Source organism: Pedobacter metabolipauper, from assembly GCF_004362715.1.
In the GTDB taxonomy this organism is placed as follows: domain Bacteria; phylum Bacteroidota; class Bacteroidia; order Sphingobacteriales; family Sphingobacteriaceae; genus Pedobacter; species Pedobacter metabolipauper.
Genome location: NZ_SNYC01000003.1, coordinates 1,057,000 through 1,114,670 on the forward strand (window position 1 = coordinate 1,057,000; position 57,671 = coordinate 1,114,670).

The 57,671-nt window shown below is 39.7% G+C and carries 53 protein-coding genes and 1 tRNA gene (2 of these 54 only partly in view); 20 read left to right on the forward strand and 34 right to left on the reverse strand.

The genetic code is table 11. The features are described from left to right. The 8 genes from ATK78_RS04540 to ATK78_RS04575 form a co-directional block, all read right to left on the reverse strand. On the reverse strand, positions 1 to 550 hold the 5' portion of the coding sequence (locus tag ATK78_RS04540; protein WP_133574851.1) for a hypothetical protein. It extends 116 nt beyond the left edge of the window; 550 of the gene's 666 nt are visible here — the first part of the coding sequence; the start codon lies at positions 548 to 550; the stop codon falls past the left edge of the window. A gap of 1 nt (position 551) precedes the next feature. Continuing rightward, positions 552 to 890: a PadR family transcriptional regulator gene (locus tag ATK78_RS04545; RefSeq protein ID WP_133574852.1), complete on the reverse strand. Its 339-nt coding sequence runs from the start codon at positions 888 to 890 to the stop codon at positions 552 to 554. Between the two features lie 120 nt (positions 891 to 1,010). Next, the gene (locus ATK78_RS04550) at positions 1,011 to 1,220 is read right to left on the reverse strand and encodes a hypothetical protein (RefSeq protein ID WP_133574853.1); all 210 of its coding nucleotides are present in this window, start codon (positions 1,218 to 1,220) and stop codon (positions 1,011 to 1,013) included. Between the two features lie 150 nt (positions 1,221 to 1,370). Next, positions 1,371 to 2,012 (reverse strand): response regulator transcription factor, encoded by a 642-nt coding sequence (locus ATK78_RS04555; protein ID WP_133574854.1) that lies wholly within the window; start codon positions 2,010 to 2,012, stop codon positions 1,371 to 1,373. A gap of 10 nt (positions 2,013 to 2,022) precedes the next feature. After that, positions 2,023 to 3,012: a chemotaxis protein CheB gene (locus tag ATK78_RS04560; RefSeq protein ID WP_133574855.1), complete on the reverse strand. Its 990-nt coding sequence runs from the start codon at positions 3,010 to 3,012 to the stop codon at positions 2,023 to 2,025. A gap of 12 nt (positions 3,013 to 3,024) precedes the next feature. Beyond that, on the reverse strand, positions 3,025 to 4,644 hold the full coding sequence (locus tag ATK78_RS04565; RefSeq protein ID WP_133574856.1) for a PAS domain-containing sensor histidine kinase: 1,620 nt from the start codon (positions 4,642 to 4,644) through the stop codon (positions 3,025 to 3,027). Continuing rightward, positions 4,622 to 7,603, reverse strand: a complete 2,982-nt coding sequence (locus tag ATK78_RS04570; RefSeq protein ID WP_243732434.1) for a CheR family methyltransferase — start codon at positions 7,601 to 7,603, stop codon at positions 4,622 to 4,624. Before ATK78_RS04570 ends, ATK78_RS04565 begins: the two co-directional genes overlap by 23 nt. A gap of 138 nt (positions 7,604 to 7,741) precedes the next feature. Continuing rightward, entirely contained in the window at positions 7,742 to 11,782 is a 4,041-nt protein-coding gene (locus ATK78_RS04575) for a two-component regulator propeller domain-containing protein (RefSeq protein ID WP_133574857.1), read from the reverse strand. A gap of 189 nt (positions 11,783 to 11,971) precedes the next feature. Between ATK78_RS04575 and ATK78_RS04580 the strand changes: the two genes are divergently transcribed. The 4 genes from ATK78_RS04580 to ATK78_RS04595 all read left to right on the forward strand — a co-directional run bounded on the left by ATK78_RS04580 (position 11,972) and on the right by ATK78_RS04595 (position 18,104). Beyond that, positions 11,972 to 13,819 carry a glycoside hydrolase family 2 protein gene (locus tag ATK78_RS04580; RefSeq protein ID WP_133574858.1) on the forward strand — a complete coding sequence of 616 codons (1,848 nt, stop codon included), beginning with the start codon at positions 11,972 to 11,974 and terminating at the stop codon, positions 13,817 to 13,819. 25 nt (positions 13,820 to 13,844) lie between these two features. After that, on the forward strand, positions 13,845 to 15,914 hold the full coding sequence (locus ATK78_RS04585; RefSeq protein WP_133574859.1) for a beta-L-arabinofuranosidase domain-containing protein: 2,070 nt from the start codon (positions 13,845 to 13,847) through the stop codon (positions 15,912 to 15,914). Positions 15,915 to 15,956: 42 nt separating this feature from the next. Further along, a complete protein-coding gene (locus ATK78_RS04590) occupies positions 15,957 to 17,894 on the forward strand; it encodes a KUP/HAK/KT family potassium transporter (protein WP_133574860.1) in 1,938 nt (645 codons plus the stop codon). A gap of 137 nt (positions 17,895 to 18,031) precedes the next feature. After that, positions 18,032 to 18,104: transfer RNA gene (locus ATK78_RS04595), tRNA-Lys, on the forward strand. A gap of 169 nt (positions 18,105 to 18,273) precedes the next feature. Here the strand turns inward: ATK78_RS04595 and ATK78_RS04600 are convergent. Beyond that, complete coding sequence (locus ATK78_RS04600; protein WP_133574861.1) at positions 18,274 to 19,464, reverse strand: FAD-dependent monooxygenase; 1,191 nt, start codon at positions 19,462 to 19,464, stop codon at positions 18,274 to 18,276. Positions 19,465 to 19,646: 182 nt separating this feature from the next. Here ATK78_RS04600 and ATK78_RS04605 point away from each other — a divergent pair, with 182 nt between their 5' ends. Both ATK78_RS04605 and ATK78_RS04610 read left to right on the forward strand, forming a co-directional pair. Next, complete coding sequence (locus ATK78_RS04605) at positions 19,647 to 19,967, forward strand: ArsR/SmtB family transcription factor (protein ID WP_133574862.1); 321 nt, start codon at positions 19,647 to 19,649, stop codon at positions 19,965 to 19,967. Continuing rightward, positions 19,964 to 20,461, forward strand: coding sequence for an SRPBCC family protein (locus ATK78_RS04610; RefSeq protein ID WP_133574863.1), 498 nt, complete (start codon positions 19,964 to 19,966; stop codon positions 20,459 to 20,461). Before ATK78_RS04605 ends, ATK78_RS04610 begins: the two co-directional genes overlap by 4 nt. 159 nt (positions 20,462 to 20,620) lie before the next feature. Here the strand turns inward: ATK78_RS04610 and ATK78_RS04615 are convergent, their stop codons facing one another. The 4 genes from ATK78_RS04615 to ATK78_RS04630 form a co-directional block, all read right to left on the reverse strand. Then, a complete protein-coding gene (locus tag ATK78_RS04615; RefSeq protein WP_133574864.1) occupies positions 20,621 to 21,538 on the reverse strand; it encodes a helix-turn-helix domain-containing protein in 918 nt (305 codons plus the stop codon). 30 nt (positions 21,539 to 21,568) lie between these two features. Next, on the reverse strand, positions 21,569 to 22,306 hold the full coding sequence (locus ATK78_RS04620) for an alpha/beta fold hydrolase (protein ID WP_133574865.1): 738 nt from the start codon (positions 22,304 to 22,306) through the stop codon (positions 21,569 to 21,571). 110 nt (positions 22,307 to 22,416) lie between these two features. Further along, positions 22,417 to 23,118 carry a LytR/AlgR family response regulator transcription factor gene (locus ATK78_RS04625; RefSeq protein ID WP_133574866.1) on the reverse strand — a complete coding sequence of 234 codons (702 nt, stop codon included), beginning with the start codon at positions 23,116 to 23,118 and terminating at the stop codon, positions 22,417 to 22,419. After that, a complete protein-coding gene (locus tag ATK78_RS04630; protein WP_133574867.1) occupies positions 23,105 to 24,127 on the reverse strand; it encodes a sensor histidine kinase in 1,023 nt (340 codons plus the stop codon). Before ATK78_RS04630 ends, ATK78_RS04625 begins: the two co-directional genes overlap by 14 nt. 160 nt (positions 24,128 to 24,287) lie before the next feature. Between ATK78_RS04630 and ATK78_RS04635 the strand changes: the two genes are divergently transcribed. After that, a complete protein-coding gene (locus ATK78_RS04635) occupies positions 24,288 to 26,138 on the forward strand; it encodes a S41 family peptidase (RefSeq protein ID WP_133574868.1) in 1,851 nt (616 codons plus the stop codon). 150 nt (positions 26,139 to 26,288) lie between these two features. Further along, a complete protein-coding gene (locus ATK78_RS04640; protein ID WP_133574869.1) occupies positions 26,289 to 28,025 on the forward strand; it encodes a S41 family peptidase in 1,737 nt (578 codons plus the stop codon). Between the two features lie 24 nt (positions 28,026 to 28,049). On the opposite strand, the gene ATK78_RS04645 is transcribed toward ATK78_RS04640, so the two are convergent. Continuing rightward, positions 28,050 to 28,298, reverse strand: coding sequence for an FUSC family protein (locus ATK78_RS04645; RefSeq protein WP_133574870.1), 249 nt, complete (start codon positions 28,296 to 28,298; stop codon positions 28,050 to 28,052). A gap of 229 nt (positions 28,299 to 28,527) precedes the next feature. On the opposite strand from ATK78_RS04645, the gene ATK78_RS04650 reads away from it, so the two are divergent. The 3 genes from ATK78_RS04650 to ATK78_RS04660 all read left to right on the forward strand — a co-directional run bounded on the left by ATK78_RS04650 (position 28,528) and on the right by ATK78_RS04660 (position 31,647). Next, complete coding sequence (locus tag ATK78_RS04650; RefSeq protein ID WP_133574871.1) at positions 28,528 to 29,415, forward strand: AraC family transcriptional regulator; 888 nt, start codon at positions 28,528 to 28,530, stop codon at positions 29,413 to 29,415. Between the two features lie 66 nt (positions 29,416 to 29,481). Next, positions 29,482 to 30,219 (forward strand): SDR family oxidoreductase, encoded by a 738-nt coding sequence (locus ATK78_RS04655; RefSeq protein ID WP_133574872.1) that lies wholly within the window; start codon positions 29,482 to 29,484, stop codon positions 30,217 to 30,219. A 297-nt stretch (positions 30,220 to 30,516) separates the two neighbouring features. Next, entirely contained in the window at positions 30,517 to 31,647 is a 1,131-nt protein-coding gene (locus ATK78_RS04660) for a DEAD/DEAH box helicase (protein ID WP_133574873.1), read from the forward strand. On the opposite strand, the gene ATK78_RS04665 is transcribed toward ATK78_RS04660, so the two are convergent. The 3 genes from ATK78_RS04665 to ATK78_RS04675 form a co-directional block, all read right to left on the reverse strand. Continuing rightward, positions 31,644 to 32,771 carry an adenylate/guanylate cyclase domain-containing protein gene (locus ATK78_RS04665; protein WP_133574874.1) on the reverse strand — a complete coding sequence of 376 codons (1,128 nt, stop codon included), beginning with the start codon at positions 32,769 to 32,771 and terminating at the stop codon, positions 31,644 to 31,646. The two genes, ATK78_RS04660 and ATK78_RS04665, sit on opposite strands and share 4 nt — an antisense overlap. Positions 32,772 to 32,896: 125 nt before the next feature. After that, the gene (locus tag ATK78_RS04670) at positions 32,897 to 33,616 is read right to left on the reverse strand and encodes a DUF3667 domain-containing protein (protein ID WP_133574875.1); all 720 of its coding nucleotides are present in this window, start codon (positions 33,614 to 33,616) and stop codon (positions 32,897 to 32,899) included. Positions 33,617 to 33,694: 78 nt separating this feature from the next. After that, the gene (locus ATK78_RS04675; protein WP_133574876.1) at positions 33,695 to 34,507 is read right to left on the reverse strand and encodes a hypothetical protein; all 813 of its coding nucleotides are present in this window, start codon (positions 34,505 to 34,507) and stop codon (positions 33,695 to 33,697) included. 125 nt (positions 34,508 to 34,632) lie between these two features. Here ATK78_RS04675 and ATK78_RS04680 point away from each other — a divergent pair, with 125 nt between their 5' ends. Beyond that, positions 34,633 to 35,208, forward strand: a complete 576-nt coding sequence (locus ATK78_RS04680; RefSeq protein ID WP_133574877.1) for a DUF4256 domain-containing protein — start codon at positions 34,633 to 34,635, stop codon at positions 35,206 to 35,208. Between the two features lie 54 nt (positions 35,209 to 35,262). On the opposite strand, the gene ATK78_RS04685 is transcribed toward ATK78_RS04680, so the two are convergent. The 5 genes from ATK78_RS04685 to ATK78_RS04705 all read right to left on the reverse strand — a co-directional run bounded on the left by ATK78_RS04685 (position 35,263) and on the right by ATK78_RS04705 (position 40,044). Beyond that, positions 35,263 to 35,709: a protein-disulfide reductase DsbD N-terminal domain-containing protein gene (locus ATK78_RS04685; RefSeq protein ID WP_133574878.1), complete on the reverse strand. Its 447-nt coding sequence runs from the start codon at positions 35,707 to 35,709 to the stop codon at positions 35,263 to 35,265. 120 nt (positions 35,710 to 35,829) lie between these two features. Then, positions 35,830 to 36,897: a sensor histidine kinase gene (locus ATK78_RS04690; protein ID WP_133574879.1), complete on the reverse strand. Its 1,068-nt coding sequence runs from the start codon at positions 36,895 to 36,897 to the stop codon at positions 35,830 to 35,832. Continuing rightward, on the reverse strand, positions 36,894 to 37,079 hold the full coding sequence (locus ATK78_RS04695) for a hypothetical protein (RefSeq protein ID WP_133574880.1): 186 nt from the start codon (positions 37,077 to 37,079) through the stop codon (positions 36,894 to 36,896). Before ATK78_RS04695 ends, ATK78_RS04690 begins: the two co-directional genes overlap by 4 nt. A gap of 173 nt (positions 37,080 to 37,252) precedes the next feature. Further along, on the reverse strand, positions 37,253 to 37,744 hold the full coding sequence (msrA, locus tag ATK78_RS04700) for a peptide-methionine (S)-S-oxide reductase MsrA (protein ID WP_133574881.1): 492 nt from the start codon (positions 37,742 to 37,744) through the stop codon (positions 37,253 to 37,255). Between the two features lie 59 nt (positions 37,745 to 37,803). Next, a complete protein-coding gene (locus tag ATK78_RS04705) occupies positions 37,804 to 40,044 on the reverse strand; it encodes an outer membrane beta-barrel family protein (protein WP_133574882.1) in 2,241 nt (746 codons plus the stop codon). A gap of 139 nt (positions 40,045 to 40,183) precedes the next feature. Between ATK78_RS04705 and ATK78_RS04710 the strand changes: the two genes are divergently transcribed. Both ATK78_RS04710 and ATK78_RS04715 read left to right on the forward strand, forming a co-directional pair. Continuing rightward, positions 40,184 to 41,224 (forward strand): sensor histidine kinase, encoded by a 1,041-nt coding sequence (locus tag ATK78_RS04710; protein ID WP_133574883.1) that lies wholly within the window; start codon positions 40,184 to 40,186, stop codon positions 41,222 to 41,224. Next, positions 41,221 to 41,946: a LytR/AlgR family response regulator transcription factor gene (locus ATK78_RS04715; protein ID WP_133574884.1), complete on the forward strand. Its 726-nt coding sequence runs from the start codon at positions 41,221 to 41,223 to the stop codon at positions 41,944 to 41,946. The genes ATK78_RS04710 and ATK78_RS04715 overlap by 4 nt, the downstream gene beginning before the upstream one ends. A gap of 101 nt (positions 41,947 to 42,047) precedes the next feature. On the opposite strand, the gene ATK78_RS04720 is transcribed toward ATK78_RS04715, so the two are convergent. The 4 genes from ATK78_RS04720 to ATK78_RS04735 all read right to left on the reverse strand — a co-directional run bounded on the left by ATK78_RS04720 (position 42,048) and on the right by ATK78_RS04735 (position 44,592). Further along, positions 42,048 to 43,187 (reverse strand): SGNH/GDSL hydrolase family protein, encoded by a 1,140-nt coding sequence (locus ATK78_RS04720; protein WP_133574885.1) that lies wholly within the window; start codon positions 43,185 to 43,187, stop codon positions 42,048 to 42,050. A gap of 214 nt (positions 43,188 to 43,401) precedes the next feature. Beyond that, complete coding sequence (locus ATK78_RS04725) at positions 43,402 to 43,704, reverse strand: YtxH domain-containing protein (protein WP_133574886.1); 303 nt, start codon at positions 43,702 to 43,704, stop codon at positions 43,402 to 43,404. 49 nt (positions 43,705 to 43,753) lie between these two features. Beyond that, positions 43,754 to 44,014 (reverse strand): hypothetical protein, encoded by a 261-nt coding sequence (locus ATK78_RS04730; RefSeq protein WP_133574887.1) that lies wholly within the window; start codon positions 44,012 to 44,014, stop codon positions 43,754 to 43,756. Between the two features lie 116 nt (positions 44,015 to 44,130). Beyond that, a complete protein-coding gene (locus tag ATK78_RS04735; RefSeq protein WP_133574888.1) occupies positions 44,131 to 44,592 on the reverse strand; it encodes a DUF6265 family protein in 462 nt (153 codons plus the stop codon). 192 nt (positions 44,593 to 44,784) lie between these two features. On the opposite strand from ATK78_RS04735, the gene ATK78_RS04740 reads away from it, so the two are divergent. From ATK78_RS04740 to ATK78_RS04750, 3 genes are all read left to right on the forward strand, one after another. Next, positions 44,785 to 45,141 (forward strand): DUF4180 domain-containing protein, encoded by a 357-nt coding sequence (locus tag ATK78_RS04740; RefSeq protein ID WP_133574889.1) that lies wholly within the window; start codon positions 44,785 to 44,787, stop codon positions 45,139 to 45,141. 145 nt (positions 45,142 to 45,286) lie between these two features. Beyond that, positions 45,287 to 46,036 carry an SDR family oxidoreductase gene (locus ATK78_RS04745; RefSeq protein WP_133574890.1) on the forward strand — a complete coding sequence of 250 codons (750 nt, stop codon included), beginning with the start codon at positions 45,287 to 45,289 and terminating at the stop codon, positions 46,034 to 46,036. Between the two features lie 31 nt (positions 46,037 to 46,067). After that, positions 46,068 to 46,985 (forward strand): helix-turn-helix domain-containing protein, encoded by a 918-nt coding sequence (locus tag ATK78_RS04750; RefSeq protein WP_133574891.1) that lies wholly within the window; start codon positions 46,068 to 46,070, stop codon positions 46,983 to 46,985. Between the two features lie 345 nt (positions 46,986 to 47,330). On the opposite strand, the gene ATK78_RS04755 is transcribed toward ATK78_RS04750, so the two are convergent. From ATK78_RS04755 to ATK78_RS04775, 5 genes are all read right to left on the reverse strand, one after another. Next, positions 47,331 to 47,564, reverse strand: a complete 234-nt coding sequence (locus tag ATK78_RS04755; protein WP_133574892.1) for a hypothetical protein — start codon at positions 47,562 to 47,564, stop codon at positions 47,331 to 47,333. Between the two features lie 14 nt (positions 47,565 to 47,578). Next, positions 47,579 to 47,920 carry an Asp23/Gls24 family envelope stress response protein gene (locus tag ATK78_RS04760; RefSeq protein WP_208112297.1) on the reverse strand — a complete coding sequence of 114 codons (342 nt, stop codon included), beginning with the start codon at positions 47,918 to 47,920 and terminating at the stop codon, positions 47,579 to 47,581. 16 nt (positions 47,921 to 47,936) lie between these two features. Continuing rightward, positions 47,937 to 48,509 (reverse strand): RNA polymerase sigma factor, encoded by a 573-nt coding sequence (locus ATK78_RS04765; RefSeq protein ID WP_243732435.1) that lies wholly within the window; start codon positions 48,507 to 48,509, stop codon positions 47,937 to 47,939. A gap of 242 nt (positions 48,510 to 48,751) precedes the next feature. Further along, on the reverse strand, positions 48,752 to 51,193 hold the full coding sequence (locus tag ATK78_RS04770) for a DUF5916 domain-containing protein (RefSeq protein ID WP_133574893.1): 2,442 nt from the start codon (positions 51,191 to 51,193) through the stop codon (positions 48,752 to 48,754). 270 nt (positions 51,194 to 51,463) lie between these two features. Continuing rightward, complete coding sequence (locus ATK78_RS04775; protein ID WP_133574894.1) at positions 51,464 to 51,880, reverse strand: DoxX family protein; 417 nt, start codon at positions 51,878 to 51,880, stop codon at positions 51,464 to 51,466. 136 nt (positions 51,881 to 52,016) lie between these two features. Between ATK78_RS04775 and ATK78_RS04780 the strand changes: the two genes are divergently transcribed. Further along, positions 52,017 to 52,565, forward strand: coding sequence for a LemA family protein (locus ATK78_RS04780; protein WP_133574895.1), 549 nt, complete (start codon positions 52,017 to 52,019; stop codon positions 52,563 to 52,565). Here the strand turns inward: ATK78_RS04780 and ATK78_RS22970 are convergent. After that, entirely contained in the window at positions 52,562 to 52,831 is a 270-nt protein-coding gene (locus ATK78_RS22970) for a hypothetical protein (protein WP_243732436.1), read from the reverse strand. The two genes, ATK78_RS04780 and ATK78_RS22970, sit on opposite strands and share 4 nt — an antisense overlap. Here ATK78_RS22970 and ATK78_RS04785 point away from each other — a divergent pair. Beyond that, positions 52,830 to 54,608: a DUF2207 domain-containing protein gene (locus ATK78_RS04785; RefSeq protein ID WP_243732437.1), complete on the forward strand. Its 1,779-nt coding sequence runs from the start codon at positions 52,830 to 52,832 to the stop codon at positions 54,606 to 54,608. The genes ATK78_RS22970 and ATK78_RS04785 overlap by 2 nt on opposite strands. 5 nt (positions 54,609 to 54,613) lie before the next feature. Here ATK78_RS04785 and ATK78_RS04790 read toward each other — a convergent pair whose 3' ends face one another. Then, positions 54,614 to 55,276: a DUF6624 domain-containing protein gene (locus ATK78_RS04790; RefSeq protein ID WP_133574897.1), complete on the reverse strand. Its 663-nt coding sequence runs from the start codon at positions 55,274 to 55,276 to the stop codon at positions 54,614 to 54,616. A 19-nt stretch (positions 55,277 to 55,295) separates the two neighbouring features. Next, the gene (locus tag ATK78_RS04795; RefSeq protein ID WP_166664823.1) at positions 55,296 to 56,603 is read right to left on the reverse strand and encodes an erythromycin esterase family protein; all 1,308 of its coding nucleotides are present in this window, start codon (positions 56,601 to 56,603) and stop codon (positions 55,296 to 55,298) included. Between the two features lie 174 nt (positions 56,604 to 56,777). On the opposite strand from ATK78_RS04795, the gene ATK78_RS04800 reads away from it, so the two are divergent. After that, positions 56,778 to 57,671 carry the 5' portion of a sensor histidine kinase gene (locus ATK78_RS04800; protein WP_133574899.1) on the forward strand. 168 nt of this gene lie beyond the right edge of the window, so only the first 894 of its 1,062 coding nucleotides appear in the window; it begins with the start codon at positions 56,778 to 56,780; its stop codon lies beyond the right edge, outside the window.

Sequence of the window (57,671 nt, forward strand, 5' to 3'; positions counted from 1 at the left end):
CAAATGCAGCACCGTCAATTAGCGTTAATGTGATCATAGAATTCATAAGCAGAAAACCAAGTATCCAGGCCTGGTGCATAAAATCATATTTGATAGAAAGCTTTAATCGGTTTCTATCTATAATAAACCGCTTAACCAGGTAAATAACACCAGGAATCGTTACCGCAATTAACAGTGCCTGATAAAATACCTTCACGTTAACCTCATTAGTTAAGCTGTAGTCATAAATCATATAGCAGATAAAGAGTAAGCCCAGATTTTTTAATGCCTCAGGAAAGTGAAACGTTCCTGCATACATTTCAGACCAAAGCATTTTCCTGTATTTTGAGGTAATCTGTTTTTGATACAATGCTTCCTGTTTTACAATCTGGCTGAAACCACCAAAATCCTCATCAATAATTTCCCGAACCAATTCCAGGTCAAAGTCTCCTTCTTTAGAAGCCATGGAATTTAAGATATGATCATAAATCTCATCGTACGTTTCGCGGTAACGGGGAACATCGAAAATATAAACCCGTATCTCTGCACATTGTTCTTCGGTTAAAAGCATATCAGATGGTTGGTTTTAGGTTTAACAAAAGCTGCAGGTTCTGGATAAAATCCCTGGCTTCCTGCAATTTATTAACAACTTCCTTTTCTCCATCCTGAGAAAGAGAATAATATTTACGCAGCCGGTTATCTACTATTTGTGTAGACGTTTCTAATAGTCCTTCAGCTTCAAGCTTATGTAGGGATGGATACAAAGCCCCATCTTTAAGTAACAATTCACCCTGTGTGATTGACTTTACCTTTTGTGTAATCTCATAGCCATACATCCTTTCATTCTCAGACAGAAGATTTAATATGATGGTTTGCAGCGTGCCCTTAAAAAGTTCATTATTAATTGCCATGTACAAATATACATAATTACATATATACATAGAAATCTTATGTATATAAAAATAAAAAAGGGGACATCTATAAAGATGCCCCCAGATTTATTCATAGGTAGGTAGTCTATTTTTTAACTGTTACTGTGGTATAGTATCTCTTGGAATTGTATCCGGGGTTGTTGCTGTTCCTGTATCAAGAGGTGTTGTACCACTCATTGTACTTGTTGTATCTACAATATTGGTGTCTGTTGTAAGTGAATCCGAATCGCCATCACCATTTTTATCAGATCCGCAACCAGCAAATGCCATTGCTGCAACTGCGAATAATGTTAAGATCTTAAATTTCATAATTTTTAGTTTAAGGTAAATGATTAGATTAAATTCTAATATTACCTGAACATCAAAACTTGCAGGAATGTTTTATATTGATGTTAAAGAGGTATTTTTTTCGTATGATCAGGTATAAACCGCAATATTATTTCTTATTTCAGGTTCTTTTTATTGAATAATACCATTACTTACTGCAAAACGAATCAGAGCAGCTGTATTTCTTGATCCCGTTTTATCAATTAAACTTTGTCTATGCCCTTCAATCGTTCTTTTACTGATAAAAAGCTTTTCAGACATTTCATGATTGGTATGGCCCTCCGCAATTAAAAGCAATACTTCTATTTCCCGTGGTGAAAACTCTGCAGCGAATTCCAAACCAGATGATGAATTTTGTATCTGCCTGCCCATTATCTTAATGGCGAGCTCAGAACACAAATATTTATTTCCTGTGTTCACGTGTTTTAGTGAAAATAACAATTCATCTGCACTAACATTTTTTAACAGGTAACCGGAAGCTCCCTCAATAAATGCCTGAAATACATATTTTTCATTGTCGTGCATTGATAAGATCACCACCCTTGTTTTGGGGCTTACGAGTTTAAGCTCTCTAATCAGCGAAATCCCATCCAATTCAGGCATATTAATATCTGCAAGAACTATATCTATCTTTTTACCATTAGCTATATGTTCCAAAACCTCTTTTCCATTCGTCGCCTCAGCTACAATGTTTATGGTCTTATCTGTTTCTAACAGCATTCTTATCCCGTTACGAACAATATTGTGATCTTCTGCTAATAATACTTCCAACATCTTATTTAAATTAATTGATTACCTCTGCATTATTTCCAAGATCCAGCATCATTTTTTTTAATCGCTCAATATGGATTTTTATTTGACTGGCCATTTCTACTTTTGTGGGTTCTTTATGCGTATTCATAGCAATCAATAAGTTCTTTCGTTCTTCCATCATACGTATGGCAACCCATAAAGATTCTTCTAATGATTTGATCTGTGATTCTTCCAGGGATTTCTGGGTATAGGAATGTCCGGTATAGCACCTGTACCTGGGTACCTCATCGGTTTCTACTTTTACCAGCGTTCCTCCGCAATCCGGACAGGTAAAAGGGGTAAAAGAGCCTAATTTTTCCAGATCTTCTACATTACTGCTCATCCTTAACGTAATTTCTGCTTCAAGCTTTACATCATCAGGAACATGTGCTACATTGCATTCTTCTCTTGAATACAAGTCTGAAAGAATATATCCCATCTCATCAATCGACACCTTATAGTCAACTTCCATGTTAGACAGAACACTTTTAGGCATATCCGGAAAATCGGCTTCGGCCGGGTCCTGAATGATACTTCTGCCACCGCTTCTTTTTATGGCAGACATCCCGGAAGTACCATCATCCAGCAATCCGGTAAGAATAATTCCAGTTACGCAATTACTGTATGCTGCTGCTGCTGAACGGAACAGCACATCAATAGACGGCCTCCAATGGTTTTCAAATGCTCCTTTTTTAATACTGATATTTCCACCAGCAAGCATCATGTGGTGATCTGCAGGAGCTAAATAAATCGTACTGTTTTCAATGATCTGTCCATCTTCCGGGATCAGACATATCAATTTGGTACGCCTTTGAATCTCATGTAAAATAACATCAGAAAGCGAATTTCTGGACACGTGGATTACGATAAATATTGCGGCATCAAATGTTGCATTAAAACCTGCAACCAGTCTGGAAACTGCTGCTATTCCACCCGCGGAAGCTCCTATAGTTATGACATTTTTTATTACAGTGTTAGACATGCGAATTATATATTAAATCAATGAAGGCTCAAAATCGCTCTTCAGCTTAAGGGTAACCATAGTCCCTTTCTTAGAGGTAGTCAGATCCATATGACCGTTTAACAAAAAGATCCTGTTTTTAATGGCCCTTAGCCCGGATCCTTTAAATAAAGAATCTTCAAGATTGACATCAAAACCTATACCATTATCAGAAACGATGAGCGTTACTATCCCATCCTTAGTACTTACCGTGATTTCTGCTAAAGTTGCCTGCGCATGCTTTATGCAATTGTTAATGAGTTCCTGAATCATCCTAAACACATACAACTGTACATCTTTTGAAATGGATTCTGCAGAGCTTTTTATATTGGCCTTGATTTTAAAAGTAGCTGTACTTAACCGCTGGGCCATCTCTTTAACTCCGGCAGCAAAACCAAAATCCCTGAGTACGGAAGGAGTCAGCTCATACGACAATTCGCGGGTTTCACGAATGGCCTGGTCCAGTAGTTCATTAATATTGGCAAAATTACCTTCTGTTTTTCCCGACAATTGAATATTCTGTAGATTCATCCGTATCCCGTACAAAATCTGACAAACACTATCATGCAAGGTACTGCTAATTTTATAACGCTCTTTCTCCTGGGCATCGAACGTTGCAGACAAGATCAGCCTTTGCTTTTCAGATTGAATATCCTGGGCTTCTTTAGCAAGGCGCTTACGCTCTGTAACATCCATTATTATACCTGCAAAATAGCTATGATCAACATCATTATGAATTTCATGCCCTTTTGCAGAAATGGTTTTTACATTTCCTAATCTATTGACAACCCTAAATTCAATATCCATCTCAATAGAATTATTACTCGCGTTTAATAAGCTTTGCCTAACGTATAACTGGTCACTGGGATGAACAATCTCAATTAATTTCTTAATACTTCCATCAAAATCCCATGGATTAATCCCAAGGATGGTATAACAGAAATCATCAAGATAAACTTTATTCTGACCCAGTCCCATTGTCCAGGTACCGGTTCCAGATGCATTAAGCGTCATTTCAAGCCGTTGATTGGTATCCATAAAACGTTGCTGGACCATGCGGTTTTCAGTAACATCGATCAAAGTAAGGTAATATTGAATTTTACCGGTATAGGCATTCTGTATGGCTATACCTTCCATTCTGATATAGAGTTCCTTCCCATTGATGTAGGTGCGGATTTCTGTATTTTGTTTCACAGAAGTAGTCTGCATCCTGTGAAGAAAGGTATAAAATATCTCCCAGGCAGCAGAATCTATCAATGCCTGAAACCTTTTATATAAAATATCATTTTTTGAAATACACAACAGATCGGCACCCGTTTGATTGGCCTCTTCAACAATACCTAAATGATCAAGGATAAAATACCCTACGGGAGCCAGATCAAAGAAACCGGCAAATCTGGCCCTTTCATTTTCCAGCATCAGGTGAGAAGCTGAAAGCTCATCGTTCTGCATCTCCAGCTCCAGCTGAAAGATCTGCAATTCCCCAAGAAGAACAGCCAGTTTCTGATCACTAACATTCCCTTCAATTAACATTCGGTTATCAAACGGACTGTCCATTCTTGCTTTAATTAGCGAAAGCAGGTCTTCTTTATTATTGTTCTTTTTCCTGTTCACGTTCTTGAAATTTGAAAGTGATGATCATAACAGTATCCTTATTTAATTTATTTTCAGAAATGCATTGAACATATACAATCATCTTTTTTATACCCATTCCAGGAAACTCATGCTGTAAATAAAGTTCGGTAAGTTCAGAATTAACATGTAGCAGCGCATCGAGTTTAGTGGTATTCCATTTGTTATGAACAACCTCCATAAAAAATTGTTCTTTAATTTCGAATTCTCTAAAATTAAACATTTTTAAGAACAGTTCATTCACTACAAGAACTTTACGGTCGTAGTCTAAAAGAACCGCTGCATCGGCCAATGAGTTTACATGATTCTGGGTATATACCATCATCGTAGATAATTTATTTTCCAGGGCCTTAACCGGGGTAATCTTGGTAAAGGTTAAAACGGCCCCATTGATAAAATTATCCAAAGTGCGGTAAGGCATAATCCTCAGGTTATACCAATCGTGCTTCCTGGTTTTAATTTCCAGTTCCTTCCCATTGAGGTTTTCGATCACTTCTAAAATTGCATTTTCAATGGAAGGATAATCAAAGTTGGAGACAATATGTGTAATTGAACGACCAATATCAGAAGGGATCACATTAAATAAACGGGTTACCTGTGGGGTAAACCTTAAAATATTTAGTTCATTATCCAAAAATATGGTGCCAATCTCTGTGTTGTCCAATAAGTTCTTCATATCGTTATTTAACCGGGTCAGTTCCTCGGCCTTATTCTGGTACTGAAGGTTAATGGTCATGAGTTCTTCGTTTAAGGACTGCATCTCTTCTTTGGTTGTTAATGCTTCCTCGTTGGTACTTTGAAGTTCCTCGTTGGTACTTTGCAGTTCTTCATTGGTAGATTTTAATTCCTCAAGAGAAGTTTCCATCTGTTCAATGGTTGTATTGAGCTGTTGCTTGGTATACGACAATTCCTTTTCAAGTTCATCCACAGCCCCAACCTGGGTTGATTTTATTTTACCAGCAGACCCCGCACGTTTCTTCATCAGCCCCTTATCTTTAAAAGATAAGATAAACAATCCCTGCAGCTGTATGTCATTCAAATATTCTACAGAAAAATCGATTAAACTGATTTTTCCATTTTCGTTAATTTTAAGATCGTTAAATTCAATGGTTCTTTTTTGAATGGCTGCCTGGTAAATGGCGTTGCCAATAGCATATTTAAGTTCTTCCCTGGCCATTTTATGAACATTCATCACCGCTTCACCCGAGTGTAGCTGTAAATAGCGGTCCATTTTTCCATTGATATAAAGGATCTCTCCTTTTTCATTGATCAATAGGGAAGCAGGCGTATAATTTTCAAGCAATATCTTATGAAAATATTCAGTCAGGTAACTTTTAGCCAATTGCTTAACCGGAATTTCTTTAACCGTTTTATTAAACGGATTGGTTATATTAAACGGAAAGTCGATCATCTTACCTACACCAGCAATTCCCTCTTTGCGTCTATAGATCTTCCATTTTGAATCAATCACGGTAAATGCTTCATTGTATACCCCTACAGACTCTGCAGGACCCAGGAACAAAAAGCCCTGGTTAACCAAGGAATAATGAAAAACGGGTAATAATTTTTTCTGCAGATCTGCCGTTAAATAGATCATTACGTTTCTGCAGCATAGCAAGTCCAGTCTAGTAAAAGGCGCATCCTTGATCAGGTTATGCTGGGCGAAAACGATCATTTCCCGGATTTCTTTTTTAACGATATAGCCATTGTTTCGTTTCAGAAAAAACTTATCCAGTCGTTCTAATGAAACCTCAGAAACTATATTTGCAAAATAAAAGCCAACACGGGCATGTTCAATCGCATTCGGATCAAGATCCGTAGCAAAGATCTGCACTTTAGGTACCTGTTTCATTGCTAAAGTAGCCAGATACTCAGATATGATGATCGCAATGGAATAGGCCTCTTCGCCGGTTGAACATCCCGCAATCCAAATTCTGATGGGTTCATCAATCCCTTTTTTAATCAATTTTGAATAAAGCTGATCCTTTAACAGGTCAAATGCCTCACGATCCCTGAAAAATTTAGTGACCCCAATTAAAAGTTCATTAAACAGGATATCAATTTCATGCGGGTTTTCTCTTAAATAATTAACATAATGCACATAGTCTGGCAACTGATGAAATGCAATTCTCCGTTCTACGCGTCTGTTGATCGTATTTTTTTTATATAACGTAAAGTCGTGACCGGTCTGTGAACGCAGCAGCATCAGGATTTTTTGCAGATGGGTAGAATTGTTTCTTTCCAGCACCATTTCTTCTGTTTCTGCTTCCCGGATTGCCGGATGATTCAGATACTGCATCAGTTTGGCAGGCATTTCTTCAGGAGCCAGTACATAATCTACCATGCCTGTTTTAATAGAGGTAAGAGGCATACTGCTGTATTCTGCGGTCTCCGGACTTTGAACAATCGCCAGCCCCAGTTTCTCCTTAACCATCCGGACGCCAGTTTCTCCGTCGGCCCCCATACCTGAGAAAATAATGCCTACGGCATAGTTCCATTGATCTTCGGCAAGGCTTTGCAGGAAATAATCAATTGACATATGGGCACCCTTAGCGCGCGAAGCATTAAACAAAAGTAATTTACCATTATGGATTCCCATATCCCGGTTCGGTGGAATCACATAAACATGATCAGGAGCGATAACCATTCCATCTTTAGCCTCTATGATTGGCATGGATGTAGAAGACTGCAAAAGTCCGGAAACGTCCATGTTGTGGGTTGGGTCAAGGTGCATAATGATTACAAATGCAAAGCCACTGTTGGCAGGCATGTGTAAAAAGAACTTTTCAAACGCACCAAAAGAACCAGCCGACCCACCCATTGCAATGATCGGAAAGAAATTGGCCTGATTGCTTTTTCCTTCCCGCTGCACCATCAATTGAGACAGGTCTTCTTCGTTTGTGTGAATTGTTTCTTGTTTACCTCTCGCTTTCTTAGCCATATTCTTAAAAATAATAGCTAAAGTAAGATTATAAAAATAACCATGAAAGTAACCAGCTAACTTTTATCGAACTTTCCGTTAAAATTTATAGACTCGTAACCCAAAGTTTATTTTTAGGCAGTTAAATAGATTAACTTCTTATTCAATACCGTATTTAGGATTTGAATAAGCCGATGGCGTTGTTCCAAACTGTTTGGAAAACGACCTGCTAAACTGCGCCTGAGAGGTAAATCCGGTCATTGCAGCAATTTGACGGATGCTATATTCTGATTCCAGCAGCAATGCTGCAGCCTTTTTTAGCCGGCTAATGTTGATCAGTTCATTTGGTGATAAGTTAGAAACCGATTTGATCTTTCTGTAAAAAGTGGCCCTGCTCATATTTAAGGTCTCTGCCAGCTGATCTACATCCATACTCGTGTTGGAAAGGTTCTTTTGAATAAACTCATTTAACTTTTCAAGCAGCAATTCGTCCGGCTTAGAGTGCGCCATACTTTTAAGATGTACCAATGGCGATCTTGCAAAATAATCTTTCAAATGATTGCGGTTGCTCAACAGGCTGTTGATCTGGGCCTGCAGATGGGCCGGAGAAAATGGCTTTTCGATGTAAGCATCTGCTCCGGTTTCTAATCCTTCTATTTTAGACTGGTGATTGCTTTTTGCAGTCAGCAGGATGATTGGTACATGGCTGTAATTTAAATCAGTCTTAATGGTACGGCACAGCTCAAAACCATCCATTACAGGCATCATCACATCACTCACAATCAAATGAACCGCATGCTGCCGGATCAACTCCAGTGCTTCTGCCCCATTTGCTGCCGTAATACACGTATATCGTCCCGATAACTCTTTTATTAAAAATCGCAGGATCTCTGAGTTATCATCCACAAGCAGGATCAATGGCTTTTCATCCAGCGTGGTGACAATTGAAGAAGGCAAATCTTCAGGCTCTTCTACTTTGAAGGCCTGAAGATCCTTATTAATGCCCGCTGCAATGTGTTCAAGGGGCTCCGCAGTATATTCAGTAGCCTCTGCAGTTGGATTTGAATGGTAAGCCGGCAACCTAAGCTCAAATACATTCAGATTGGCAGTATCCGGTTTAAGTGCCAAAGAACCGCCCATTAAATGGGTTAGCGACCGGGCAAGTGCCAATCCAATTCCAGTCCCCACTTCATTGGCCGTCTCCTGTAACCTGAAAAATGAATTAAAGATCTGTTCTCTCATCTCTTCAGGAATTAAATACCCGTCATTTTTAACAGCGATTACCACAACACCTTCCTCTTTGGACATACCCAGCAAGACAGATACGCTGCGATGCGCATATTTAACGGCATTGCTAAATAAATTACTGACGATCTTATTTAATGCCTCAGAATCTGCAAGCGCATAAAAAGGATGATCCGGTAAATCAATCCTGAATTCGATACCTTTTTCTTTAGCGGCAGACCTGAATCTTAAAAAATTGTCCCGGATCAGTTCAGAAACATTGGTCTGCGTTAAACTAAGCTGATAATCTTTAGATTCAATCTTCCTGAAATCCAGTAGCTGATTGGTTAAGTTCAATAACCGGTCCGCGTTCTTTTCCATCGTCAGCAGATAGCCCATCACTTCAGGTTCGGGATCGTACTTATTAATAACAGTCTCCAATGGCCCTTTAATCAGCGTGAGCGGTGTTCTGATCTCATGGGTAATCTGTGTAAAAAATTCGATCTTAGCTTCATAGATCTCATGTGCAGCCTGGTTTCTTAATTCATCCATACGCCTTTTATGACGGATTCTGGTCCGCCTGTTCAAATAGGCAACTACATAATAGATTGCAGCAGATAAAAAAAGAACATATACCATATAAGCCCAATAGCTTAACCAAAATGGCGGCCTGATCTCAATAACCAGTTTACGGGCATCTTCATTCCAGGTGCCGCTGCTATTTGCCCCTTTTACCAGGAAGGTATAAGTACCTGGTGAAAGCCTGGTGTAAAACACTTTCCTGTTCTTTTTAAGATGGGTATATTCCTGATCAACACCTTCCAGCTTATACGCATATTCTGCCATCTCGTAATCGGTATACCCCAATGCAGCAAAGTCAATGCTAAAGGTAGATTGGTCATGATCCAGAACAATGCGGTCTGTAAACGTGATGGACTTTTTAAGTGGTGAATCTTCTGCGCCAATAACAAGCTCCTGGTTAAAAACCTGGAAACCTGTAATATAAACAGGCGGAACGATGTTGTTCTTTATAAATGAATCCGGATTAAATCCAATCATCCCATTTACACTGCCAAAAAAGATCTTTCCGCTGGTATCCCTGAAAGAAGAATTATAGTTAAACTGATCGCTAAGCAATCCGTTTGCGGTAGTGTATAATTTGATGTGCTTATTTTTAGGATTAAAGCGGACAAGACCCTTTGTAGTACTCACCCATAAATTACGGGCAAGATCCTGTTCAACCCGGTACATCACATTACTTGGAAAACCATCTTCGGTACTGTACCGCTTAAAAGTATGTTCTTGTGTATTAAACCGGTTGAGGCCATTCTCAGTAGTTACCCACAATGTTTTATCATCATCAATAAATAACGAGTTTATAAAATCATCGCTGATGCTGTTGTCCTTACCCTGGATACTTTTATAAGTACCTTTCTCCTTAGTTTTGGGATTGTAATATACCAGACCGCTATTGATCGTACCTGCCCAGATCGTGCCGTCATCCGCTTCCAGGATAGACATATAATGAAAGTTTAACGGAAATTCCGGTACTTGAGAGAAGTCGTCGCTTTGTGTATTATAACGGTATAATCCGTAAGAACTACCCAAAAGGATCTCACCATTACGGGTTTGATAAATACAATCGATGAAATTACTTTTTAGCTGATGTACGCCCTTACCTTTATCGTAATGCCTGATTACTTTGCCCGTGCTAATCTCCATTACATCCAGTCCTTGCTCATATGTGCCAATCCACAGTTCATTGTTAACCGCAAGTAAACCATGAATATTGGTATGGGAGATGCTGCCAGCCGAACCATCAGGCAAGAAACGGGTGACCTTACCCGTACTTAAGTTCAGCTTATTTAAGCCGGCATCCTCGGTTGCCACCCATAAATTGCCATACCTATCCTTTTTAATCTCCCGAACTGCATTGCCGCTTAATGATCCGGCCCCTTTATTTGGGAAATACTTATCAAAAGAAGTAAAGGGTTTAGGATAATAGTTTACACCTCCAAAATAAGTACCAGCCCATACCCCACCTTCCCTGTCTTTGGCAAAAGTATAAACGGCATTGTCAGAAATGGCATATGGATCGTTGGGGTTCTTCTTTAAATTGACATATTCGCCAGATTTAAGGTGATATACAAAGATACCGGATTCCGTAGCGATCCAGTATTGATCACCGCCATAATGAATAAAATCCTTAGCATAAATACTGGTATTGTCTGGGTTAAAGGTTAAAATATCTTTGTAGCTCAGCGTTTTGAGATCAAATAATTTAACACCCTGATGTGAAGTACCAATTAAAATAGAATTGGACCGGGTATAATACAGCGCATCAATGTAATGTGCATTAACAGGTGCTGAATTTTTAAACACATCAAAAGAATCGAAGTTGTCCTTTACCGCATGATATCTTTTCAGTACCCCTGCCCTTGATGATACCCATAAGGTACCGTCATCCGTGAAGATAAAAGCGGAAACGTCAAAATCCTGAATTTTAGCATAAGGTCTAACCGTATTTTTTGCCTTGTTATAACTAAACAATTTCGCATCGGATATAAAACAGATGTTTTTGTCCGGGTCTTCTTTCAATTTGCTTACATAGGTTCCAAGTGTAGCCGTTACCGGGCTAAAGATCTCTGTAGTATCATTATACCGGTATAGTCCTTTGGAGGTGCCTACCCATAACACGCCATCCGTATCTTCAAAAACAGCGGTGGTTACATTGCTGCCCAGGGCCTTTGGATCTGAAGGGTTGCTTCTGAATATTTTAAAGGAATACCCATCAAAACGGTTCAGGCCATCCTTGGTGGCAAACCACATAAAACCCTTAGAATCCTGGAGAATATTAAATACAGAGTTGTAAGACAACCCCTGCTCAACCTGGTAGTGTCTAAAATTATAAGATTGCGCTTTCAGTTGACTTGAAATGACAATAAGCAGAAAAACGAAAACGCTGAACTTTCTCAAGTTTATTTTTGGTTGATTTAAATAGTTCCCAATCGAAAACGGATGAGTTGCCAAATTAAAGAAATTAAACAAAAAATTGAGACGATTTGAATAATAAATGAGCCAATATGTTAAATCTAATTCCCTTTATTTGAATATTCCTAATGCTGAATAAGTAGGAAAACACAAATTTAAACCAAATATCCAATTATGAAATTAGTCTCCTTTTTAGTAGGGCTATGCCTCTCCCAATCCATTATCTTATCTGTACAAGCGCAGGAATGGAAACCAGTTCCAGGAAAGATCGCTACCCCATGGGCAGAGAAACTAGACCCTGCGAAACCTTTACCAGAGTATCCACGTCCGCAATTGGTGCGCAGTAACAACTGGAAAAATCTGAATGGTCTATGGGATTATGCCATCACGGCCAAAGATGCTGCCCAGCCTAAATCTTTTGATGGAAAAATATTAGTTCCATTTGCAGTAGAATCTTCGCTGTCTGGTGTTGGTAAAACAGTAGATAAGGATAACCTGTTGTGGTACAAAACGATTTTTACCCTTCCATCAACAATGAAAAACACTATTTTATTGCATTTTGGTGCGGTAGACTGGAAAACGGAAGTTTACCTAAACGGAACTAAAGTTGGCAGTCACGAAGGTGGCTTTGACCCTTTCTCATTTGACATTACCCCTTTTCTAAAGAAAGGTGGTAAACAAGAACTATCAGTTAGCGTATGGGACCCTACAGATGAAGGCCCACAGCCAAGAGGCAAGCAGGTAAAGAAACCAGAAGGCATCTGGTATACACCGGTAACCGGCATCTGGCAAACCGTATGGTTAGAGAGCGTTGCCAAAACATACATCGCATCAACCAAACAAACGCCTGATATTGATGCGAAGACCTTAACCGTTTCTGCAGATGTACAAGCCCTGCAAGCAGGAGACAAATTAAAGATCAGCGCTTTTGATGGCAGTACCAAAGTTGCAGAACAAGAGATCAGCGCTGCAGAACAGGCAACATTAAATATTCGCAGTCCAAAGTTATGGTCGCCAGCCAGCCCTTTTCTGTACGACCTAAAAATAGCCGTTGTACGCAATGGAAAAGTAGTTGATGAAGTTAAAAGTTACTTCGCCATGCGTAAATCTTCTATGGGATTAGACAAAAATGGCGTTCAGCGCATGCTCATTAACAATGAATTTGTATTTCAATACGGTCCTTTGGACCAGGGATGGTGGCCAGATGGCTTATACACCGCTCCAACTACGGAAGCCTTATTATTTGACGTGATCAAAACCAAAGAAATGGGCTTTAACATGATCCGTAAACACATCAAGGTAGAACCGGCAATCTGGTATTACGAATGCGATAAATTAGGTATGCTGGTATGGCAGGATATGCCAAGCGGCGACCTTGGAAACCAATGGGAGCCTAATTTAGGCATCATGGGCGGTACAGATAAAAAACGCAGTGCTGAATCTGAAGCCATGTACCGTAAAGAATGGAATAAAATTATGGACGACCTGCATAACTTTCCAAGCATTGTAGTCTGGACTCCTTTTAATGAGGCCTGGGGACAATTTAAAACGAAAGAAATTGCCGAATGGACTAAGAAAAAAGATCCCTCACGTTTGGTAAACAGTGCAAGCGGAGGTAATCACATCATTACAGGCGACATTGTCGATCTGCATCACTATCCAGATCCAAGAATGCCCCGCCCGGATCTTTTCGGCTCAACACATGCTGTAGTGTTAGGAGAATATGGCGGATTAGGACTTCCTGTTTCCGGACATACCTGGAAAGATAAAGACAACTGGGGTTATCAGACCTTTAAAACCGCTGATGAACTGTTTGATAAATATGCTTCTTACATGGTAACCATGGAAAGACTGATCAAAAACGGATTGTCGGCAGCGGTATACACCCAGACTACAGACGTTGAACAAGAAACAAACGGATTAATGACGTACGACAGAAAGGTAATCAAAGTTCCTGTTGAGAAATTAAAACAAGTAACGGATAAATTGTACAATCCTGCGCTTGTAGAACTTAAACCTTAATTTTAACACACCTAAATTAATTCAAATGAGCGTTAAGCTTAGAAATAACTCCATATTAACAGCTGCATTCCTGATCTCAGGAATGCACGCATTTGAAGCTTATTCACAAACAGCTTTAAAAGCTGAATCTGTTACCACAACTAAGAATACAACCGCCAATAGCCATTACGTAAGTAATAAAGCTCCTTTACTGAACAATCATTTCATTAAACTTCCCATTGGAAGCATTAAACCGGGCGGCTGGTTAAAAAATGTATTGGTACTGCAAAAGGATGGCTTAACCGGTAACCTCGGTGAGATCAGCATCTGGCTTTCTAAAAATGACAATGCCTGGCTTAATAAAGAAGGCAAAGGTGCTCATGGATGGGAAGAACTCCCCTACTGGCTTAAAGGATATGCCAATATCGGCTATATGCTGGGCGACCAAAAAATGCTGAATGAGACCAGGTTTTGGATTGATGCCGTGTTGAAAAACCAGCGTGATAACGGCGATTTTGGACCTATGGTAGAAAAAGGAGCTGGCAAAAGAGATCTTTGGACAAACATGCCTATGTTGTGGTGCCTGCAATCTTACTATGAATTTACCAAAGATCCTCGCGTGATCCCGGTAATGACCAAATATTTTAAATGGCAGCTGAGTATTCCTGATGATAAACTCCTGGAAGATTATTGGGAAAAAAGCAGGGGCGGCGATAACATTACCAGCATCTACTGGTTATATAACCGTACCGGTGATTCGTTCTTACTGGATCTGGCTACTAAAATTGACAAGAACACGGCCAACTGGCGTCAGGAAGGAAACTTACCCAACTGGCACAATGTTAACATTGCACAATGTTTTCGTGAGCCTGCAACCTATTACCTGCAAAGTCACAATAAAGCAGACCTAACAGCTACCTACAACGACCATAACCTGATCAGAAACATTTACGGACAAGTACCGGGCGGAATGTTTGGAGGCGATGAAAATTCAAGAAAGGGTTACGACGATCCAAGACAAGCGGTAGAAACCTGTGGCCTGGTAGAACAAATGACCTCAGATCAGATGCTTTTAGGCATTACCGGAGATACCTTCTGGGCAGAAAACTGCGAAGATGTTGCCTTTAACACCTTTTCTGCAGCCTTTACCCCAGATTATAAAGCACTCCGCTACTTAACTGCTCCCAACATGGTGATTAGCGATGCTAAAAACCACCATCCCGGAATTGACAATACAGGTCCATTTTTAATGATGAACCCGTTTAGCAGCAGATGCTGCCAGCACAACCATGCGGCTGGCTGGGTCTATTATGCAGAAAATACCTGGATGGCAACACCTGATAACGGCATTGCAGCACAATTGTACGCCGAAGGCGAAGTAAAAGCCAAAGTTGGCAATGGTACAGAAGTAACCCTGAGCCAGGTTACCAAATATCCTTTTGACGATCAGATCAACATTACCGTAAATACACCAAAGGCCGTTAACTTCCCATTGTACCTCAGAATCCCGGCATGGAGCAAACAGGCTGTTGTCAAAGTAAACGGCAAGTTGGTTCATGTAACCGCTGCACCAGGTGCCTATGTTAAACTAACCAATACCTGGAAAAACGGCGATAAGGTTACTTTACAGCTACCAATGGAAATTAAAGTAAGGGACTGGGAAAAGAATAAGAACAGTGTCAGTGTAAACTATGGCCCACTTACCTACTCTTTAAAAATTGATGAAGATTACGTTCAAAAAGACAGTAAAGAAACTGCTATAGGCGATTCGCAATGGCAAAAAGGTGCCGATCCTAAAAAATGGCCTTCCTATGAGATCCATCCTAAAACTGCCTGGAACTATGGATTGGTTTTGGATGAAAAGAACCCGGAGAAGTCGTTCACAGTGGTTAAAAAAAGCTGGCCAAAGGACAACAATCCATTTACCAACGGGAACGCACCTATAGAATTAAAAGTGGTGGGAAAACAGATTCCGCAATGGAAAATTGACCAATATGGACTGGTAGATATTTTGCCGGTAAGCCCGGTGGTTACCAGTGAAAAACAAACGCCGTTAACACTGGTTCCAATGGGTGGGGCAAGGTTAAGAATATCTTCTTTTCCAGTAGTGAAGTAATGTGCTTTATTTTCATACATTTGGCGCATTATTTCAAATGATATGGGGCATCATAAACACATTCAAAAACTCAGTGCAGCGGGATTATTAATTAGTCTTGGAATTATATATGGAGACATTGGTACCTCTCCCCTGTATGTTTTCAAGGCCATCATTGGTGAACGCTTAATTACACAAGAATTAATCCTGGGCGGATTGTCCTGCATTTTCTGGACACTCACCCTACAAACGACTATAAAATATGTCATCATCACCCTGCAGGCAGACAACAAGGGTGAAGGTGGCATATTTTCTTTATTCTCCCTGGTTAAACGAAAAGCCAAATGGCTGATCATACCGGCCATGGTTGGCGGTGCTGCCCTGCTGGCAGATGGAATCATGACCCCTGCGGTAACGGTTTCGGCTGCCATTGAAGGTTTGGGGCTGATTTACCATGACCTGCCTACCGTGCCGATCGTGCTGGCCATTATTATCTTCTTATTCGTATTACAGCAGTTTGGAACCTCACTGGTTGGTAAAGCATTTGGTCCAATCATGTGGCTTTGGTTTACCATGATCGCTGTTCTTGGCTTTGTATACATCCTCGATCTTCCGGAGATCTTAAAAGCGATCAACCCCTACTATGCCTACCAGATCTTAAGTACCAACCCGGAAGCCTTTCTAATCATTGGAGCTGTATTCTTATGTACAACCGGAGCTGAAGCCTTATATTCAGACCTGGGTCACTGCGGACGGTCAAATATCCGGATCAGCTGGGTATATGTAAAGATCTGTCTGATCTTAAACTATATGGGTCAGGGTGTTTGGTTGTGGAACCTTCAGGGAACCAAGCTGGGTGATGTTAATCCTTTTTACCACCTCATGCCGGATTGGTTCTTAATTTATGGAATTGCAATCGCTACTGTAGCAGCAGCCATCGCCAGTCAGGCTTTAATATCAGGTTCATTTACCTTAATTGCCGAAGCGGTACGTTTGAACTTATGGCCTAAGGTAAAGATCAACTATCCAAGTGAGCAAAAAGGGCAATTGTATGTGCCTTCCATGAACTGGATCTTAATGTCTGGCTGTATCATAGTCGTGCTCATCTTCGAAAAATCAGTCAATATGGAGGCTGCTTACGGGCTATCCATTACCGTGGCCATGCTGATGACGACCATCCTTGTATCCGTGTTCCTGATGCGTAAAAAGGTACCAATATACCTGGTTGCATTTTTTCTGCTGATATATGGAGTTATTGAACTTACCTTTTTAGCAGGTAATGCCGCGAAGATTATACACGGCGGATGGTTTACACTGATCCTTGGATTTGCATTGTTTGCGGTCATGTGGTTCTGGTCTAACGGAAGAAGGATCAGAAACCGGTATATGAAGTTTATTGACATAGAAGATTTTTACCCGCTGATTAAGAACATCAGCGCAGATACCTCAATTGCTAAATATGCGTCGAACCTTGTTTACCTGACGAGTGCAAACTTTAATACGGAAATTGAGTCGTCTGTGATCTATTCTATCATTCAAAAACACCCTAAGCGGGCAGACGTTTACTGGCTGCTCCATGTGGATGTAACTGATGAACCGTACACCATGGAATATGAAGTAGATCAAATGATCCCGGATCAGCTCATTAGGATCGATTTCAGGCTCGGTTTCCGGGTAGAGCAACGTGTTAACGTATTGTTTAGAAAAGTGGTTGAGGAGCTCGTTAAAAGCGGTGAGATAGACATCACCAGTAAATATAAATCTTTAGAAGCAGAGAACATTCCCGGAGACTTCCGTTTTGTAGTTATTGAGAAGATCATTTCCAATTCCAACAGTTTGAAGTTCATAGAAAGAGTAACCATGTCTTGCCACAGGATACTTAAACTGATGAGTATTTCAGAAAGAAGAGGTTTCGGACTGGATTCCAGCTTTGTTACCATTGAGCAGGTTCCGTTAATTGTAGACATTCCAGAGCCAATTCGCTTAACACGGATAAAATAATTGGTAGATTATCAAATTTAATAATACTGATAATAAAGGAATTAGCGTTAAACTGCTTGTAAACATGAACTTTTTTACAATTTATTTAGCAGAATAAGATTAAAATCCTATCTTTGCACCCTCTTCAAAAAGAGAATGATTCCGTAGCTCAGCTGGTAGAGCATTACACTTTTAATGTAGTGGTCCTGGGTTCGAATCCCAGCGGGATCACGAAAAGCCTCAGAAAATCTGGGGCTTTTTTGTGTAAAAAAAATGTGTTTTTCAAACATGATGAGTAAATTACATAGGAAAATCGAGGATCATTTGTTGCAAAACTCTCTGATCTCATAATGAAAAGCATTATGCAGTTTACTCATGATTTTCTTTTGTGTCGTTTACCCTATTTATAATCAGGTAATACGATTTCTTTCCCGGGTACCTTTTTGCCGCTGCTAAGTTTTCCAACTAACCATTTTACAGGTTTACTTCCAACCGCTGCCACCAATCTGTTTAATATAAAAATGCCAAATTTTGTCCTGGGGTAAACTACCCAGGGAATTCCAGGCGGCAATTGCTGAGATTTTTCAACATAGGGTCGCATCTTGTCTTCATAGGCGCGGAATGCCTGTTCAATAGTATCTGCTCTAGACAGTTCTCCTGCTAATATGTAAGCACCGGCCATGGCCAGATCGGTACCTTTACCTGCAATGGGTGTTGCACACCACGCAGCATCGCCCGTAATGGCAACCCTGCCCCTGCTCCAACTGGAAGCTTTAACCTGGCTTACACGCTCAAAATAGAAATCCTTCGATCGCTTGATCCCTTCAGTGATCCTGTCTGATTCCCAGCCTGTCCCTTTTATCCGCTGAATCAGCGCATCTTTCTGTTCCTCCATGGAAAGTCCTTTATATTCATCCTCCGTTGCCAGGAAAGTAACAGAAGCTCTTGTTTCACCGTGATTGTCAGGCCGCATGAGATAAATAATCCCTGAAAGGGCATTGCACCAGCGTGCCCATTTGCTGTCGCTTGGTTCCTTTGGTATGGTTAAATAAGCAGTGTATAGGCCAAGATATTTAAAATCAGGTTGACTTCCGAAAACCAGTTCCATAGTTTTGGAACCGATTCCTTCTGCTGAAATCAAGATATCGAACGATTCTTCTTTCCCGCTGGCAAAGCTGACATTTACTGCTATGTCTGTCTGGCTGACACTGGTTATCTGGTCACCAAACCGGTATTCAACCTTTTCTTTTGAACACTCATAAAGAATTTTTACCAGGTCCCCGCGCAAAATCTCTAACTCCTGCGTAAGACCTATAGATTCTCCTTTCGGGAATTCTGCGACAATTTTGTTTGCGGTATCGACAAAGCGGGTACCAATTTCGGTAGTATTGGCCGCCCGGATCTTTTCTTCAATGCCCATCATTTGCGCAATTTCCCTGGCCGGACCTTTCACATCAATATTCTGCCCACCTAACCTCAGCTCTCGTGCTTTCTCAGTTACAATTACATCAAACCCGTAATGGCTAAGCCAGTAAGCAAGTGTCGGTCCGGCAATACTCGCACCGGATATCAGGATTTTTTTGTTTTTCATGTGCTATACCCACGAATGATCATGGATAGACATAACAAACCAGGAGACTTAAAGTTGGATAAATCACAATTGCGATGGTCATAAAAGCAATCCTTTGAAAATAATTTAGAAAAAATTTGAGAAACCGAAAAGTTGCATATATATTTGCAACCGATTAGTTTCTTAATTAAATATAGTAAACAATGAGACGGGATATATTTCAAGCTATTGCAGACCCAACAAGACGGGCAATTATAGCCTTAATAGCATTACAGCCAATGACACCCAATGCCATTGCCGAAAACTTTCACACAACCAGACAAGCCGTATCAAAACATTTGCGCATGCTCACAGAATGTGATCTTGTAAAACAAGAATATCAAGGCAGAGAGATTTACTACTCTCTTGAAATTGAAAAAATGAAAGAAATAGATCAATGGTTAGACCAATACCGAAAAATTTGGGAGAGCCGGTTTAACCAATTAGACCAAGTATTATCAACACTTAAAAAACAGAAAAAATGAACAATTTACTATTTGATTTTACCGTTGACAAGGCAAAAAAAACGGTATTTGTAAACAGAGAATTTGCAGCCGACCTTTCGCTGGTATGGGATGCTTTTACTAAACAAGAAATTCTTGACCAATGGTGGGCACCTAAACCCTGGAACTCAAAAACAAAAGTGATGGATTTTGAGGTTGGAGGACGAAGATTTTACGCCATGGTTAGTCCTGAAGGTGATGAGCATTGGGCACTTCAACAATACACTTCCATTAGCCCAAAAACGAATTTCAAATATTTGAATTCTTTTGCAGACAAAGATGAAAACCCTGATTTGCCAGGTTCTGACTGGGATCTTAGCTTCAGTGAAGAAAATGGAAATACAAAAGTGAGCATTACTATTAAAAATGATTCACTGGAGCGCATGGAAAAAATGATTGAAATGGGTTTCCAGGGAGGATTTACCATGACATTGAATTACCTGGACGAATTATTGGCTACATTATCTAAAAAATAAATTAACCGGCAATACCATGTACTCCCTGATTTAGTCATCGCGGGCACATGCTATTGCCGTTTTAACACAGTTGACAAATGGCGTAAGATCTATCCAGATTTGCTTCACCTGATCCAATGGATCAAGTTGACGGCTTTTTTAAATCATTTAAAGATACAGTCAATTAAAACTTGCCCTGAAATCCAAAGGCGATAAACTGGTCTTTGCCTTGAACAGTCTGCTGAAGGACTGGGGATGTTCAAAACCCAGGCCATAGGCAATTTCGCTTACCGATTGATCCGTAGTGGACAATTGCGCTTTGGCATGTTCAATTAATCTGTCCTGTATGTAATGCTGGGTACTCTTTCCCGTTAAGGTCTTCAATAAGCCACTTAGGTAGCCTGCAGACAAATTCAATGATGCTGCTACATATTGAACAGTCGGCATTCCATCTACTGTCAATTCACCATTTTTGAAATACCCATCCAGCAAAGCTTCCAGGCGGTCAAGGATGGAGTGGCCAGACTGTTTACGGGTAATGAACTGCCTCTGGTAAAACCGGTCTGCATAGATCAACAGCAGTTCCAGCTGCGCAATGATCACAGGAGCGCTGAACTTGTCAATGTTACTGCAATATTCCCTTGCCATATTTTCCATGATGGCAACAACGGATTTTTCTTCCTTATCCGATAAGAACAAGGCTTCATTGACGAAATAGTCAAAATAATCATAGTTTCTGATCGTCTTTGCCAGTGCGGTCTTCCACAGGAAATCGGGATGGATCAGCAGTAGCCAGCCTGATCGGGCAGCGTTTTCCTCCTCATAGGCCTTCACTTCAAACACCTGACCCGGAGACATGAAAAACATGACACCTTCTTCAAATACTCCAGACTGCTGACCGTACTTCATGTTGCCCTTAAAATCCCGGTCGATCAGGATGGAATAAAAGTCGAACATATAACCCCTGTTGGCCATGCAGTGCAGTTGAATGGAGCCGTAATCAATCACACTGATGAGCGGATGTTCCGGTTTGGGGAGTCCCATCACCTTATGGTATTCGCTGATCGTATTTATCTTGTGGATCACCCTGTTTTGCATATCCTAAGTTACTGATAAATGTTTCTTTTTCTATTGCCGGATTACCTCTTCCAGCTTTTTAACCAGATTTTCCGGTTGTTCCCTCATGGAATAATGCCCGCCTTCAAAAGTAAAGACTTTCCATTTCCTGGCCCTGGCTCTCAACAGGCCCATTTTGTCATGCTCAGGACTGCTCTTACCCTCCTTGGTCATCAATATAAAAACAGCCGGAATCTTTTTAACCAGGGGATTACCAATTTGAAGGGGCTCGGTAAAAGTTTTTAACGGCTGGGGTACATCGCCTGGCGGTACAGCCTTTGTTGCACCGAAAGGATAAACCACCATGCTGTCCTTGATCATGCCCGCCCAAAGGTCTCCACAGATATCTTTCGCGCTTTCACCATTATTGGGAATCATTGCATCCAGATAAACCAGTTGTCTGATTCGGTCAGGAACCTGTTCGGCCACACCGGAAATGACTATGCCCGCATAACTATGCCCAACCAGGATCACATCATGGAGATTCTCGTACCTGATCACGTTCAGGATGTCATTGATATAGGTGGTCAGGTTGATGCCTGGGTTAGATAGATGCACCCTTTCGCCAAGGCCGGTAAGCGTAGGACGGTAAACTTTGTCCCCATTGGCAGTTAAAATGGAATCTACTTTCGCGTAATCCCAGCCGCCGCTCCAGGCACCAGGAACGAAAACAAAGGTACGGGCATGATGCTGCTGTCCGTAAGCGAGCGAAGAAAAGGCAATGCTTAAAATGAAAATCAGTTTTTTCATAAAATGTTCGATTGATATAAATTGTTTGAGGCTACAAAATTGAGGATTGGCCAGCCAGCAAGGCTAACCGAATCTGCTTTTGTCGGAACAAAATATCATGTCGGAACATTCTATAACTTATTTTTATTTAGGTAAACCTTAAGCGCTTCCCTGTAACTACTACCAACAGGAACTTCTGAATTGTTAATGAGTACACATTTTCCATTATACTGACTTATTTTAGATAATGGAACAATATATGATTTATGAATTCTCATAAATTTATAAGCACCCAATACCTCTTCTATAGATTTTAATGATTTTAGCGCTAAGCAATAGTTTTTCCCGGTAATAATTTTAACATAATCTTTCAAACCCTCAATATAATCTATATCCCTTATTAAAATCTTAATAAACTCATCCCCTTCTTTTACAAAAAAAGAAGGTTCAGGCATATTTTGACCCTCCCTGTTTTCTAAACTTTCAAAACGGGTAATGGCTTTACAAAAACGCTCAAATGAAATTGGTTTTAACAGATAATCAACTACCTCTAAATCAAAACTTTCAACGGCATACTGACTAAAGGAAGTGGTCATTATAAACTTGGTATTTGTCTTAAAAAGTTTTACAAGTTCAATTCCGGAAATTTCAGGCATTGCAATATCTGTAAGAACAAGATCTATCTTATGATCCCCTTTTAAAAAATTAAAGGCTTCGACCGAATCGGTAAAGGTTTTAATCACTTCAAAATTTGAGAAACGCTTTAAATGATGTGTTATGACATCTATAGCCAAAGATTCATCATCAATTATTATGACTTTATATAACTTCATTATTCAGCATAATTTTAAGACGGGTAGTATAGGTATTTGGTGTATTACTGATCTTTATACTCGAACTTTTTGGATATAACAACTCCAATCGTTTTTTTAAGTTTTCAAGTCCTTTTCCTTCACGGTTACTTTCTTGAAAATGCTGCCTGGTAAAAAGACTATTTTCTACCGTACATAGTAGTTCCTTATTCCCAATATTCACATCGATCTTTACAAATGCATCTTTTATATTGGTATAAAATCCATGCTTAAAAGCATTTTCTACAAGCGTGATCAAAAGAAAAGGTTCGATCCATTTTTCATCGTTATCAGAATCTTCGACACTAAGTTTGATACGGGCATCTTCACCAAATCTTATTTTTTCAATAGCGATGTACTTTTCAATGAAATCTATTTCTCTATGCAGCGGTACCTTGTTAAGATGGGTTTCATCCGTTAAATAACGCATCATACCTGATAATTTTAAGATATAATCTGATGTCTCCGGATCATTTTTTAAAGATAAACTGTACAATGAGTTAAACGCATTAAATAAAAAATGAGGATGTAATTGATTTCGCAGCAACTGTTCTTTGGCCTGGTTTAATTCTCTTTCCAGCTTTTGATAACGTCCCAAAAATTCAAAGCGATTGACAGTATACACAAATAAATAACATAAGACCGATTGTCCCAAAAAGCTGGTAAAGTATTCAAACGTTTCTTCAAATGTAACCCCATCATGGATCCTGTAATCTTTAAGTGATGCCAGTAATAGCAGCATGGTGATAAAGAGGATAGAAAACCCAATCTTTTTCCAGTTGCCATTTAATTGGAACACAAAATAATATAAAACATAGGCAATTAGGGCGCATGCAAAATTCTCGACAGCACCACTTGTAAGAAAGAAAAGCCAGTAATCCGGAAGCGAGAAAAAAGCCCTGATCAACAGGTTGACTGTTATGACAGCGATAAAAATCACATGAAGGATAATCTTTATGATTTGAATAGTTTTATGTGATCGTAGAAACATAGTAGTTTGTATAAGCACAGGTAAAGATATAAAAAGTGGATGGTGTTAAGTCGGCTGAAACCCTGGGTTCATCTATCCACACCTCATGTTTATCTATAACATTTTTAAAGCGGATCAAACTATAATACGTTTGACCAGAATTCAATTAAAAATTTAAAAGATGAGGACGTATTTTATACTTACTGTTTTATGTTTTATTTCAGTATTGGCCTTTAGTCAAAAACTAGAACTAGAAAAAGCATCTCCATTTACAGCTGTAAAATGGGAAAAAGAACAACCTGTTGTACAATTTGACAATAAATGGTATCATCTTGAAAAGTTAGATGACTTCAGAGAAGAAGAATTATTGGATTTCTGTAAAAAACAGTTTGGATCAAAATGGCAAAAACGCTTTTCTGAAGACCTTGTGGAGGTACTACAGAGTTTAGGTTATCAACCCAATATAAAAGTCGATTTACAACTATCTAAAGATGGCGTTCTGAACACTTATACAGGCATTTTTACTATTGAAAACAGACATAAATTGCTGCTATATAACAGGTCCATCGAAGAATCCATTTCGATTACCCCACTTCCTAAAAAAATCCCAATAGCTGAAACTATAGCCGATTTAAAACAGTTTGAAGACATACTGAAATCCATTTCTTCTTACAGCCAGCTTTCAACATTTGATTACAAATTGGCTATAAGAAAGCTATTAGACTCCATTGTTAATAAAAATAATGACGTAGACATTAATGAATTTACCAACGAAATTGGCAAAATTATGGCAGAAATTGGGGATCGGCATTCGTCTGTAAAAAATGAATCATTCAACAAAAAAGCCCATAAAACGTACAACTTAAGACTCCCATTTGGTGTGGCCACGTTAAACGGTAAAATTATCGGGTTGAAAAAAGATGTAAAAGATGAAAATTATGAGTTCTATGATAAGTCACATCCCTATATTAAAAGCATAAATGGGATAGCTATAGAGACGCTGGTCAACGCTTATAATTACAGGGATAAAAAAGCACCAGGACAAGCAAAACTTTCGCGAGGGGCCAGTGCGATTCAAAAATATGGAGAACTCTTATTTGAGAATAATATTCCATGTCCCGATAGTATAAATGTAATTTTTAGTGACGGCAATGCTGAAAAAATGGAAACATTCCAATTAACTACAGAAAATAATGGATATGCTTCAAAACTGCTTCAAGAGCATGATCTCCTTAAAGATCAGATCAGCAAAAAAAGCTTTGAAGGTTTAAGTAAAATAATAGCACATCATATCGGATATATTCACATTCCTGAGATGTATGATTATGACGAGGTAGAAGGTTTGGAAAATTTCATAGAAAATGCCTTTAAAAGTTTCTCCAATACGAAAGCATTGATTATCGATATTAGAAATAATCCAGGAGGCGGAAGAGAGATCCTTCAAACCTTTGCGCCTTATATTGTTCAGGCGAAGCAATCACCCTGGGTTGCCAATGTCGCATATTTAAGAACAGACAAAAATATAATTGGCAACGAAGAATCCATGAGTGCCCGTTATCTATATAGTTATAACTCAGAGAGATTATCAGACAATGACAGAAAAGCAATTGATCAGTTCAGAAAGGATTTAAAGCTTCAAAAAACAATGGATAGTTCTAAGTTTAGCAGCCCTTTTTATATGGTTTTACATCATGGCGAGAAATCATATAGTCAACCGGTCTATATTTTAGTAAATGAAGAGAGCTTTAGCGCGGCATCCGTCTTTACAAGTGCATTTAAAGGTTTGCCAAACGTAAAAATAGCAGGAGAAACAACGGATGGTTCAAGCGGTAATTCAAAAATATTGTATTTGAAAAACTCAAATATTAAAATTAGTGTGTCTACGATGCTGTCATTTCAAAGAAATGGAAAGACCTTAGACGGAAATGGAACCATACCTGATCTTGTTATTCAAGCAGACGAAAAGCAAGTTTTGGACGGTTATGACAACCAGCTAAATAAATTGATCAAAATAATAAATGTCACTAAATAAACTTTTGAATGTTGTCAACTCCAAAAGATTTTATAAACAAAGACGCAGTACACATTAAAAAACATAGATGTAACAGAAGAAAAACTTCATTAAGTCTTGGTTTAACATAAGTTAACACAATTGGATTGATCAAACCCGTAAATTCGCTTTATGATAAAATCAAAGCTCCTACTCCTGTTCTTACTTACAACTTCCTTAAAATTAGCAGCACAAACTGTAGATACGGTTAATAAAAATAAAGACCTGGAATTCATTACCGGTTCAAAAATCGAGGTTGCCAGTCTTACGCCATTGCAAACAAACAATCTAACTGTATTAGGTAAGATATGGGGATTTTTAAAGTATTATCATCCCGCCGTTGGAAAAGGAAATTATAACTGGGATTTCGAACTTTTCAGGGTAACACCTAAAATATTAGCTGCTAAAACAGATCAGGAGAGAAATAAAGTACTTTTTAACTGGATATCGGCTTTAGGCACATTTAAAACTAGCGAAAAGGTTCCGGTTGCTAAAGGCAATATTAAATACAAACCAAATTTTTCCTGGTTTAAGTCCAATAAACTCAGTCCCGAAATTATCAGCCTGTTAAATACCATCCAGCAAGCAGAACGCCGGGAAGAAAATTACTATGTAAAACTATATGATGCAGAAACGCCAATAGCCATTTTTAAGAACGAAGCCGATTACAGCAGTTTAAAATACCCGGATGCAGGCTATCGTCTGCTGGCATTGTTCAAATTCTGGAACATCTACGAATACTTTTCACCCTACAAAAACCTGACGGATAAGCCCTGGTCCGGAATTTTAAATGAATACATCACGAAATTGATTTCAGCAAAAAATGAGTTGGAATACAAACTTATAATAGCCGCACTGGTGGCGGAAACGAAGGATTCACATTCTGACATATCTACTCTCGAATTTCCGTTAAGGAGTTATTTTGGTATTTATTCACCAAATGTTGTTATTGATTTTGTAGCTGAGCTCCCTGTGGTAAGCTATAGCAAAGATGAGGGAACAATTCCCAGATCTTTGAAAAAAGGAGATGTTATTCAGCAGATCAATGGTGTTCCGGTAGCGAAACTGATAAAAGAAAAATCGCAGTACATTACAGCGTCAAACAGAACCATGGAATTGAAAAAGCTGTCGGCCTTATTACTCAGAACTAAGGATACATTGCTACGGGTAACTTTTATGCGCGATAAAAAGATAGATACCATTGAGCTTAAATGCCATCACCTTAACCGAATGTATTACGGAAAACCATTACCTGCAGATACGGGCTTTAGGATGATCAATCCGGATATTGCATACATCCATGCCAGCAGGATCGGAACAAGATTGAAATCCGTGATGCCAATTGCGATAAATACCAAAGCCATGATACTGGATTTAAGAACTTATCCAAAGCCAACCAGCTTTGGCTGGGATATTGGTAAATTTTTATTTAATGAACCCGCAGAGGTTGCCCGATACACTGCAGTAAATATTGAAGCACCAGGTTTGTTTACTTATTTGCCTGACGACTACATGGCGCATGTGAGAATTGGCGCAGTTAATCCTAGTCCTTATAAAGGCAGGGTAATTGTGCTGGTGAATGAAGAAACCTGGAGTTTGGGTGAACTGACGGCAATGGCATTACGCGCAGGGCCAAACACCATTATAGTTGGAAGTCAGACAGCTGGTGCAGATGGCTCAGTAGGTTTGCCCGTCTCTTTTCCGGGTGGCCAAAGCGTTGGATTTACACAAATAGGCGTTTATTACCCTAATGGTAAGGAGACTCAAAGGATAGGGATTGTGCCGAATGTGAAAGTTAAGCCCACAATTCAGGGAATTAAAGAAGACCGCGACGAGATTCTGGAGAAGGCAATATCACTGGTAAATTAATAAGCAGTAATCGCCATTAATGATTTATTTCAGATTTCGTTCTTTTAACAGTTTTTCTAATTCTTTATTATCTTTTGAATTATTAAATAATTTGTAGGCAAAAAACAAAGGAATTAGCCCAAAAAAACCTAAACTGTTTTTTGCAATGCTGTAAATTACAATCCCAATCAACATTCCAATCAATACCGCATTAATTATTGAGGTCGATTTTATTTTTTTTGCCTCGTCCAACAGTTCCTGATCTGTTAATTCTGATAGTTCTTTTTGTTCCATTGGTCCTATTTAATGTTATACGATTATGTTGATTTGGTCTGTTATAGTAGCAGCCAACGCTCAAATATACGTAACCCAATATAATTTCAAAATTTTTAAAAAAGCGGTATCATAGCTTATTTATACCTGTTTAAGCTTTTTCGTTATATGTTTTTGGATGTCTTTTGCTAAAAGTTTATTCAAAAAATTCCCTGGATTAGAATTAACACAAATTCCGTAGCTTTGGTCAATGCAACTCCCTATCCCCGATCAGCAACTGCCCATTTATTCACTGGAACCAGATGAAAGCGGAAATAAAAATTTCAGGGTATATCATTTTGAGGGCACCATGCCCACCGAGTCAGATCTGCTGCTACCGCACCGAAAAGACCACTACCTTTTCGTATTTATGAGACGGGGCGGAACAAGGCACTGGATTGACATGATCCCCTATGAACTGAAAGATAATACCGCCTATCTTTTGCGACCAAATCAGATCATCGTGAAAGAAGGAACAGATGAACTATGGAGTACTGGGATTGCCTTTACCCGGGAATTTTTATCACTCCAGGAAAACGCTTCCTTAAATCAGCTCGCGCTCATCCAGGATTCTGAGCATCCCCTTGAACTGCCGCTTAGTGAATCGGATGTCGGGTTTGTTGAAGATATGTTGACCAGGATCAACGCAGAATACCAGGTTCGGAGTGAATGGCAGCAACGGATGCTAACAGCCTATCTTACTTTGCTTTTTACTTATATCAGTCGCATCTACCAGGCGCAGCATAAAAACAGTGTTCCTTCATTTGAAAAGCAGCTGATCAAAACCTTTCACACCAGGATAAACGAGTGCTTCCATGAGTTGCATGAAGTTGCCGATTATGCCTCATTACTTAACATTTCAGCTGGCCATTTGAGCGAAACAGTAAAAACACAAAGCGGAAAGCCAGCGATCAAGCACATTCACGAGCGTTTGATATTGGAGGCCAAACGCTTGCTTTTCCATACCGGCAATTCTTTAAAAGAAATTGCCTTTGAGCTTGGATTTTCCGATGCCTCATACTTTAACCGCTTCTTTAAAAGAGAAACCGGAGCCACTCCAAATGAGTACAGGATCAATACCCGTAAAATGTACCATTAATACCATTCGATGTGTTATAACCAACCGGTGCGCGGATAGTAGATTTGCAGAATAAAATTTATAATCATGAAAACAGCACTTATAACGGGAGCAAACAAAAGCATCGGCTTCGAAACTGCAATACAATTAATACAACAGGGATACTATGTTTACCTGGGTTCCAGAGACCTCAAAAAGGGTGAGCAGGCAGTGCAGCAGCTGCATGCATTGGGCCTAACAGCAGTAGAAGCCCTGGCAATCGATGTAGACGACAAGGAATCTATTAAAGAGGCAAGAACAACTGTAGGCAAGAAAACAAAAACATTAGATGTATTGATCAACAACGCAGGTATTTCCGGGGGTATGCCCCAAACACCGCTTGAGACAGATCCAGGCATTTTTAAACAGGTATTTGAAACCAATTATTTCGGTGTCATATCCGTAACCCAGGCATTTATTGATCTGCTCAAATTAGCACCAGCACCCAGAATCGTCAATGTTACTTCGGGATTGGGCTCACTTACCCTGCATAATGACCCCACATGGAAATATTATCCGTATAAAGCCTCGGCTTACATGGCCTCTAAGGCAGCACTTAACGCCTATACCATTTCCCTAGCCTACGACTTGCGTGACACCACTTTTAAAGTAAATTCAGTTGATCCCGGCTATACAGCCACCGACTTCAATCATCATACCGGCCCCGGAAGCATAGAAGATGCCGCAGCAAGAGTAGTAAAAGCAGCAGTATTAGGCCCGGAAGGTTTGACAGGCCAATTTTTCAGCGATGACAATTCTCCAGAAACCGGCATCAGTCCATGGTAAAATAAGAAACCATTGGCAGCTGAAACGCTCGCCAATGGTATGACTTTAAAATATTTTACTTTTAACAGGTACCTTACATATAGTTGACCGTCTTAATTGTACGATGATTAATTACAGATAGGCGGAAGAAGTTGGATGACCTATTCCCCTATCATTTAATCAACAGTAACCGATAGTAAATAGAGATCATAGATTTATATCAATAAGGTACGGGAGTAGTAAGACTAGTGCCGGATTAATTTCCGGCATAAAGAAAGAAATATAATGGGTATCTTGCGGCATTATTAAATACTGCTTATGCCTTTCAGTTCACTTGGTTTATCACCTGCTTTATTAAAAGCACTGACAGATCAGAATTTCACCTTGCCTACACCAATTCAGGAAGCTGCCATCCCTGCTATTTTAAATAAACAAGATGTATTGGGCATCGCTAAAACAGGCTCAGGAAAAACTGCCGCCTATGTTTTGCCTGTACTCATGAATTTGCAGCAGTCAATCGGCGTTAAAAACCGACATGTCAATGTATTGGTCCTAACCCCTACCCGTGAACTGGCAGAACAGGTAAAAGAGGTATTTAAAACCTTTAGCAAAGCGCTGACCCAGCCTGTTAAAACACTGGCCGTATATGGCGGAGTATCCATCAACCCGCAAATGATGGCCTTGCAAGGCGTACATGTTTTGGTTGCTACACCTGGAAGATTATTGGAATTGGTCGATTCAAATTCAGTATCCTTAGCAAGCATTCAAACATTGGTATTGGATGAGGCAGACAAGATGCTGAATTTAGGATTTAAAGAAGAAGTGAATAAAATTCTTGCACTTTTACCTAAACAGCGTCAAAACATATTGTTATCTGCCACATTGAGTAACGACCTTGAGCACATTCATCAAATCCTGCTGCATGAGCCCGTGGTAATCAAAATTGCAGAGGAAGAAGTTTCACTAGACCTGATCAACCAGGTGGCTTATATCGTTTCACCAGAAAAGAAAGGCCCCTTTCTGCGTTACCTGATCAACCATCATGATATGAAGCAGGTATTGGTATTTGCATCATCTGTTCAGCTGGTAGATGCCATTGTGAATAAACTCCGTAAAAATAACATTGAAGCAAGAGCTATTCACAGTAAAAAAAGCCAGGGATCCAGAACAGAATCTTTAACGCATTTTAAATCCGGGAAATTAAGGGTATTGGTGGCTACAGATCTTATGGCAAGGGGAATAGACATTAACTTTCTTCCTTTTGTAATTAATTATGAATTACCACGATCACCTAAAGATTATATTCACCGCATCGGCAGAACTGGCCGTGCAGAATCCGCTGGAGAAGCGATTTCGCTGGTTAGCAATGATGAATTACATCATTTTGAGGTGATCCAAAAAAAGATGGGAAAACAAGTGAAACTAATTGACGGAGCAGGTATTGTTTAATTAGAAATAAGATCTATACCAACGATCTCCGTATCCTGAGATTTGCCCTTGAGGTTAACCATCCCCAAATGCTCAATTTGAAAACTACTTGTTTGAGATAGTCCGTTTACGAAATACGCCGATGCCAGCAGCTTTTTTCCGTAATGGTTACACAGAGACTGGATTCTTGCAGCGGTATTCAGTATGTCGCCATGATAGGCAATTTCCCGCTTAATATTTCCTATCTCTACAGCGGTAACTAATCCGGAATGCAGTCCCGCTTTGAAGGATGGTACTGAACCATATTTACTGATGTAGTGATCGGTACGCGTTTGGAACTTGTTTTCACAGGCAAAAAAGAATTCGATAGCAGCATGGTCAGCAATACTATGCTCCATTGGCCAGCTGATCACAATCTCATCCCCTACATATTGATAAACTTCTGCATAATAAGGGCCAAGCATATGGTTGATATCCAGAAATGCATCTCTGATAAAATTGCTGTATTTTACATGGCCCATCGATTCTGCCAGCGACGTAGACGACTTCAGGTCCATAAATAAAAAGATCCGTTCTTCCTCAACAGGAGTTGAATATTTACCAAGTAACAATGGTAGCAGAACTCCAGGGCCGTATTTTTTATTAACCTGGTTAATGAATATCAGCAGAACATTCATGATAAAATAATAGATCAGATAGACAATGAAGAAATATTTTAATGTACCCTGATCTAAAACCAGCTTCTTATTCAGACCTGACAAAGGAATCCATGTGTTTGTTAATATAACGTAGTATACGCCAAAGAAAAGGAAACTGAATAGCGTAGAAAAGGTCAATTTAAAAACCAGGTAACGGCCAAGGTTACCCTTTTCTATCAATTTGTTCTCCACATAGTAATCTGCGGTACCCTGAAAAAAACCATAGATCGCGCCAAGTATAATGGATATGGTCAATATTTCCCAAATCTCAAACTTCAACAGGATCGTCAGATATTGGGCGATAGCCAACATACTGAAATATACGATCAGGACAAAGATAATATTTGCCCAAACCCAGAAATTTATCTGAATCGTCGTAAAACTCAGCATCGGATACTTTGCAGAGAACCGCCTCGCCTGTTTTGTATAATTGAAACCTTTAGCCATTTCAAAAGATAAAGATACATTATTCAAACAAGCATCAGCCCTTGGATTCTTTCATTATCTAAACTGAATGAATCGGTCTCCTTACTAAACCACCATAAAATGATTGATCTTGCATCGATATTTAATTAGTGTTTAATTAAAACATCAATTAAAAGTCCTAAAAGAAATGCCAAAGTAAAGAATGAGATCATTCCTAACATATAAGAAGCAAACGCTTTTAAATAGCTGGCCACTTTCATCTTTTCAAAAAAATGGCCAATTGCCCAGGTACAATAACCCACGCCGGCAACTCCGGCACCTTTCATTATGTTTAGTTTCGTTAACCCTTCCAAAAGGGCAAAGGCAGCAAAGATCAACATACCCATTCCCATTACAAAACATAACAGGATCAGCATCTCAAAAAAATTGTAGTTATATTTTCTAAAAAACAGTTTCAGCCAAAACGCGATAAATATACCCATCATAATATTTGCATACCCGTAATGGCTTTGAATCCAATTAAAAATTAGGGATACCGATGAACCCTTGGTATCATCGGAATTAACGTAACCATCTTCAATGTGAAAGTAATGAATGGTTAAAGTATAGATTAACGAAGATAAAATTACAAATATGATTGGCTTTACAAGTCTGTTTCTATTGTCCGTTATAAATTCTCTTATGTTTTGCCCAGGTCTGACCAATAACTCCCTTATGGTAAATAAGATTCCTTTTTCAAAATGTAAAACATGTTCAATCTCATGGATAATATAATGACTATCTATTCTTTTTATCTTGATGGGAAGTCCGCAATTGGAACAATAACTTCCGGTTAGTTCATGATTACAGTGCTTACAATTACTCATGTGTTCTCTATAGTTTTTCAGTTATTAATAGCAGATAATGGAAGGTTACCATATACTTTACTTGTCATTCCCGCCTTTTTAGTGTTTATCAGCAGTCTTTTTGAATGCATCCATGGTCAGAATTGCAAGCAATTGCTTTTGACAATCCCAGATATTAACAAAGTTTTCGGAAATAACAATATGCTTTCCCCAATTTGCAAATTTACTATAAAGCATTAATGTGCAGACATCAGTAGACGTGATAAAGTCGCCCGTTTCAGGCAAATGGCTATGGGTGGTTTCCGAAAGCTCTTTAGTATAGTTAATAGGAATAATGTTTTTATGCAATCGTTTGGTGTTGATCAGTTGGTTGGATTGATCAAAAGTAAGCAAGTAGTCATTACCAAAAATGATAGTTCCAGTTACGTTGGGACCAGTCAAAACAAACACTTTCTTAGATTCTTTGTCAATCAGCGGGATAAGATTAAGGCTGGTATTGTTATACTTCTTAAATAGCGTATCTGTATTGATAGCTTTCAATGCCGTTCGGCGAATTTTGAATAATTCAAGTTCTGTTTTTGTAAATTGTCGTGCTGTAGTATCAACAATTACGGTATTGATATCAAAATTTTGGTTAAATGTAAAAGTAATAACCGGATCTGGATTATTCGTTTTACCAAAAAAAACACATTTATTTTGTGCTCCTTCAGAATAAGAAAAATAGCCGCCTGATTCAGCTCCTTTTTGCTTAAACCTCGCTTGCAAAACATCTGTGCCATACCATGAAGCCATTTCAGATTGATACAATAACTTTCCCTCAGCTACTATGGTTGCTGTCACCTTATCTATATTCTGAGCTTTTGCCAGAGAAATCGTGCAGGAAGCAATAATAAAGAGCGCTTTAAATTTCATACGATTAAATGTATTTTTTCCTGAAATCTACTCATTTTCTGAGCTAATAGCTATGTTTTAAATAAGATTTTTTCATAAATGGCGTAAGCTTTTTGATTTCAATGGATAATTGTATCTTGGTATCTATGAAAAACCTTAATGACGATAAAAAGAAGCTGTTGCCAGAACAACATGAAGAGCTAATCAATGCATTAAAGACACGCTTTGAGAAAAATATGAACCGCCATAAAGGACTTGAATGGGCAAAAATACAGGCAAAGCTGGAAACTAATGCTGAAAAACTGTGGTCACTCCATGAAATGGAAAGAACCGGGGGCGAACCAGATGTTGTTGGTCTTGATCAAAAGACAGGCGGGTACATCTTTTATGATTGCTCAGCAGAAAGTCCCAATGGCCGTAGAAGTATTTGTTACGATTACGAAGGACTTGAATCCAGAAAAGAACATAAACCGAAAGACAATGCCATCGATATGGCTGCCAGCATGGGCATTGAATTGCTATCTGAAGAAGAATACCGGGAGTTGCAGAAACTTGGACAATTTGATACCAAAACGTCGAGTTGGTTAAAAACACCTGCTGAAATCAGGGAACTTGGTGGTGCCATCTTTGGTGATTTCAGATATGCTAGCGTATTCATATATCATAACGGCGCACAGTCGTACTATGGTGCCCGGGCATTCCGTGGATCGCTTAGGATATAGAAGTAGTAATTTATGAATGCAGACTAATATCCTTCAGAGCCTATTAAACCTATTTTATACGGAAACGTTAAAAACAATTTCCTCAGGCGGTAAGCACTGGTGATCATCACAAGTACCATATTCCAATTTCCCTTTAATCGTTATTTTCCCCTTAGACTTAATATTAATCTTCTGTTGAAAAACAACCTCTTTCTCAAAATATCCGATGTTCATATCGAACATCTTATCGAAATGCGTCACAGCTTTAGGCTCCAGCGTCTTACCAACTAATGTGAAATCCTTAGAAGGGTTAAAAGAGAAAACTGTTCTTGTCGGACCGTTAGCTGCAATATTCTGTGAATAGATATGCCATCCATTTTCAATTGTAGCTTTTATAAGAACGACTGCCTCTTTTGAATTTATCCGCTTTGCGGCGTAACTCCATTTAACCGGTTTCAAAATTTGCGCACCTGCCAATTCGCTAAGTAAGCAGAAGGCAATAAAAATCAAAAGCTTTTTCATCGTAATTAATTAGATTTAAGGCTTAAATCTATATATTTTCCTATTAAAATGTATACAAAAAACAGAATTTGACATATCTTATAAAGTAAACATCAAATAACAATAGGATATAAGAGGCAATTAACCTTTAGGAAGCACAAAACGGAAAGTACTGCCCAGCCCCTCTTTACTTTCACACCAGATCTTACCATCATGCCAGCCAACAATGGTTTTAACAATAGAAAGACCAAGACCCAATGTAGGCTCGCCATTTAGACCTGGCCTGCGGGCAGTCGTAAACTTCTCAAAGATCTCCCCAAGCTGATGCTTGGGAATACCAATACCATCGTCCGAAAAGCTAAAGCTAACCTGATTCTCGACTTCTGTGACCTCTATCCTGATTTTTCCTTGCGGACCAGTAAATTTCAATGCGTTAGAGATCAGGTTATTTACGATCTGCATAAATTTTGCCTCATCTACTTCGATGAATATTTCTGGCACTGAACTCGTAAGTGTAAAGCTTTTCTCAGCAAGATCTTCTGATCTTATGGATTCTTCCAGGTATTCGCGAAGTTTGTATACAATGTCTATTCGTTTTTTCACCAAAACTACTTCTGTGGTTTCTAAAAGCTCACGGGTTACCAGGTCACTGATCAGATCGATTGCCTGCTGAAGCACTTCTTCAATATATTGGGTTTTCTTACGCAAATCTGTTACACCGGTTTCCTTTTCCGCAATCTCCTTGTCAACAACATTGATTACAGACTTTGCCACATTTAACGGACCCCGAAGGTCGTGAGCCAGCATATGAAGAATAGAATTCTTCTTGTTGGTATATCTCGCAATGACCTCAGTATTTAGGGTCTCATCCGTAATATCGCATAAACTGCACAGCAGAAAAGGATTGGATTGTTCCCCAGCGAGAAATGGGCTGACCTGAAGCCAGCGCTCTGGTGAACCTGTATTCAGTTTCACTTTAATACTACCGGAAAATTCTCCATGTATTGCACGACTGTATGCATCACTCAGTATTAACAAGTCTTCAGGAGAGATCAGTGCAATCAATGCATTGCTTAAATTCTCCTGATCTGCCTCCGAAACGATCCAATCAAAATCAGGATGAAGAAATACAAGTTTTCCAGGATTAACCTGATAAACAACGTGAATATTTGGCCCAAATGGGAACGAGGGAGTCGCTAGTAATATCATTTAGAAACACCAACAAGCGGACGTTTATGATGGTCAGTCTGCTCAGCTGCCTTAACAGTACCATTATTGCACTTACCAAGCAGCGTATAGATCAGAATAAATATGAGGATGGTTGACAAGCAACCACCACCCAATTTCTTAGCACCCCAGGCCGCTATAATTCCTCTGAAAAAGTTGTTCATAATCGTTGCTTTTAAATAATCGTTGCTTTTAAATATAAATAATCGAAATATCATCCTATCGATGTCTCTAATTAACATCAACCCGTTTGATAATGTTTTAGTTAAAAAACTTATATCATCAATCGTATTTAAGCAAAATCAGAACATCAATTGTCACCTTCTGGCACAAACAATTAACTCAATTTCCAGTCTGGTCTTTCAAAATGGCAAGTATATCCGTATGGATTCTTTTGCAGATAGTCCTGGTGTTCCTGCTCAGCATTCCAAAAATCAGTCACCGGAACAACTTCCGTTACAATCTTTCCAGGCCAAACGCCAGAAGCTTCCATCTCTGCAATTAACGTATTTGCAGTTTCGCGTTGTATTTCATCCATAAAAAAGATGGCAGAACGGTAAGAAGTGCCAATATCATTTCCCTGTCTGTTACGGGTTGTCGGATCATGGATCTGGAAAAAATACTCGAGAAGTGTACGATATGATAATTTCTCCGGATCAAATATTATTTCAATGGCTTCAGCATGTGTGCCATGATTGCGGTAAGTTGCATTGGGAACGTCACCACCAGTATATCCTACTACTGTTGATATCACACCAGGATAATGGCGGAAAAGTTCTTCAACCCCCCAAAAACAACCGCCAGCGAGAATGGCTTTTTCAGTACTCATATCTTTCCTTTTTTTAATTAAACAAAGGTACGATGATGATGTGTAAAAGACAAGTAACTTTAATTGGTCAAAACCCTGTCTTGCTCATCCCTGGCCCCGTTCCTGTCCCTGAGTCTTTTATTCTCTTTCGCATTCCTGCTGATCCGGTAGCTAAACGAAAGCATTACCGACCTGCTGTCTTTACGGTTCTCATAACTGGCATCCGATCCTGCAACATTTACGATCTTTCCCCGGGTAATTGCAGTGTAGAACAAATCGCTTCCGCTTAAACCAATTGAACCGTTTCCATTAAACAATTGCTGTTTAATACCCGCACGGAATGCAGCAATGCCCCTGGTTGTATTCTGTCCTGAAAATGACCTGCCGCCCCAGTTCATCACCATTTCCGCAGTACAGCTTTTGCTAATATTGAACCGGTTAAACCAGTTAAAAGAATGTGCAAAATAAGCAGTATCTACGCGTTTCCCATCCAAAAGAACATTCATATGTATCCGTTCTGGATTTACAGAAAAATCAGCATTCCACCATTTAAAGAGGTCTCTATTATAAGTGATCATTGCACCCATAATCTGAAGATCACCCGTATTTTCAGGTCGCTTTACATAGATATCTGCCATTGGCCGGATCACCTGGCTGCTGATATTTGATAAGTCTGAATAGTAAAGCACCGTATTTAGCTGCTCTTTAAACACATGCGTAAACTCAAAAGTATGGGTAAAATCAGGTTTTAAAAATGGATTTCCAGCCACCTGGTTATATCGCTGAACCAGCGACAGGAATGGATTTAGCTTATCATATCCCGGTCTCCCTATTCTTCTGCCATAGTTAAAGAAGAACTGGTTTATATTTTTAGCGTCAGGCTTAAACGAAATAAATAAGGTAGGGAAAGCGTTCAGGTAACTCCTGCTAAAGGAAGAATCTGCCACCATTGCATTCCCATACTGATGGCCGTCAGCATGGGTCTGCTCGGCTCTTAAACCAGCTTTTACACCAAACCTCCCAAACGCTTTAAAGCCTTCCAAATAGGCTGCACCAATCGTTTCATCGTACAGGAAACTGTTGGTACGGTTATAATCGGGCCGTTCTGCATCCCCCTCACCTGTAAAATAATTGGCCATATTATCTGTGCTTACCTTACTCATTTTTATTCCGGTACTTATCGTGATGTCATTTTTTAATGGCAGCGTAAAATCTGTCTTAGCCGAGTAGATCTTGATATTTCGCGGAAGCGCACCCCGGATTCTTTCGTTACTTAAAAGAACATCCTGCGGAGAATAGGTATGGTTACTAAAGATCTGGTCAATTTGTGTATGGTACTTGCCATAATCCAAATCTATACTTATCTCGGTTCCCAGCGAATCAAACTGATGAACCATATTTAAATTCAGCAGGTTGTTCCTCAGTTTATTATTTGCATCATTGGCCGAGAAAATGGACGAGTCAGGCAGGTACAAACTGTTGAGCATCAGGTTACGGTTGTCGCCCCTTTCAACCACAGAATTTCTTGCAGCATTCAGTATGATCCCCACAGTTGTCTTTTTATTCAAATAATAATCTGCGCCCAGCTTGGCATTTCCGTTGTTACGGGTATAAGCTATTTCGCTTTCCTGGTTTAATATCGCTGCTGCCGATCCATCTGGATTCAGAAAGCGCCGGATAGCGGATGAGTTTTCGAAATCTTTGGGACTGCCAGCACCTGCATTCACAAACAGGTTTAACTTACCTACCCGGTAATTCATGTTCAAAGAGCCATTCACCTTACGGTATACCCCGCTTCCCGCATTGCCAGAAACAGATACATTGTATCCAGGCTGCTTATTCTTTTTGGTGATGATGTTGATGATTCCCCCGCTGCCCGCAGCATCATACTTAGCAGGTGGATTGGGCATTAACTCTATCTTATCCAGTAAATCTGTTGGCAGCGACTTCAAATAGGCAGCGAGGTCTGCTCCAGACAAATATGTCGGCTTACCATCCACAAATATTGTAGCCCCCTTCCCCATTAAATTGACATTTCCGTCATCGGTTACCCGCAGTCCCGGTAGCCGGCCAAGAAGATCCATAGCATCAGTACCAGCTGCTGTAGCAAAACCGGCAACATGAATCACTGTACGGTCTATCTTCCGCTCAATCATTTTCTTCCTAACATTAATGCTGACTTCCTTTAACAGTTTTCCATCACTTAATGTGTCTTTTTTTAAGGTATCAATCAATTTCTTATCTTGGGCATTAACAGCAGCGAGTCCCGCAAAGTTGAGCAGGAACAAGAAGGCGAAGGAGGTAAAGTCTAATTTTTTCATGGTTTTAATTCTGATTATCTCCTGCTAAAGTAGTTTTCGTGATATCCCGCTGAGTGTGTAATCGTTGAACGTGGAAATCACCTCGACAAACGCCAAAAAACCGAAGGTTTGTTTTTAATAAATAGCTTAGTTTTGAACGATGAAAAAGAAGACGGGGATATTGATCGTAGTTTTCGTATTGTTTTATGCCATGATCCATTTAGGACGATACCTGCCCGATCTCTATACCGGCAAATTCAGCCTGGTTGATGAACGGGGATATGACGAGCGGCTGCTAAGCCTGGCTGCAGACCTGCTGATGTCCTTTCTATTTACCTTTAGTGCGTATTTAATGTTACACCGCTACTACCCCACCAGAAAATATGTTATCCTGGCTATTGGGCTTGTTTCTGTATTTATCATCTGCTTTATCGTGAGTTATATAGCTGCGCAATGGTTCACACCGCAACACATCCGGCTATCCGGATTTTTCAGAGAGAATGTTCTCTATAATGGTTTCTATACCATTTTTGCCATGGTATTTTACTTTGTACGTTATACCCAGTTTAAAGAACTGCAGCAGCGTGAACTAGCTCTTCAAAACCGGGATTCAGAACTTTCCTTTCTCCGGTCACAAATTAACCCTCATTTTTTATTTAACAACCTCAACAACATATATTCGATGGTTTATCACAATTCCGACCAATCATTATCCGCCATATCCGGCTTGTCTGAATTGCTAAGGTATATGCTGTACGACACCAGTGAAACCATTACCCTGGAAAAGGAAGTCCATTACATCGAGAAATACATCGCATTGGAGCAGCTGCGTTTTGAAAAACCGGGTAAGCTTAATTTTACCTGGTCTGGCGATGCACATCAAATAAACTTGCCTCCATTATTACTCATTCCATTTATAGAAAATGCATTTAAGCATGGCGATATCGATTTCGAGCGCACCTGGCTGGATATTAGCATCAGCACCACTCCCAATCATGAAATATTGCTTTGCTGCATAAATGATGTGGGTACAAAACGAAAAGACCAAACGGGGGGAATCGGTATTGAAAACGTTCGAAAACGACTTAACCTGCTCTATCCGCAGAACCACAATTTAAATATTGAGCAGCAACCCGGTAAATTTAAAGTGGAATTAAAACTTGGTAAGTACTCATCCCCTATACAAAAAAAACATTTATGAAATCAGCTGGTTTAATGTCTTGTGTCATCGTTGATGATGAATTTCCTGCAGTAAAGCTTCTGGCAGATTATGTGCAGAAAACCAGCGGACTTGAATTGATGCTTAAAACTACGTCGGCACTTGAGGCACTTGGTTACATCAATGAAAACAAAGTCGACCTGGTTTTTATGGACGTACAGATGCCGGAACTAAGTGGAATGGAACTGATTAATATTATCAAGAATACAGGCACAAAAGTAATTCTTACTACCGCTTACACCACATACGCCGTAGAGGGATACGAGCATGATATAATTGATTACCTGTTAAAACCGATCACCCTGGAACGTTTCCTAATCTCGGTCAGTAAAGCACGGACACGCATAAACAGCGAAAAAGCTTTAGCAGAACCAGGTAAGACGCTGCCTGCACAGTATATTTTTGTAAAGACAGAATACCGCATACAAAAAGTTTCCCTTGCATCCATCCGGTATATTGAAGGACTGGGCGACTATATCACGTTACACACCACATCCGGCAAAATCCTGTCTCTTGAAAGGATGAAGAACATGGAAGAAATCCTTCCATCAGGCAGCTTCATCCGTATTCATAAATCATATATTATTAATATGGAACAGATAGACTTCATTGAAAAAGGCCGTATTATCATCAACAAAGAATATCTTCCCATAGGTGAATCATACAAAGAGAAAGTAAAACAGCAATTGGGCTTACGTTCATAAGGCAGTCATAATTATTAAATGACTCAAAGAATGTTTGAACCAGTAAAATAATCTACGAATAAAAATAACAGGTAATAATTTGTCCAAATAAACTGATTAAATTACTTCAATAAGCCCTGGTAAAATGGCTTAAGCTGATTGGCAAGCATCAAATGGTCTTCTACGCTGGGATGTCCAGAACAACCATTTGCTTCCATTGGCGGAAAGAAAAATGTTTTTACAGGTTTGGCTGATGGATATAAAGAATCGATCTGAGTTTTGACCGATTTAAGACAATTTTCAAGTGTGCTACCAGAAGCACCTTTAACCATCGGGCTGCTTAATAACGCGATTTGAGCTTTTGGATATTTAGATTTAACCAGCTTAACAAAATTGACATAATTATTTACAAATATCTTCTCATCAAAAGGCTTTCTAGGTGTTTTCCCATCACCATTGCTCAGGTCATTGGTTCCTAAGGCGATGCTTACTATTTCCGGACTGTAAGTTTTAAAATCCCATTTATGGGCATTGTTCAATTGAAAATCTATATTTTCATAAACCTGCGGCATAGAAGGTCCATCCATATTCCATGTCCTGTAAATGCCAATACCGCTTACGCTGCTCAATATATAATTCATTCCCAAATCTCTGGCTACCCTTGGTCCATACGCCATGTAGGCATTGTGCTGGTCATGGTAATCACCAGTACCGCAGGGAACATCTGATGGATCCGATGCTGCACCACAGGTAATGCTGTTACCAATAAATTCAATCAAGGGTGTTTTAGAAACCGATATTGATTTGACGTGATCAGCAGCCACTTTAGAGATTACCACTGCACCAGTATGTGCTTCTGTAGCTTTATAGATTCGTATGGTATGTTCAACTTTCTCAACGTTCTCAACGCTCTCAACGTTCTCAACGTTGCCAGCAATGTTTATAATGATTGGTTCGTTCGGATGGCCATTGATCCGGATCCGTTTCTGATACACACCATCCAACTCATACTGAATATAGTTGTGATCATTTTCATTTTTAACGGATACATATAATGCACATTGGCTGCCCTTAAATTTAAACCCAAAGTGTGAAGCAGAACTGATCAGTTCCAAATTATTTTGTGCATTGAACAAATACCTGCCATATGGCTTCAATTTAGATGCAGACAGTGTATCTGTATAATTCTCGTTTGCATGGACGCAGCTAATTTGAATCGAGCAAACCATGATGGTCAATAGGAAAAATATTCTGCGCTTCATAATTTACCGTTTATGTAACACAATAATATTGAAACAAAAGATATTAAAGGCTTTTCGACAAAAAAATACCATGAAATGGTTGAAAAGTACGCTTGCAAAAACATTTGACTTCAAAATCAGATCTAAAACAAAAGGCCCCTTACGGGGCCTATGATTAAATGATCTTGTCTTTTAAAAGGTTTAATAATCCCATAAACCTCAATCACATCTATTTTTATTCAGCATGAGCCGCAGCAACATGTGCATCATGGATCAATGACTTAATATCAGATTTCGGCTTTTTATAGCTAACAGTATCCTGATGCTCGGGTTCAGTTTCTTCTGGTTCTTCTACAGAATTTCCCAGTAAACCATTGGCTGCATCTTTAATTTTTTTTCTGGCAGACTCGCCACTTTCTGGCGCAAACAGAACGCCGACAACTGCACCCACAGCAAGACCGGCCAATAAAGCAATCACTGCAGGCGTTCTGCTGCTTGATGATGCAAAAAGAGATTCTATTAATTTATCGTTTCTCATAATAGTAGGTTTTAAACAGAACAGCACATAAGGCTTAATTGTTTGTGTTTTATTGATTGCTTTCCTGACGGGTAGCTTCCTGACGTCTTGTATCTGTGGTATCAGTACCCGTTCCATTACTTCCAGACAAACTGCCGGTATTGGTTATCGTATCTGTTCCAGACGTATCAGCCGAAGCTGTGGTATTGGTGTCAATTTGAGTCGTGGCACGTTCTTCCGGAGAAGAACATGCTGCCATTACGCCAAATACCATAAAGGCGGTCAGCATAAGCGGCACCAGTTTTGATTTTGGTTGATTGATTTTTTTCATGATGGTTGATTAATTAGCAATTAATTAACAACACTCCTTCTGTTAGGTTTTCAGAATTTATATAAATCAAGTATTGCCAGCACAAACACGGCCATTTGATTCCTTTATAACGCTGGCTATTTTGATTTAACAGGCTTTTGTTTGAACAACTTATAAGAGAAACCTTTATCATGATCTCCAAGTACAGACACAAAGAGTGTCGTATCATTCAACTTTGTATATTGAACCTTCTTCGGGAAATCATGTGCTTCATTTTCGAATGAAAATTTATCCTTTACAGCTTTATTCCATTTAAAATCAACAGGCTGGCCATTATTCTGATTCGGTACTTTTGCAGTATATAAAATGTGATCCTTATGCTCTTTTATGGTCAAAGATTCAGTGACCTGTTTCTCACCAGCTTTGATTTTGTAAGAAAAGCCCTCTAATGAGCCATCATCATTTATACGCCATGTTTCATAACTTTCTTTGTTCTCTACTTTCCAGGTTCCTGTAAAAAAAACCAATTCTTTAATCCCATTGCTTTGCAATGCGAAATGAAAGGTCATCCATGCAAATAGCATACCTATTGTTTTCATGATCCATAGATTAATTTGAATTAAAGATACAAATCACAAAACAATTTGGATACATGGCATTCACAGTATATCTTTATATATTTAGCATATCATCTTATAACTATGGAAGTTTTATTAGAAATATTATTTGCGGCGGTTACCGGTTACTGGAAGCAGATTGGAGAACTAATGTGGAACCGGGATAAATAAGAAATGAATATTGTACAACATGAATCTCCTGGTGGTAAAATAGCAGAAGTCGAATCAGACCGTATTCTAATTACCAATTCAGAAGATGGTCTGCAAATCCTTGTAGATCTGTATTACCAGGATTTTGGTAAGATCATTATTCATGAGAAAAATATAACACCAGCATTTTTTGATTTAAAATCAGGTATTGCAGGAGAGATCCTCCAGAAGTTTGTAAACTTTAAAGTTAGGTTGGTTATCCTTGGCGATTTCAGCAAACATCCTGGCCAAAGCATTAAAGACTTCATTTTTGAAAGTAATAAAGGCAGACAGGTTAACTTTTCAGGATCGCTGGAACAGGCACTTGAAAAATTTAAATAGCATATAATCCATTTAACCTGTAAGTAGTACCAGGTCATATTTAGGGATCTGGTATAAAAGCGGTATAAACGACTACAACTTTGACGGTTTAGGCTACCTTTTGATGGTCTTGATTGATGAACTTTGATCAATCAAAATCATTAAAATGAATACAGGAACAAACCCAATAAAAGGAAAGGTAGTGGCCATTACAGGTGCAAGCAGCGGAATTGGAGAAGCAGCCGCTCTAATGCTTGCGGCACAGGGCGCCAGGGTTGTGCTTGGTGCACGGCGTTTAGATCGCTTAGAAGTACTTAAAAGCCGTATAGAAGAAGCTGGTGGAGAGGCAGTATGCATTCAAACAGATGTTAAGAAACGGGAAGATCTGATTAGGCTTGTTCAATTAGCGTGTAATCAATACGGACGGCTTGATGTAATGATCAATAACGCAGGCATTAGCCTGTTGTCCCGCATTGATGAGGTGCAGGTTGAAGACTGGGAACAGATGATTGATATAAATCTGAAAGGAACCTTATATGGCATTGCAGCTGCGTTACCCGTTTTCAAAAAACAGGGATCAGGACATATCATTAATATGATCTCCACTTCAGGCATTAAGATCGTACCCCTGCAAGGCATTTATGCAGGCACAAAGAATGCCGTACGCACCATCTCTGAGGCCTTAAGACAGGAATCAGGAGGTCAGTATAGGGTAACCGGGATTTCTCCGGGTTTTGTACAAACAGAACTGATAGACACCATCAAAGATCCTGCGATCAGGGCATCTATGAAGGAAAGGGCAGCTCAGATTGCCATATCAGCCAATGATATTGCAGGAGCTGTGGTTTACGCAATCAGTCAGCCGGAAAATGTCGATATAGGCGATATTGTGATCCGTCCATCGGTACAGGATTAGATCCGGGTAAATTGTTATCTTAGAGCTAAACATGAAAACGGTTCCCCATCAAACCCTGGTATTTAAAAGCATTTCTGAACTGATGCAAAGTTTGGCCTTGTCTAAGCCGCAGCATCCGCTGGTTGCGCTGGTCAACTATGACCGCTCCCGGATCAGCCGGGAATATGCGGGTAAAAGCTTCCTGATCGACTTCTATAAGATCTCGTTTAAAAAAGATTTTAAAGGTCAGGTAAAATATGGGCAGGGCTATTATGACTTTGAAGAAGGTGGTCTGGCCTTTCTGGCGCCAAATCAATTGGTAACCATGTCTGGTGAAGAAAGCGGCTATGAAGGTTATACGCTTTATTTCCACGCAGACCTGATCCGGAATCATCAGCTGGGTAAGAACATCCATCAATATGGCTTCTTTTCCTATGCAGTTACAGAAGCGCTATTTCTTTCCGACAAGGAAAAACGGGTAATCTCGGGATTGTTTGAAAGTATAGCCAACGAGCTGGATAATAACATCGATGCCTTTAGCCAGGATGTGCTGGTATCACAGATTGAGCTATTGCTAAATCACAGCAACCGCTTTTATAACCGGCAGTTCATTACCCGTAAAGCAGTATATCATGATCTGATTGACAAAATGAATGTTTACCTTGCTGAACGATTTGATTCCGGGACATCCAGTTTAAACGGACTGCCGACAGTACAGGAAGTATCAGACCATCTGCAGGTTTCGGCGCGGTATTTAACCGACCTGCTCAAGTCGCTCACAGGCCAGGGTACCCAGCAGCACATTCACAACAAACTGATCGAAAAAGCTAAGGCCATCCTGAGTACCAGTCCGCTGAGCATAGCTCAAATTGCCTATCAACTCGGCTTTGAGCATCCGCAATCATTCAATAAATTATTCAAACGAAGTACCAGCCTGTCACCCAATGCCTTCCGAAAATCCTTTAATTAATTCCTTTAGCAATTTCAAAACCAATTATTGCGGATCAAAGGAGTACTTATGGCTAAAGAAGGTTTAATCAGGCACTACAATAACTTGCAAATAAACAGGACTGAAATACGGCCCGAAATCGTGTCTCATAGGACAATAGCCGAACCAGACACGAACGAGACACGAAGTAGATACGAAGGAAACAGCAACTAGAGACGAACCCAAGTCGAACCTGACCCGAACCCAGACTAATCCTTTTTATATGAAATTTGGTTTGAAATAGTTTTAAAGCCTAACGCGACAATTAGGTTCGGGAGATAAATCTAATATACAAAATTATTCTTGGAACCAGTTATTTAATTACACTTAAATTACAGGCACCAGGAAGGATTCCATAACCTCACAGTCAAACCCTTTAGTCTGCAAAAGCCGGCACACAATCTGAGCATGTGGATCTGTACTCACTATCCTTAAAATGCGGTCGCAATCATCCAGGTCAAAATTACATTGGCTTATAACCAGTACTTCATGGAGCAATACCTGAAGTTCACGTACCTGCTGTGTTGTGGCTACATTTGTTTTAAATATAATGATGTGCATTTTCTAGGGTTTAATTAAGTAGTTTCCTTCGGATCGTGCGATTTCCAATTACACATTTTATCACGCATCTGCGATCTGAACTGTTGCCTTTCTTCAGGGGTCATGCCTTTAAACCGATCTGCCATTTTATGGCCTGCCCAGGGTGCACCGCCGCCTTTGCTAAATCCAAAAAGAATTTTACATAAGATGAAGATACCCATTGCCTGCCAGAATGTAATGGTACTTACATGAAGCAGTTCGGGTAATAGATTATTCCATAACTCCATCACGATATAACTAACCAATGCCAGTAAGGCCGCAATTCCAAATGGAATTAAAAAGAACTTTTTTCGGTTTCTATTGAATGTGTGTTTCATCAACTGATTTTTAAATTTAATACTCAATAATTTCTTTATAGAGCTGTTTTAACCGCTTGCGAAGATGCAAGACGGCATAACGCTTTCTCGACACAAGTGTATTGAACTTAACACCTGTCCTTTCTGAGATCTCATCAAATGACAGGTCTTCCAGCTCCTGCCAGATGAATACCTGCTTTTGCTCTTCAGGAAGTTCATCCAATGCCAGAAAAAGCTGTTCCCAAAATAGATTACGCAGATACGCAGTTTCAGGAGTAGTCACTTCAATCATCAGGATACTGAGCAAATTTTCAGTGGTGTCTTCAGCATGATCCACCCGGTACAGATCATCCAACAAACTTTCTCCATGCTTTTTGTGCTTATCCAGGATCTTATTCTTAGCCACACGATACAACCAGGAACTGGTCTGTTCAATAGGCTGTACATTGATCACATTACTGAACTGGTACCAGACGTCCTGCAGGATATCTTCTGCATCCGCATCACTTTTCACCTGCTTACGAATAAAACCCATCAAGCTCTTACCATATGCTTTAATGGTTTCTATCATGTAACGGTTCTGATCTTTGGGCATGAATGCGGCTTTCAAAATAGGCAGTGTTTATTAGTAAGACGATTGTAAACGAAAAACATTTCAATTATTTTTTTTATTTCTTAAATGATTGAATTTAGATCTACTATCCGGATAAATACCAGCAAATCATTGGAACAATTAACGATAAGAATAGGAAGCATACTGGCGTGCAGAGATGTTAGGACAGAAATCATTAAACGTGCCGGGATGAGCGGATCGAGAACATAAGAAGCATAAAGAAATTGCCGGCGATACGTTTACGGCTTTTTCTTTTTCCTCAAATCATGGTAATCGATAAAATATAACATTTTAACAGATAAACTGTTGTTTTGAGGACTGTTAAGGATGTTACTTATATTTCTGGAATACCTGCTGGTATAAAAGTCTTCGTTGGTTTCTGAAATGTCCTTATAAGTAATACTCAGCTCGCTTCCCGGAGCAAATTGCCAAGTGTAAACCAGATCGATATTAAATACATTGTAGTTCCGGTCTGTTCCGGAAGGCGCTGTACCGGTATAGTCTGACAATGTGCCATCTGTATTTAACAGATAATAATCCTTGTTTCGCCGGTCCGACCAGTAATGCCTTATCCTTGCATTAATTCCCATTTTATTGCTAAAGCTGTATTTACAATCGAATGAATTTTCTATTGTATTGCGGTCATACCTGGAGAATAACGTTTGAGAATCGTTAGCGGCAACCCAGTTTATATAACTATTATTTTTTTCATATCTCAGGTCGAGCCCTACGTTAAACCGGTTGCTGAGTCTCAGGTTCTGGAAAAAATAGGTGTCATAATTATTTCCTCCAGCCATAGATACTTTGGTAAAACCAACATGTCCCCCAAAGTTGTAAGCTTTAGCCCGGTTAGGGTTTACATAGACATAAAAGCCATAATTCTCGGGTGTTTGATATTTCATCCCATTTCTGGCTTCGTAAAAATCGGTACCAACAGCATTATAATGTACATTTAACTCTACCGACCAAAAGTTCTTAAGTTGTACGTAAGGACCGGCACCTGCAGAAAAACTTTGGTATGCTCCCGGCTTGTACATCCTGGAATATTCAAATTCAGCATACGTCAGGATCTTATTATACCATTTACCAGGTTTATAAATATTGTAATGTAAAACAACAGATTGGTCAAAGAAGTTATTGTTCGTATAGAAGCCCATATCTGAAGGATCAAATTTCCGGTCGGCCAATTGCTGCGTATAACTCCAGGTAAAAGTTCCGCTTTGATTTCCGGTTTCAATCAGGTAACTATATCCGGTACTGCCAGGATTGCCATCAGTACCAGTCAAATAACTGAGCTTACCATTACCGTTAACATAGTATCGGGTATCTTTATCATTTATACTGAATAAAAAAGCACTAACATTGGCATCATAAGCAGCCCCTTCTCTTAAAATATTCGTATTAATGACACTGACCGAACTGTTATTTTTTAAAGACTGATCCAAAACCAATACATTGTAATTCGTTAAAGGCTGGTTCTCTATCTTTCTACGGTTCCCCTCAGTATCTTCAACTTCAGCATACATCGTATTTGTTATTGCATTAAAAACACCAACACCTAGCCCTTTTGCGGTACGTCCGGAAATTTTCGTTGCATTTAAGACCTTGCTTTCCTGTGGGGATTTAACAACGGTTTCGCCCGGTTTGAGCTGTGTAGAAAGCGTGTTAAAATACGAGGGTGAAGTACCAATCCTTCTGGAATAGAATAAGTCCCCTTTATTAAAAAGCTCTGTACCTTCCGTAAAAAAAGACCGGTTCTCATCAAATTTAACTTCAAAGGGCGTAAGATTCAGGATTCGGCTATCCGATTGCACCTGTCCAAAATCAGGGATCAGGGTCATATCAAGTGTAAAGCTTTTATTGATGCCGTATTTTACGTCCATGCCTCCGTTAAAAGAAGCGGATGCATTTTTAACACCCGGAGTATGGTACGGATAATGGTTGGCGTAAGCAGAAACGTACGGAGTAAAGGAAAGCCTTAGCGGGGCTTCAATTTTTTCAAGGCCTTCCAGGATACCGCTTTGATTTAGGAATCCATTTACTTTCGGATCGACAAAATTCCAGAAGGTCTGCGAATTCTCCAAAAACCGTTTGCGTACCAGGTTAAGTCCCCAGCTCTGAACCTCTTTATCCGAAAAGCGGAGCGCTGAATATGGAATTCTGAATTCGGCATTCCAACCGGTGTCGTCCACTTTCACGCTGCTTTCCCAAACAGCATTCCAATTTTCATCCTCACCTCCTACCTGTGAATATTTGGCGTCGAACTGCACACCAGCAGCCGTTACATAAAATCCATAGCCATTTGTTTTATCCAAAAAGGTATCGAACACCACACCAATAAAATCGGCACTGCCAATTTCATCACGTGATACCAGCTCACGTGAAATGCTGTCGCGGGGACTGAGCATCCTTGCAGCAACGTAAATCGCGTCGTCATCGTATAAAAACCTGACTTCGGTACGTCTTTCGTGGCTTTCTATACGCCCGGGAAGCGGATTATTCTCAATAAACCCAGTGGCGGGTATAACATCTTTCCATACTGCTTCATCGAAAATACCATCTATCTTAGGAGCAGTAGTAACTCTTTTTGCCTTTATATTTTTTGAGACAGGTACAGTTTTTTGTGCATAACTGTACAAACAACACGACGCGATTAAGAGGGTAAATACGGTGAGTTTCATTAAAGCGCTTTTTTATAAGACGCAATTTATAAGAATACGTTGCAAGAAAAATAATATTTATTTTTAATTATCACAATAAAAACAAATAAAGATCTTTTTATACAAGATAAAACGAATTAATATTCCGGAATTACGTATTCTATATCCGATCCGTTATCTCCATTATGAACCGATCTATAAAATCAGACTAATGGTAAAAAACGTTATGCAACGATGATAACCGAAAAGGAACCACGCTGAAAGAATTATTGTGTAAAATAATAATCGTACTTATTTTTTTCTCCAATCTGCCCAGGCTCCTGTAGACCATAATGCCCAGATCACCAGTACAGGCTGAAACAATAAGCGGATTCCACGGGCAAGATCAGAATTCAAGCCAAATGCATCAGTATGTGTCAAAAACTGGGAAATATTTCCCGGAAATACCAGAACAAAGAATGTAGCCACCACCCATCCTACCCGGGTCCGCTGACCCGGTAAAACCAGGAGCGCAAGCCCTAACGAAATCTCCGCGATACCAGACAGCACGACCACAAGGTCGCCATTTAAAGGCACCCATTTAGGAACCTGCGCCAAAAACTCTGTCCTTGCCCAGGTCAGGTGCCCAATACCGGCACCGGCAAGCATCACCCCAAGTCCGATACGCCCAATATTTTGAGCAGTGCTGGTATTTGCTTTATCATTCATAGTATAATTTTACTCTCATTAGAACAGCAACTGGCATGAATAGTTTCAGGCAATCAAGCGAATTGTTCTAATCAATGATCATTAGCACAAAAAAACAGACACGATCTGTAAAAATAATAACTACCTTTCTGCACCTATGTTATACATTTTAATCGCAATCCCATGCCTCCTCATCATGGGGATCATATATGGCTACAATAGCCTTGTCAGCAAGAAGAACAGGATGAAAGAAGCCTGGAGTGGTATCGATGTTTATCTTAAAAAAAGATATGATCTGATTCCAAACCTCATCGAAACGGTAAAGGGATACGCAAGGCACGAACAGCAACTGATGGAAGATCTGACCAAGCAGCGGATCGACGCTATCCAGGCGCAGGGAGCTGCAGAAAAGATAAATACAGAAAGTAGTCTTTCCCAAAATATCACCCGGCTGATGTTGTTGGTAGAGAATTATCCGGATCTTAAGGCGAATGCCAATTTCCAACAGCTGCAAACGCAGCTGGAAACCATAGAAACTGAAATTGAATTATCCAGAAGATATTACAATGGAACGGTTCGTGAAAACAACATCCTGGTTGAATCATTTCCTGCAAATCTTATTGCTGCAGCCTTTAAATTTAAAAGCGGCATCTATTTTGAACTTAGCGAACCTGCAGAACGTGAAACCGTTAAAGTATCCTTTTAAGCCACAAACATGATCCAAAAAATTATATCAACGTTCTCAACGTTCTCAACGCGCTCAATGCGCTCAACGCTTTCAACATTCTCAACACGCGTATCGCTTTCAAATTTTTCAATTCGATCAATGATATCAGCATTTTCAACGCACTCATTGCTAATTATTTGCGTAACGATTGGCACACTAACTTCAAAGCCGGTATCCGCACAGGTTATAGAAACCGAAAGGATCCTATCCTTCCATTCCGACATACGCATAGATGCTACGGGCATGATGCAGGTAAGCGAGAAGCTCCATGTGTCTGTTACCAATGACGAGATCCAAAGAGGCATAACACGTACCATTCCAACATTTCGTAAGGATATCTTTGGGAATCGCAAACCGGTAAATTTCAAAGTGACCAGTGTACTAAAGAACGGCCAAACAGAGAACTATACCCTTAAAGACGAGGGCGGAAGCCGAACCCTGTATATCGGTAATGAAAACATCATCATCCCGCCGGGTTATTACGACTATGAGATCAATTATGAGACCCGCGGGCATGTTGGTTTCTTTGATGATTACGATGAAATTTATTGGAACGTAACCGGAAGCGAATGGATTTTCCCTATAGAATCCGCATCTGCAACAGTCACCATGCCTAAAGGAGCCATACCTGGCAACACAGCCTGTTATACCGGCCCAGCAGGTTCAAAAGATCACCAGTGCAGCATTGTCAAAAACCCGGATCAAAGCGTAACGTTCAAAACGACAGCAAGTCTCGGACCAGGCGAAGGTTTTACCGTCGCAGTAGCATTTACGAAAGGGATCATTGAGCGGCCCTCATTGCTGGAAACCCTTTTCAACGATTATCTTAAAGTTTTTATCGCTGTAATTCTGGCGCTCATTTTAATGGGATACTATTACTTTAGTTGGTCTAAATATGGACGTGATCCAAAAAAACCGGTGATTATACCAAGCTTTAACATCCCTGATAATTGGTCGCCAGCCTTATTGAGGTATTTTTATAAGAAAAAGATAGACGAGCGGTCATTTGCCATAGTCATCATCAATATGGCGGTTAAAAAAGTGATCCGGATAACTAAAGGTATCGGTAAAAAAGAAGATTATGCGCTGGAACGGTCAACAGCTCCTTCATCGGCCCTTGCCAAAGAAGAAAATGCAGCATACAGCAAACTGCTCGATAAAAAGAACAGAATATATGTGAACAATGCCAATGGCTCAGCGATCAATTCAGCAAGAAAGGCTCATGAAAACTCTTTAAAATCACAAATTGACCTTAAAAACTTCTTTATCAGTTATAAAGCACCACTCGTTAAGTCCGTTATTGTTACCGCTGTGGTATTGGTCTTGTTCATGATCTTTGTTGAACGCGGAACACCGTTGATGATGCTATTCTTTAGTCCTTTCCTTACCATTGGCGGATATTGTTTTATAGGAGGAATAAAAACACTTAAAGAGTCTGTACTGCTTGGGTTGTTCCTGATTGTTTGGGGAGCTGGTTTTGCAGGCGGGCCCATAGCTATTTTGGCTATCCACCTGAGAGATGTGCCTACGATATCGCTGACATTCCTGATGGTAAGCACTGCCTCATTTATACTGTATATTTATTTGATCAAGGCACCTACCCAGGCAGGTTCAGCAATGATTTGCAAAATTGAAGGTTTTAAAATGTATCTTAAGACTGCGGAAGAACACCGCTTAGCACTCTTAAATCCACCAGAACTTACTCCTGCATTATTTGAGAAATTTCTTCCGTATGCCATTGCATTGGATGTAGAAAACGAATGGGCAGAGAAGTTTGAATCGGTTTTAAACAACATCGATTACATACCAGAATGGTACGAAGGAGACGACTTCAGGTATGACCGATTTAGCCGGAGTTTCATAACACCGTTTAACCAAGCAGTTAGCGACAGTAAACCGACTTCCAGTTCAAACTCAGACTCTGGCTCATCGTCAGGAAGTTCGAGCTGGAGTTCCGGCAGCAGCAGCGACAGCGGTTCATCTGGCGGTGGTGGAGGCGGCGGCGGCGGGGGTGGCTGGTAACCAATCTATTTCACCAGGTCGTCCATACTGATTTTGCGATAAGTGATATTTAATCTCTTCGCATTTTCTTCTACTGTAGTATCAAATCCGGCCTTTTTACGCCTTTCATTTACCCCTTCAGGATCCCGGATCGGGAAAATGATCATTTCAGATTTACCAGTTTTTAACTTTCTGTATGAACCCTGAGTTCCGTAGATCTGTTCTTTTCCATGGTACATCAACGCCCTGTCTTCCATCATAGCCGCGTAGATCATTGCCAATTCTCCTTTTTTTGCTGCCTGCCGGATTAATGGAAGATACAGATCAATCTTTTTAGAATGCTGCAGTACAGACCATACCGCAGAACTGCTTTCCCCGCCTACCAAAGACTTCCCCGGGTAACCATATTTTTTGATCACTGATTCAATGATGAACAGGTTTGAGGTATCTGCTTCATTTTGAAGATCAGAAAGATGGCCAGCCAGTTTCTCCTTACTGACCCCATATTGCCTGGCCAGAGAATCTTCTTTAGCCGGGTCGGACAACAAACCAAACAAAAGCCTATATTTCTGATCTATAACCAAAATACTATCCAGCTGCTTTTTAAGCGGCAGGTTTACCTGGTTTTGAGCATAGGTAAACGCCGGACTCAAAAACATCAGGAGGAACAAAAATCGACGTAACTTCATGATGATGAAGATAATAAAATTATTTTAATGGTGTAGCCGCCTTCGTCTCTTTAATAAACAGATAGGCATCGAAATGGTCCGAAAGGTTGGTTTGATCATAAGAAGAAGCGCCGCTTTTAGGGCTAAAGCCTATAAAACGCAATGGTTTAACCAACTTACCGGGATTGTACTTTGAGGTGTTGAGATAAAATGCAGACGGGCCGGCATTCTTCAGGATCGTTTCCCATGAATCTTTCGAAGGTTCTTCTAAAGGATAGGCTTTCATTGGATTTGTATTGGTCGGCCTTTTGTCTGTAGTTGCCGCAAAAGTGCCATTCGCTGTTCCTGTTCCCAATACAAAATAATTATCCGGGAACAATTTAAGCAGGTATCCACCGGTACCACCCACCGCACCGCCATAGATCTTTGATTTTGCTAAATGTGCATTGTGTGCCCAGATGATCATTTTATCAGACTCACTTTTTAAGCTTAAAGACGCATTAAAAGCCATTAAGCTATCCCGATCGCCTTCATCTACCAATCCGTAAAACGGCGCAAAGCCCTGCTTTAAATTGGCAATGGTACGTTGAACATCTGCTTGAAGTTTTAAGTTGAGATTTAAAACACCCAGGAGTTTGCCGATTGAATCTGCAACAACGTATCCTCTTTTGCTTCCTGTAAAAACAGTTTTCATATCGGCTTTGTACGTGGTATCGTTCATGCCGTTCCATGCTTCATCCTGAAGTGCAGCAGCTTTCTCTAAACTTTTCACCGCAGATAACGCAGAAAGTACTGACGCATCCTTTTCATTAGCCAACAAAGCCAAAAGCATGTCTACATCAGGTTTTAATAATGGATAATCAATCCCACTTATGGTTACCTGATCTTTGTGCGTTTTATTGTACTTTTTTACCCAGCTTAATAATTCTTTGGTTTCTTCATTTTGCCAGATGCTCATCAGGTGATCTTTCATCAGCACATTTAGATCTGTTCCGCTTTTTAGCTGCTCATTTAAGAACCAAACATCACTAAGATCATTTTCAAACGCAATGTTGCGGAAGCCTTTATCTTCAATCAGGATTCTGCTAATCCAGGAACGAACTTTATAAAACTCGGCAGTTCCATGTGTACCTTCCGCCAGACCGACAATCTTTTTCAGCCCCATCTGGTCTGTTAACGAACGGACAGAAGCTTTAAAGGATTTAAAATTATCCAGAGAGATGGTTTTAACCTCCTTTTGCTGGATTGATGCATCAACAATAGCTGGTGTCTGCTGAGCGGATGCAGTTGTGAACTGAATGAATGCGGCGACAGCCAAAACGGTACTTTTAATTGGGGTTGATCTCATAATATTTGTTTTTCTGCTACAAATAGAATCAGAATCCGATTTACCCCGACCCATTATTCGACCAGCAAAGTGATCTCTGGGATTAAAACGACGGCATGTTTTTTAGTCGCCCAAAACAAGGCATTCGTCGAAATACTCCTACCACTAGTCAATAATTTATGCGAATTTTGTTCCGTGTTAAAGAAATCGGCCCTAACGTTTCCTGTGGTATTTGAATTGCTGATCTGGCTGTTCTACGTTTCCATTTATAAATACTCTTATTATCTGGACATTGCCCATTTGCCGCACATTCCAGATAATGACCTCCCTTATCTTCAAATCTGCTTATACAGCATCTGTTCTACATTGTATGTGGTTCCATATTACAGGTGGGCGGTTCCCAATTTACTCCATCATAAAAAGTATGGCTGGCTTTTTCTGCTTACTCTAATATACTTTATATTCCTGACTGTAATCAACAATATGGCCATTGCCTGGATCTTTGAAAAGTTCACCGAGATTCCGGTCCAAAAGTTCTTTCATAACCGGTCTTTAGGCGTAGCGATGGACTTAAACATTATCCTTACCGATTCAATTGCGTTTTTGAGTATCGCTTTCTCCCGTTTTTCTTATCAGAATGAAATGAAGCGGCACCAGGTGGAAACCGATAATCTTCAACTTCAGTTAAACATGCTGAAGGCACAGCTGCAGCCACATTTCCTTTTTAACACGTTAAACAGTCTTTACGGATTAAGTATTACCGGATCAAAGGATACACCCAGGTTTATTTTATTGTTGTCTCAAATGATGCAGTATATTTTATATGATTGTGATCAGGAAGCCGTTGATCTGAAGGAAGAACTTGTTTTCTTGCAGGGTTATTTTGAACTGGAGCAGAAAAAGTTCCCGAATGCATCCATATTTTTGAAAATCCCCGAACAGGTCCCATCTATTAAAATTCCGCCATTACTATTTCTACCGCTTGTAGAGAATAGTTTTAAGCATGGCAGACATAAATTAGAGAATGATGCAGGAGTATATGCTGAATTCAGTATTGTAAACAACCAGCTGACCTTCAAAATCGAAAAC

Bases quoted from the DNA above. Each gene is read 5' to 3' on its own strand.
- ATK78_RS04675 (WP_133574876.1), bottom strand. From the start codon at position 34,507: ATGAAATTTAAAGCGCTCTTTATTATTGCTTCCTGCACGATTTCTCTG.
- ATK78_RS04620 (WP_133574865.1), bottom strand. From the start codon at position 22,306: ATGAAAAAACTGATTTTCATTTTAAGCATTGCCTTTTCTTCGCTCGCT.
- ATK78_RS04570 (WP_243732434.1), bottom strand. From the start codon at position 7,603: ATGGCTAAGAAAGCGAGAGGTAAACAAGAAACAATTCACACAAACGAA.
- ATK78_RS04785 (WP_243732437.1), top strand. From the start codon at position 52,830: ATGATGCAGGTAAGCGAGAAGCTCCATGTGTCTGTTACCAATGACGAG.
- ATK78_RS04790 (WP_133574897.1), bottom strand. From the start codon at position 55,276: ATGAAGTTACGTCGATTTTTGTTCCTCCTGATGTTTTTGAGTCCGGCG.
- ATK78_RS04685 (WP_133574878.1), bottom strand. From the start codon at position 35,709: ATGAAAAAGCTTTTGATTTTTATTGCCTTCTGCTTACTTAGCGAATTG.
- ATK78_RS04600 (WP_133574861.1), bottom strand. From the start codon at position 19,464: ATGAAAAACAAAAAAATCCTGATATCCGGTGCGAGTATTGCCGGACCG.
- ATK78_RS04770 (WP_133574893.1), bottom strand. From the start codon at position 51,193: ATGAAACTCACCGTATTTACCCTCTTAATCGCGTCGTGTTGTTTGTAC.
- ATK78_RS04750 (WP_133574891.1), top strand. From the start codon at position 46,068: ATGAAAACGGTTCCCCATCAAACCCTGGTATTTAAAAGCATTTCTGAA.
- ATK78_RS04580 (WP_133574858.1), top strand. From the start codon at position 11,972: ATGAAATTAGTCTCCTTTTTAGTAGGGCTATGCCTCTCCCAATCCATT.
- ATK78_RS04545 (WP_133574852.1), bottom strand. From the start codon at position 890: ATGGCAATTAATAATGAACTTTTTAAGGGCACGCTGCAAACCATCATA.
- ATK78_RS04615 (WP_133574864.1), bottom strand. From the start codon at position 21,538: ATGCAAAACAGGGTGATCCACAAGATAAATACGATCAGCGAATACCAT.
- ATK78_RS04715 (WP_133574884.1), top strand. From the start codon at position 41,221: ATGAAATCAGCTGGTTTAATGTCTTGTGTCATCGTTGATGATGAATTT.
- ATK78_RS04585 (WP_133574859.1), top strand. From the start codon at position 13,845: ATGAGCGTTAAGCTTAGAAATAACTCCATATTAACAGCTGCATTCCTG.
- ATK78_RS04745 (WP_133574890.1), top strand. From the start codon at position 45,287: ATGAATACAGGAACAAACCCAATAAAAGGAAAGGTAGTGGCCATTACA.
- ATK78_RS04650 (WP_133574871.1), top strand. From the start codon at position 28,528: ATGCAACTCCCTATCCCCGATCAGCAACTGCCCATTTATTCACTGGAA.
- ATK78_RS04690 (WP_133574879.1), bottom strand. From the start codon at position 36,897: ATGATATTACTAGCGACTCCCTCGTTCCCATTTGGGCCAAATATTCAC.
- ATK78_RS04645 (WP_133574870.1), bottom strand. From the start codon at position 28,298: ATGGAACAAAAAGAACTATCAGAATTAACAGATCAGGAACTGTTGGAC.
- ATK78_RS04590 (WP_133574860.1), top strand. From the start codon at position 15,957: ATGGGGCATCATAAACACATTCAAAAACTCAGTGCAGCGGGATTATTA.
- ATK78_RS04550 (WP_133574853.1), bottom strand. From the start codon at position 1,220: ATGAAATTTAAGATCTTAACATTATTCGCAGTTGCAGCAATGGCATTT.
- ATK78_RS04635 (WP_133574868.1), top strand. From the start codon at position 24,288: ATGAGGACGTATTTTATACTTACTGTTTTATGTTTTATTTCAGTATTG.
- ATK78_RS04755 (WP_133574892.1), bottom strand. From the start codon at position 47,564: ATGCACATCATTATATTTAAAACAAATGTAGCCACAACACAGCAGGTA.
- ATK78_RS04735 (WP_133574888.1), bottom strand. From the start codon at position 44,592: ATGAAAACAATAGGTATGCTATTTGCATGGATGACCTTTCATTTCGCA.
- ATK78_RS04695 (WP_133574880.1), bottom strand. From the start codon at position 37,079: ATGAACAACTTTTTCAGAGGAATTATAGCGGCCTGGGGTGCTAAGAAA.
- ATK78_RS04720 (WP_133574885.1), bottom strand. From the start codon at position 43,187: ATGAAGCGCAGAATATTTTTCCTATTGACCATCATGGTTTGCTCGATT.
- ATK78_RS04670 (WP_133574875.1), bottom strand. From the start codon at position 33,616: ATGAGTAATTGTAAGCACTGTAATCATGAACTAACCGGAAGTTATTGT.
- ATK78_RS04780 (WP_133574895.1), top strand. From the start codon at position 52,017: ATGTTATACATTTTAATCGCAATCCCATGCCTCCTCATCATGGGGATC.
- msrA (WP_133574881.1), bottom strand. From the start codon at position 37,744: ATGAGTACTGAAAAAGCCATTCTCGCTGGCGGTTGTTTTTGGGGGGTT.
- ATK78_RS04795 (WP_166664823.1), bottom strand. From the start codon at position 56,603: ATGAGATCAACCCCAATTAAAAGTACCGTTTTGGCTGTCGCCGCATTC.
- ATK78_RS22970 (WP_243732436.1), bottom strand. From the start codon at position 52,831: ATGCCCGTAGCATCTATGCGTATGTCGGAATGGAAGGATAGGATCCTT.
- ATK78_RS04725 (WP_133574886.1), bottom strand. From the start codon at position 43,704: ATGAGAAACGATAAATTAATAGAATCTCTTTTTGCATCATCAAGCAGC.
- ATK78_RS04605 (WP_133574862.1), top strand. From the start codon at position 19,647: ATGAGACGGGATATATTTCAAGCTATTGCAGACCCAACAAGACGGGCA.
- ATK78_RS04640 (WP_133574869.1), top strand. From the start codon at position 26,289: ATGATAAAATCAAAGCTCCTACTCCTGTTCTTACTTACAACTTCCTTA.
- ATK78_RS04610 (WP_133574863.1), top strand. From the start codon at position 19,964: ATGAACAATTTACTATTTGATTTTACCGTTGACAAGGCAAAAAAAACG.
- ATK78_RS04560 (WP_133574855.1), bottom strand. From the start codon at position 3,012: ATGTCTAACACTGTAATAAAAAATGTCATAACTATAGGAGCTTCCGCG.
- ATK78_RS04665 (WP_133574874.1), bottom strand. From the start codon at position 32,771: ATGGCTAAAGGTTTCAATTATACAAAACAGGCGAGGCGGTTCTCTGCA.
- ATK78_RS04555 (WP_133574854.1), bottom strand. From the start codon at position 2,012: ATGTTGGAAGTATTATTAGCAGAAGATCACAATATTGTTCGTAACGGG.
- ATK78_RS04660 (WP_133574873.1), top strand. From the start codon at position 30,517: ATGCCTTTCAGTTCACTTGGTTTATCACCTGCTTTATTAAAAGCACTG.
- ATK78_RS04710 (WP_133574883.1), top strand. From the start codon at position 40,184: ATGAAAAAGAAGACGGGGATATTGATCGTAGTTTTCGTATTGTTTTAT.
- ATK78_RS04775 (WP_133574894.1), bottom strand. From the start codon at position 51,880: ATGAATGATAAAGCAAATACCAGCACTGCTCAAAATATTGGGCGTATC.
- ATK78_RS04760 (WP_208112297.1), bottom strand. From the start codon at position 47,920: ATGAAACACACATTCAATAGAAACCGAAAAAAGTTCTTTTTAATTCCA.
- ATK78_RS04730 (WP_133574887.1), bottom strand. From the start codon at position 44,014: ATGAAAAAAATCAATCAACCAAAATCAAAACTGGTGCCGCTTATGCTG.
- ATK78_RS04655 (WP_133574872.1), top strand. From the start codon at position 29,482: ATGAAAACAGCACTTATAACGGGAGCAAACAAAAGCATCGGCTTCGAA.
- ATK78_RS04625 (WP_133574866.1), bottom strand. From the start codon at position 23,118: ATGAAGTTATATAAAGTCATAATAATTGATGATGAATCTTTGGCTATA.
- ATK78_RS04705 (WP_133574882.1), bottom strand. From the start codon at position 40,044: ATGAAAAAATTAGACTTTACCTCCTTCGCCTTCTTGTTCCTGCTCAAC.
- ATK78_RS04680 (WP_133574877.1), top strand. From the start codon at position 34,633: ATGAAAAACCTTAATGACGATAAAAAGAAGCTGTTGCCAGAACAACAT.
- ATK78_RS04740 (WP_133574889.1), top strand. From the start codon at position 44,785: ATGAATATTGTACAACATGAATCTCCTGGTGGTAAAATAGCAGAAGTC.
- ATK78_RS04630 (WP_133574867.1), bottom strand. From the start codon at position 24,127: ATGTTTCTACGATCACATAAAACTATTCAAATCATAAAGATTATCCTT.